The organism is Niabella terrae, assembly GCF_054783135.1.
Genome location: NZ_BAAGRD010000007.1, coordinates 1 through 53,948, shown reverse-complemented (window position 1 = coordinate 53,948; position 53,948 = coordinate 1). Strand labels below are relative to the sequence as shown.

42 protein-coding genes and 1 pseudogene are annotated in these 53,948 nt (G+C 47.9%); 22 read left to right on the top strand and 21 right to left on the bottom strand.

The window, feature by feature from the left end:
• Positions 1–273: 273 nt before the first annotated feature.
• Positions 274–1,956 carry a helix-hairpin-helix domain-containing protein gene (locus ACYVI9_RS08155; protein ID WP_460763147.1) on the top strand — a complete coding sequence of 561 codons (1,683 nt, stop codon included), beginning with the start codon at positions 274–276 and terminating at the stop codon, positions 1,954–1,956.
• 29 nt (positions 1,957–1,985) lie between these two features.
• Here ACYVI9_RS08155 and ACYVI9_RS08150 read toward each other — a convergent pair whose 3' ends face one another.
• Positions 1,986–2,462 (bottom strand): DUF3276 family protein, encoded by a 477-nt coding sequence (locus tag ACYVI9_RS08150; protein ID WP_460763144.1) that lies wholly within the window; start codon positions 2,460–2,462, stop codon positions 1,986–1,988.
• A gap of 199 nt (positions 2,463–2,661) precedes the next feature.
• A complete protein-coding gene (locus tag ACYVI9_RS08145) occupies positions 2,662–4,500 on the bottom strand; it encodes an ABC transporter ATP-binding protein (RefSeq protein ID WP_460763142.1) in 1,839 nt (612 codons plus the stop codon).
• Positions 4,501–4,635: 135 nt separating this feature from the next.
• On the opposite strand from ACYVI9_RS08145, the gene ACYVI9_RS08140 reads away from it, so the two are divergent.
• Together ACYVI9_RS08140 and ACYVI9_RS08135 are read left to right on the top strand one after the other, a co-directional pair.
• Entirely contained in the window at positions 4,636–5,829 is a 1,194-nt protein-coding gene (locus ACYVI9_RS08140) for a hypothetical protein (protein ID WP_460763139.1), read from the top strand.
• Positions 5,830–5,857: 28 nt separating this feature from the next.
• Positions 5,858–6,547 (top strand): ROK family protein, encoded by a 690-nt coding sequence (locus ACYVI9_RS08135; RefSeq protein ID WP_460763136.1) that lies wholly within the window; start codon positions 5,858–5,860, stop codon positions 6,545–6,547.
• Positions 6,548–6,595: 48 nt separating this feature from the next.
• Here ACYVI9_RS08135 and pepT read toward each other — a convergent pair whose 3' ends face one another.
• Both pepT and ACYVI9_RS08125 read right to left on the bottom strand, forming a co-directional pair.
• Positions 6,596–7,849: a peptidase T gene (gene pepT / locus ACYVI9_RS08130; protein ID WP_460763134.1), complete on the bottom strand. Its 1,254-nt coding sequence runs from the start codon at positions 7,847–7,849 to the stop codon at positions 6,596–6,598.
• Positions 7,850–7,985: 136 nt separating this feature from the next.
• Entirely contained in the window at positions 7,986–8,441 is a 456-nt protein-coding gene (locus tag ACYVI9_RS08125; RefSeq protein WP_460763131.1) for an FKBP-type peptidyl-prolyl cis-trans isomerase, read from the bottom strand.
• A 203-nt stretch (positions 8,442–8,644) separates the two neighbouring features.
• Between ACYVI9_RS08125 and fmt the strand changes: the two genes are divergently transcribed.
• The gene (gene fmt / locus ACYVI9_RS08120) at positions 8,645–9,601 is read left to right on the top strand and encodes a methionyl-tRNA formyltransferase (protein WP_460763129.1); all 957 of its coding nucleotides are present in this window, start codon (positions 8,645–8,647) and stop codon (positions 9,599–9,601) included.
• A gap of 95 nt (positions 9,602–9,696) precedes the next feature.
• Here fmt and ACYVI9_RS08115 read toward each other — a convergent pair whose 3' ends face one another.
• Positions 9,697–11,508 carry an SH3 domain-containing protein gene (locus tag ACYVI9_RS08115; protein WP_460763126.1) on the bottom strand — a complete coding sequence of 604 codons (1,812 nt, stop codon included), beginning with the start codon at positions 11,506–11,508 and terminating at the stop codon, positions 9,697–9,699.
• A gap of 964 nt (positions 11,509–12,472) precedes the next feature.
• Between ACYVI9_RS08115 and ACYVI9_RS08110 the strand changes: the two genes are divergently transcribed.
• Entirely contained in the window at positions 12,473–13,537 is a 1,065-nt protein-coding gene (locus tag ACYVI9_RS08110; protein WP_460763124.1) for a type IV toxin-antitoxin system AbiEi family antitoxin, read from the top strand.
• Here the strand turns inward: ACYVI9_RS08110 and ACYVI9_RS08105 are convergent.
• Positions 13,530–13,955: pseudogene (locus ACYVI9_RS08105) on the bottom strand (RNA-guided endonuclease TnpB family protein); the annotation flags it as partial. The gene ACYVI9_RS08110 and the pseudogene ACYVI9_RS08105 sit on opposite strands and share 8 nt — an antisense overlap.
• A 1-nt stretch (position 13,956) precedes the next feature.
• Positions 13,957–14,142, bottom strand: coding sequence for a transposase (locus tag ACYVI9_RS08100; protein WP_460763121.1), 186 nt, complete (start codon positions 14,140–14,142; stop codon positions 13,957–13,959).
• Between the two features lie 161 nt (positions 14,143–14,303).
• On the opposite strand from ACYVI9_RS08100, the gene ACYVI9_RS08095 reads away from it, so the two are divergent.
• The 3 genes from ACYVI9_RS08095 to ACYVI9_RS08085 all read left to right on the top strand — a co-directional run bounded on the left by ACYVI9_RS08095 (position 14,304) and on the right by ACYVI9_RS08085 (position 17,001).
• A complete protein-coding gene (locus ACYVI9_RS08095) occupies positions 14,304–15,194 on the top strand; it encodes an inositol oxygenase family protein (protein ID WP_460763118.1) in 891 nt (296 codons plus the stop codon).
• Positions 15,195–15,554: 360 nt separating this feature from the next.
• Positions 15,555–15,899 (top strand): aspartate 1-decarboxylase, encoded by a 345-nt coding sequence (gene panD, locus ACYVI9_RS08090; RefSeq protein WP_460763115.1) that lies wholly within the window; start codon positions 15,555–15,557, stop codon positions 15,897–15,899.
• Positions 15,900–15,960: 61 nt separating this feature from the next.
• Complete coding sequence (locus ACYVI9_RS08085) at positions 15,961–17,001, top strand: lysylphosphatidylglycerol synthase transmembrane domain-containing protein (protein ID WP_460763112.1); 1,041 nt, start codon at positions 15,961–15,963, stop codon at positions 16,999–17,001.
• Here the strand turns inward: ACYVI9_RS08085 and ACYVI9_RS08080 are convergent.
• The 6 genes from ACYVI9_RS08080 to ACYVI9_RS08055 form a co-directional block, all read right to left on the bottom strand.
• Positions 16,985–18,349 carry a protein kinase domain-containing protein gene (locus ACYVI9_RS08080; RefSeq protein ID WP_460763110.1) on the bottom strand — a complete coding sequence of 455 codons (1,365 nt, stop codon included), beginning with the start codon at positions 18,347–18,349 and terminating at the stop codon, positions 16,985–16,987. The genes ACYVI9_RS08085 and ACYVI9_RS08080 overlap by 17 nt on opposite strands.
• A 28-nt stretch (positions 18,350–18,377) precedes the next feature.
• Positions 18,378–19,280 (bottom strand): hypothetical protein, encoded by a 903-nt coding sequence (locus ACYVI9_RS08075; RefSeq protein WP_460763107.1) that lies wholly within the window; start codon positions 19,278–19,280, stop codon positions 18,378–18,380.
• 28 nt (positions 19,281–19,308) lie between these two features.
• A complete protein-coding gene (locus ACYVI9_RS08070) occupies positions 19,309–23,367 on the bottom strand; it encodes an FtsW/RodA/SpoVE family cell cycle protein (protein ID WP_460763104.1) in 4,059 nt (1,352 codons plus the stop codon).
• Positions 23,368–23,371: 4 nt separating this feature from the next.
• Positions 23,372–24,484 (bottom strand): PP2C family protein-serine/threonine phosphatase, encoded by a 1,113-nt coding sequence (locus tag ACYVI9_RS08065; protein ID WP_460763102.1) that lies wholly within the window; start codon positions 24,482–24,484, stop codon positions 23,372–23,374.
• 111 nt (positions 24,485–24,595) lie between these two features.
• Positions 24,596–25,534: a hypothetical protein gene (locus tag ACYVI9_RS08060; RefSeq protein WP_460763099.1), complete on the bottom strand. Its 939-nt coding sequence runs from the start codon at positions 25,532–25,534 to the stop codon at positions 24,596–24,598.
• 29 nt (positions 25,535–25,563) lie between these two features.
• Entirely contained in the window at positions 25,564–27,135 is a 1,572-nt protein-coding gene (locus ACYVI9_RS08055) for a serine/threonine protein kinase (RefSeq protein WP_460763097.1), read from the bottom strand.
• Between the two features lie 260 nt (positions 27,136–27,395).
• Here ACYVI9_RS08055 and ACYVI9_RS08050 point away from each other — a divergent pair, with 260 nt between their 5' ends.
• Both ACYVI9_RS08050 and ACYVI9_RS08045 read left to right on the top strand, forming a co-directional pair.
• Positions 27,396–28,265, top strand: a complete 870-nt coding sequence (locus ACYVI9_RS08050) for a fructosamine kinase family protein (RefSeq protein ID WP_460763094.1) — start codon at positions 27,396–27,398, stop codon at positions 28,263–28,265.
• A 14-nt stretch (positions 28,266–28,279) separates the two neighbouring features.
• Positions 28,280–28,708 (top strand): PH domain-containing protein, encoded by a 429-nt coding sequence (locus ACYVI9_RS08045; protein ID WP_460763092.1) that lies wholly within the window; start codon positions 28,280–28,282, stop codon positions 28,706–28,708.
• A 9-nt stretch (positions 28,709–28,717) separates the two neighbouring features.
• Here ACYVI9_RS08045 and ACYVI9_RS08040 read toward each other — a convergent pair whose 3' ends face one another.
• On the bottom strand, positions 28,718–30,610 hold the full coding sequence (locus tag ACYVI9_RS08040) for a tetratricopeptide repeat-containing sensor histidine kinase (RefSeq protein ID WP_460763089.1): 1,893 nt from the start codon (positions 30,608–30,610) through the stop codon (positions 28,718–28,720).
• Positions 30,611–30,979: 369 nt separating this feature from the next.
• Positions 30,980–32,170, bottom strand: coding sequence for a pyridoxal phosphate-dependent aminotransferase (locus ACYVI9_RS08035; protein WP_460763086.1), 1,191 nt, complete (start codon positions 32,168–32,170; stop codon positions 30,980–30,982).
• A 283-nt stretch (positions 32,171–32,453) separates the two neighbouring features.
• On the opposite strand from ACYVI9_RS08035, the gene secDF reads away from it, so the two are divergent.
• Positions 32,454–35,594, top strand: coding sequence for a protein translocase subunit SecDF (gene secDF, locus ACYVI9_RS08030; RefSeq protein WP_460763083.1), 3,141 nt, complete (start codon positions 32,454–32,456; stop codon positions 35,592–35,594).
• Between the two features lie 128 nt (positions 35,595–35,722).
• Positions 35,723–36,754: a DUF6807 domain-containing protein gene (locus ACYVI9_RS08025; protein ID WP_460763081.1), complete on the top strand. Its 1,032-nt coding sequence runs from the start codon at positions 35,723–35,725 to the stop codon at positions 36,752–36,754.
• A 1-nt stretch (position 36,755) separates the two neighbouring features.
• Here ACYVI9_RS08025 and ACYVI9_RS08020 read toward each other — a convergent pair whose 3' ends face one another.
• Positions 36,756–37,622 (bottom strand): hypothetical protein, encoded by an 867-nt coding sequence (locus ACYVI9_RS08020; protein ID WP_460763078.1) that lies wholly within the window; start codon positions 37,620–37,622, stop codon positions 36,756–36,758.
• Between the two features lie 338 nt (positions 37,623–37,960).
• On the opposite strand from ACYVI9_RS08020, the gene ACYVI9_RS08015 reads away from it, so the two are divergent.
• Both ACYVI9_RS08015 and ACYVI9_RS08010 read left to right on the top strand, forming a co-directional pair.
• On the top strand, positions 37,961–38,623 hold the full coding sequence (locus tag ACYVI9_RS08015) for a metal-dependent transcriptional regulator (RefSeq protein WP_460763075.1): 663 nt from the start codon (positions 37,961–37,963) through the stop codon (positions 38,621–38,623).
• Positions 38,620–40,500 carry an Nramp family divalent metal transporter gene (locus ACYVI9_RS08010; protein ID WP_460763073.1) on the top strand — a complete coding sequence of 627 codons (1,881 nt, stop codon included), beginning with the start codon at positions 38,620–38,622 and terminating at the stop codon, positions 40,498–40,500. The genes ACYVI9_RS08015 and ACYVI9_RS08010 overlap by 4 nt, the downstream gene beginning before the upstream one ends.
• On the opposite strand, the gene ACYVI9_RS08005 is transcribed toward ACYVI9_RS08010, so the two are convergent.
• Entirely contained in the window at positions 40,497–41,120 is a 624-nt protein-coding gene (locus ACYVI9_RS08005) for a Crp/Fnr family transcriptional regulator (protein WP_460763070.1), read from the bottom strand. The two genes, ACYVI9_RS08010 and ACYVI9_RS08005, sit on opposite strands and share 4 nt — an antisense overlap.
• A 253-nt stretch (positions 41,121–41,373) precedes the next feature.
• Between ACYVI9_RS08005 and ACYVI9_RS08000 the strand changes: the two genes are divergently transcribed.
• The 8 genes from ACYVI9_RS08000 to ACYVI9_RS07965 all read left to right on the top strand — a co-directional run bounded on the left by ACYVI9_RS08000 (position 41,374) and on the right by ACYVI9_RS07965 (position 50,194).
• Positions 41,374–42,615 (top strand): isocitrate dehydrogenase (NADP(+)), encoded by a 1,242-nt coding sequence (locus ACYVI9_RS08000; RefSeq protein ID WP_460763067.1) that lies wholly within the window; start codon positions 41,374–41,376, stop codon positions 42,613–42,615.
• Positions 42,616–42,752: 137 nt separating this feature from the next.
• On the top strand, positions 42,753–43,256 hold the full coding sequence (locus ACYVI9_RS07995; RefSeq protein ID WP_460763064.1) for a GNAT family N-acetyltransferase: 504 nt from the start codon (positions 42,753–42,755) through the stop codon (positions 43,254–43,256).
• A 356-nt stretch (positions 43,257–43,612) separates the two neighbouring features.
• The gene (gene leuC / locus ACYVI9_RS07990) at positions 43,613–45,037 is read left to right on the top strand and encodes a 3-isopropylmalate dehydratase large subunit (RefSeq protein WP_460763061.1); all 1,425 of its coding nucleotides are present in this window, start codon (positions 43,613–43,615) and stop codon (positions 45,035–45,037) included.
• Positions 45,038–45,084: 47 nt separating this feature from the next.
• The gene (leuD, locus tag ACYVI9_RS07985; RefSeq protein ID WP_460763058.1) at positions 45,085–45,681 is read left to right on the top strand and encodes a 3-isopropylmalate dehydratase small subunit; all 597 of its coding nucleotides are present in this window, start codon (positions 45,085–45,087) and stop codon (positions 45,679–45,681) included.
• 51 nt (positions 45,682–45,732) lie between these two features.
• The gene (locus tag ACYVI9_RS07980; RefSeq protein WP_460763056.1) at positions 45,733–47,298 is read left to right on the top strand and encodes an alpha-isopropylmalate synthase regulatory domain-containing protein; all 1,566 of its coding nucleotides are present in this window, start codon (positions 45,733–45,735) and stop codon (positions 47,296–47,298) included.
• Positions 47,299–47,410: 112 nt separating this feature from the next.
• Positions 47,411–48,058 (top strand): hypothetical protein, encoded by a 648-nt coding sequence (locus ACYVI9_RS07975; protein ID WP_460763053.1) that lies wholly within the window; start codon positions 47,411–47,413, stop codon positions 48,056–48,058.
• A gap of 177 nt (positions 48,059–48,235) precedes the next feature.
• The gene (gene leuB / locus ACYVI9_RS07970; RefSeq protein WP_460763050.1) at positions 48,236–49,306 is read left to right on the top strand and encodes a 3-isopropylmalate dehydrogenase; all 1,071 of its coding nucleotides are present in this window, start codon (positions 48,236–48,238) and stop codon (positions 49,304–49,306) included.
• A gap of 219 nt (positions 49,307–49,525) precedes the next feature.
• Positions 49,526–50,194, top strand: coding sequence for a hypothetical protein (locus ACYVI9_RS07965; protein ID WP_460763048.1), 669 nt, complete (start codon positions 49,526–49,528; stop codon positions 50,192–50,194).
• Between the two features lie 49 nt (positions 50,195–50,243).
• Here the strand turns inward: ACYVI9_RS07965 and ACYVI9_RS07960 are convergent, their stop codons facing one another.
• The 4 genes from ACYVI9_RS07960 to ACYVI9_RS07945 all read right to left on the bottom strand — a co-directional run.
• A complete protein-coding gene (locus ACYVI9_RS07960) occupies positions 50,244–51,917 on the bottom strand; it encodes a metallopeptidase TldD-related protein (RefSeq protein WP_460763045.1) in 1,674 nt (557 codons plus the stop codon).
• A gap of 33 nt (positions 51,918–51,950) precedes the next feature.
• Positions 51,951–53,114 (bottom strand): metallopeptidase TldD-related protein, encoded by a 1,164-nt coding sequence (locus tag ACYVI9_RS07955; protein ID WP_460763042.1) that lies wholly within the window; start codon positions 53,112–53,114, stop codon positions 51,951–51,953.
• On the bottom strand, positions 53,111–53,500 hold the full coding sequence (locus tag ACYVI9_RS07950) for a hypothetical protein (RefSeq protein WP_460763040.1): 390 nt from the start codon (positions 53,498–53,500) through the stop codon (positions 53,111–53,113). Before ACYVI9_RS07950 ends, ACYVI9_RS07955 begins: the two co-directional genes overlap by 4 nt.
• On the bottom strand, positions 53,479–53,948 hold a 470-nt coding region (locus ACYVI9_RS07945), incomplete at its 5' end, for an RNA-guided endonuclease TnpB family protein (protein ID WP_460763037.1). The genes ACYVI9_RS07950 and ACYVI9_RS07945, both read right to left, overlap by 22 nt.

Below are 53,948 nucleotides of genomic sequence, written 5' to 3'. Positions count from 1 at the left end.
GGCAGCAGCTAAGAAAAAATAAGTATAAGCATTGCTTTATAACTTTTACAAAACCTCCGGTAACGGGGGTTTTTTTATGGGTCTGAAAATCTGTAATTTCCAGAGGACGCCATCCATTTTTTTTTAATATTTTGCAGTTGCCGCATCGCAATAGGAACGCCGAAGCGCCACCTGCTGCACCTGCGAGGGAATTTAAACAATTGATCTTTTATTTCGGATTAGATTAAGCGCCGGTACCGACCCTGCTGCCGCCATCCGATAAACATTCATAAAATGGAAAATGCTGCGATAGCCGAACAGTTCTCACTTCTATCTAAATTACTGGACATTCATGGAGAAGACCCCAATAAAGCCCGATCTTATTCGATTGCCGCCTTTCAGATCGACAGACTGGAACAACAGCTTTCAGCAGATGACCTCAGTCCTTTAAACGGGATCCGGGGTATCGGTAGTTCGATCCGGGCGAAAGTCAGTGAATGGCTGGAGACCGGCCGGATACAGGAGCTGGAGGATTTGTTGAAAACGACACCGGTATCCATTATTGAAATGCTCCAGATAAAAGGATTGGGGCCGAAGAAAATCCACACCGTCTGGAAGGAAATGGGGATCAGTTCCATCGGAGAACTTGAATACGCCTGTAACGAAAACAGGTTAGAGCGTTATAAAGGTTTTGGTCCCAAAACACAAACCAATGTGCTGGAAGCCATTCGATTTTACAACCAGAACCTGGGACATTTCCTATATGCCCAGATTGAAGCCATATATCCACAGATTCTGGCTTACCTGCAGCAACTTTTCGGCACGGATCAGGTATTGGGTACGGGTGACTTTCGCCGGCAATTACTGACCATAAAAGAGTTGGAATTTATAGTCCAGGCAGATGCGGCACTGATCCAAAAAAAGTTTCAGTCGCAGTACCCACCTGAGCTGGTCGAAGAAAATTCCGATTCCCTGCTGTACAAGCTTAACAACGGCCTGAAGCTTCGGCTTTATATCACCACAGGAAACAAATGGGCCGCCCAGTTCTTAAAAACCGCCAGCATGGATTTTATAGATGCATTTATGGGGGATAATGACCGGGCCGGTTTTGATATCCGGAACTTCGAGTCTGAGGAAGCGATATTCCGGGAGGCCGAACTGCCCTATATCCCTCCTTTCCTGAGGGAAAACCGGGAAATCATTACCAGGGCAAGGGCCGGGGAGCTTCCCCAGGTGATACAGTTGACCGATATCAGGGGAATGATTCATAACCACAGTAACTGGAGCGATGGCCAGCATACGATTGAACAGCTTTCCCAGGACCTGATGAAAAAAGGTTTTGAATACCTGGTCATCAGTGACCACTCCAGATCTGCGGCCTACGCCAATGGACTGACCGAAGAACGGGTCCTGGCACAGCAGGCTTTTATCGATCAATACAATCTTGAGATCGCCCCATTTAAAATTTTCAAAAGTATTGAAAGCGATATATTGAATGACGGCCGGCTGGATTATAGCGATGAAATCCTGAAGACTTTCGATTTGGTCATTGCCTCGGTGCACAGCAACCTGGCAATGAATGAAACCAAAGCCATGCAGCGGTTGATTACAGCTATTGAAAATCCCTATACGACGATTCTGGGTCATCCTACCGGCCGGTTATTGCTCAGCAGGAATGGCTATCCGCTGGATCATGAAAAAATAATAGATGCCTGTGCGGCCAATCGTGTTGTGATTGAAATCAATGCCAACCCGCACCGTCTGGACCTGGACTGGAAATGGATCGACTACGCCCTGAACAAAGGCGTGCTGCTTTCCATAAATCCGGATGCACATAGTATCGAAGGACTGTATGATGTCAAATATGGTATATGGGCAGCGCAGAAAGGTGGACTGATCGCACCTTCTAACCTGAGCAGTTTTTCACTAAAAGAACTGGAGACCTATCTCCTAAATACAAAAGCCGCTAAACAATAGCGGCTTTATCTTTTGCAATTTATTTTTTTTTACCATTTGTCCACTTCCTCGTGATTCGGTGTTGTGGTATCTTCACCTGAAGTTTTCGGTTCCAGATTTTCTACCAGCTTTTCATCATTATCTGCTTCTTCCAGTGGTGCCGGATTTTCTTCCACGATGGTAGGTTCAGGAGCCACATATCCGCCGGTCGGTGGGATGGACGCATGTTCATCATCAAATTCATGGTTGAAAGCATCAAAATCAAAATCAGGCATCAAATCGGTTTTCACAAAATCAACCGCATCGTTTAATGCTTTGATGAATTTGTTGAAATCTTCCTTGTACAAAAAGACTTTATGACGATCATAACCGTTGTCATCAAATCGCTTGCGACTTTCCGTAATGGTCAGGTAATAATCGTTTCCTTTGGTGGACCTTACATCAAAAAAATAGGTTCTTCGTTTACCGGCCCGCAACCTTTTACTATAGATAGCATCCATTTTTTTTTCGTTGTTTCCGTTCTCCACTTTTTGTTATTTTGATTTAAGATGATTAAACAAATATATGTATGTTTTTCAAAAAACCATAAAATCCCCAAAAATACTTCAGAATTAGGAAATCACGCCCAAAACCTTGCCGAAAGGCCTGGTTACGGTAAAAATCCCTGTTAATTTTTCAATGTCATTCACCGCATCAAAGCCCTGAAACGCTTTACTGCATTGGATTTCAGAGGTCTGTTGAACTACCTTTCTGCTGCTGTCGGTACAAGCGGGCGTACATGCCCTGTGGTCGTTGCATGAGCTGCTCATGTGTACCACTTTCGGCAATGCGCCCCTCATCCATCACAATTATCTGATCATAGCTCAGCAGTGAAAATACCCGATGGGTGATGATCAATGCGGTTTTACCGGTCAGATAGGCATCCAGCCGGCTCATGATTTCTTTCTCAGTCTTGGCATCAACGGCACTCAGACTATCATCAAAAACGATCAGTTCTGGCTCTTTAATCACTGCACGCGCAATCGAGACCCTTTGCTTCTGCCCCCCGCTTAAAGTAACACCACGCTCCCCTACCAGCGTGTCATAGCCCTGGGCAAATCCTTCAATTTCCTGATCAACATCCGCAATCTTGGCGGCCTGTTGCACCAATGGACGATCGGCTGCGGGCATGCCAAACCGGATATTGTTTTCGACGGTATCGCTGAATAAAAAAACATCCTGAGGCACATAACCAATTTGCCGGCGAAGCGCAGACAGTTGGATGGTACGAATATCGATTCCATCCAGCTGTATCTTACCGGCGTCCGCATCATACATCCGCAATAATAACTGGGCCAGGGTGGTCTTGCCGCTACCCGTGCGACCCGTGATGGCGATCCGCTGACCTTTTTTGATTTCCAGTGTAAAATTATCCAGGGCTTTTATGCCGGTATCAGGATAGGTAAAACTCACCTGTTGAAAAGAAATCTGACCCTGGAGTTCAGGATTAACCGCCCTGGCATCGTCCGTAATTTCCGGTTGCATGTCCAGAAACTCATTGAGTCTTTTCTGAGAAGCAGACGCTCTTTGAATCATACTGGCTGTCAGGCCAATGGCGCTTACAGGAAAGGTCAGCATATTGACGTATACGATGAATTCAACAATGGTACCCAGCGTAACATCATGTTGATGATTGATATAATAGAGCCCCCCGACCATGATGGTCAACAGGGTGCTGACGCCGATCAACAGATTGATGGCGGGAAAATATATGGCTTCTGTCCTGGCCAGACTGACAGCATTCTTTCGGTAATGCTCTGTATTAACCCTGAAAAAACGCAGCATCGACTGCTCCTGTACAAAAGATTTGATCACCCGGATCCCTGAATAAGATTCCTGGGCATTGGTGGTCAGATCGCTTAGTGCTTCCTGAATCCGTTCACTTTTCCGATGTATGGTACTGTTCACCCAATATATGATAAAGGCCAGTATGGGCAATGGCACCAGAACATAAAGCGTAAGTTGCACACTGCTCTGCAGCATAAAGAAAACACAAAACGCGATAACCGAAACCAGATTGACAATATACATAATGGCGGGACCCGTAAATATCCGCACGCGGCTCACGTCTTCGGCGATCCGGTTCATCAGATCACCTACATTATGCCGCTTGAAAAAAAGGCTGTCCATTCGCTGATAATGCTGATAGACTTCGTTTTTCTGATCATACTCGATATGGCGGCTCATGACAATAATGGTCTGCCGCATCAGAAACATAAAAAAGCTACGCAACAGCGCCAGCAGCAGAATGATGATGCTGGCGATGATCACCATACGGCTGATACTGCCATTGTCTGCATCTATATACGAAATAATTTTCCGCACCAGAAAATCATAGCCTTTCCGGCTTTCTTCCGGTGGTACAGCAGACAGGGCCAACGACCGATCCACATCATTGATGATAAAACGCATCAGCTGGGGGGACAAAACATTAAAGTAGTTGGATAGGATTACAAATAAAACGCCCGCGCTCAACCGCCACCGGTATTTTACAAAATACTTGCTTAATGCCCGCAAATGCTTCATTGTTGCAAGGTAGGGTTTCTGGGCCGAAAAAACGATTCAGCCCGACGGGTGAAACTACTGCAGGTCCGGAAATTATCCTTGCGCTCAGGCCTTTTCAATTCCCCTGAATTTCCTATCTTGTAGTAAAGAAAATTTATGATCCCGGCATTACGACAGGCCTACAACGACCGTTTTACACAGGAAAAATATCAGGCATTCCTGCGGGACCTCAATCAGGCACATCAACCCCTGCAATTCCGGATGTCGGAAACTCCCGTATTTGTTCCCCGGGATTTCCGCGACCAGATGTTCAGCGCCTGCGAAGCCTTCGTGGACCTGATAAAGCGCCCGGATTTTAAGCATCAAACACAGGGTGCGATCCCGCAACGACTCCACGTGCCGGATGAAGACGGCTATCCGCAATGTCTGGTTTTCGACTTTGGCGTTTGTCGAAATGCGTCTGGTGGGCTGGAACCCCAATTGATCGAAATGCAGGGCTTTCCTTCGCTGTTCGCTTATCAGGTGCTGGTAGATGATGTTTTCTCGCGGCATTTCGTGACACCGCCGGGTTTCAGCAGTTACCTCAGCGGCCTGGATCGCCACAGTTACCTGACGATGTTTCGGAACCTGTTGCTGGGTGGACAGGATCCCGAAAATGTTATCCTCCTGGAGATCTTTCCACATCAACAGAAAACCAATGTCGATTTTTATTGTACACAGAATTTTACAGGTGTACAACCCGTCTGTATTACCGAGCTGATCAGAAAGGGCAAGCAGTTGTTCTATACAAAGAACGGCCGGACAATCCCGGTCAAACGGATTTACAACCGGGTCATCTTCGATGAACTCTTGCAACAGTCTACTGAAGTACAGCAACAGGCTTCCCTGTTATTTGAACCACTGGATCTGGAATGGGTGCCCCATCCCAACTGGTTCTATCGGCTGAGTAAATATACACTGCCGTTGATCAGCCACCCGTTTGTTCCGCAAACATGGTATCTGGATCAATTGGAATCATTACCGGCAGACCTGGAAAATTACGTGCTGAAGCCTTTATTTTCATTTGCAGGACAGGGCGTCGTTATTGACCTGACGGCCGAAGACATTGTAGCAGTGAAAGATCCACAGAACTGGATCTTACAAAAGAAAGTTGAATATGCGCCCGTGATTGCTACTCCGGATGGGACAGCCAAAGCCGAAATCCGGATTTTCTATTTCTGGGAAACCGGCGCAGACAGGCCGGTTCCTGTCAACAGTCTGGCCCGGCTGAGCAAAGGAAAAATGATCGGCGTCCGGTACAATAAGGATAAACCATGGACAGGAGGCAGTTTTTGTTTGTTTGAAAAATAGTATCTTACAATTCTCAAAAAGCGCAGTTATGGCTATAACCCTGGCGATCGATATCGGTGGTTCAAAGATCAAGGCTTGCACCCTGAACAAGAATGGCAGGATCCTTCAGGATTATATCAAAACACCCACGCCAAAGCCTGCCACACCACCACGGGTTATCGAAGTCATTAAACAACTCACCGGCGACTTTAAGTATGACAGAATCTCCACCGGATTTCCCGGATATGTCAGAGACGGTATTGTACACACAGCACCCAACCTGGATTCTGGTTTGTGGAGTGGTATCAATTTTGCCGAAGAACTGATGCTGGCGCTGGGTAAACCTGCCCGCGTCATAAATGATGCCGATCTGCTGGGTTTGGGCTGTGTGAGTGGTAAGGGTTTTGAAATGATGGTCACATTGGGAACGGGGTTCGGTACAGCGACCTATCTTGATGGGATCGTCTTACCACACCTGGAGATTGCGCATTTCCCTATCCATAAAGGAAAAGACTATGATCATTATATCGGGGAAGCCGCCTTTAAAAAAATTGGCAGGAAGTCCTGGAACAAAAGAATGATATACGTGTTCGAAATTCTGAAGACCGTCTTTAACTATGACCGGCTCTATATCGGCGGGGGGCTGGCCAAAAAACTGGATTTTCAACCTGATGAGAATATGATCATGGTTACCAATATCGAAGGTATTGACGGTGGCGTTAAACTCTGGGAACAGTAATGTAGGGGTTTTTCCAGCAGGCCGACCCCGCCGAACGACCCTTCCGCACTACCCGGCCTCACCTTCCGCCCAGGCCTGTACCAGTTGTATCAGTACATCGACGGAACGTTGCATATCCTGCAAACTGACATATTCCTGTTTGCCATGGAAGGCCATTTCTCCGGTAAATATATCGGGACAGGGAAGCCCCATAAAAGACAACCGGGAGCCATCGGTTCCCCCACGGGCACTGGATTTTTTAAACAGCACCCCGCTACGCTCCATTGCCGTTCTCACATGGGTTTCGATTTGTGGAAACCGGCTGACCACTTCCTTCATATTCCGGTATTGTTCGCTGACCGCAAATTCATACCTGGCACCCGGATAATCGGCAATAGCCTGTTGGGCGAGCGCTTCCAGCTGTTGTGCATACAAGGCGAGTTTCGGCGTATCGAAGTCCCGGACGATAAACCGGACAGTCGCTTTCTCCGCCCCTCCGTCCATACTAACGGGATGCACAAATCCTTCCCTGTCACTGGTAGTTTCCGGACTTAAACGGTCCCCTGGCAGCAGCTCCATAAAATGCGACGCTACTTTGAGGGCATTGACCAGTTGTCCTTTCGCATAGCCCGGATGTATACTTACACCATGAAAGTCCACCTGAACGCCATCCGCACTGAAAGTTTCATCCGTATAGCTGCCCAGTGGTCCGCCATCCAGGGTATAAGCAAAGTCGGCCCCCAGTTTTTTCAGATCTACATGATCAACACCTCTGCCGACTTCTTCGTCCGGCGTAAACAGGATTCGAATGGTTCCGTGTTTGACCTCGTGATGGGTCTGCAGATAATGGGCCAGATCCATAATGATAGCGACACCGGCTTTATCGTCCGCACCAAGTAAAGTCTTTCCCGAAGCAGTAATAATATCATCGCCTGTTTTCTCCTTTAAATAGGGATGCTGCTGCGGTGAAATCACTTGTGCAGGATCATCCGGCAGTTGAATATCTCCTCTATCATAATTAGCATGAACAATGGGTTTTACCCCTGCGCCGGAACAATCCGGAGATGTATCGACATGACTGCAAAAACAGATCACCGGCACATTTTGATCAGTATTGGATGGAAGCGTAGCATAGACATATCCATAGTCATCCAGATGGGCATCATTGAGGCCCAAATCCTGTAACTCCTTCACCAGGATGCGACTGAGGTCTTTTTGTTTTTCGGTAGAAGGGAAACTGACAGAAAAAGGATCGCTTTGGGTATCGATGGTAACATATTTTAAAAACCGCTCGCCGACGGTATAATGGTAATCCTGGCTCATTGTTGAAAAGTTTCAATTGGATAATGCATCTTACGGGGCCAAAACTACAAGAAAAAAGGCTGAAAGTCCATCGTCAGAGACGAAGTTCTTTCAACCTTAAGGTATCTGGCAGTTCCGGGACACCGGAACCAGATAATTACGGCGTAATAATCAATGGGCTGCCACCCTCAATCGCAACCAGTTCCAAATCAAATACCAGGTCTTTGCCCGCCAGTGAATGATTGGCATCCAGTGTAATGCTGTCATCATTGATTTTAATAACCACTACCGGAAACTGCTGACCGTTCTGATCACTCATCGCCAGCTGCATCCCTTCCTGCACTTCCATATCCTCTGGGAAGCGGTCTTTAGGCATATCAATCACCATGTCTTCCCGGCGCTCGCCATAGGCTTCGCCTGCAGGAATTGTGACGGTTTTCTTTTCCCCTACACTCATTCCGGTTACGCCGTCATCAAATCCTTTGATCACCATGCCACTGCCGACTTCAAACTCCAGCGGATCTCTTCCTTCCGAGCTGTCAAATGTTTCACCCGTGGTGAGTTTTCCGTGGTAATGAACTTTCACCTTATCACCTTTTTTAACCTGTTGCATTGAATTCGTTTTATAAATTTTAATGTAAGACAGCCCTGATTTGCCGTCTGTTAAACTTCCAGGGAATAGGCCCTAAAGGCCGAAGGTAGCCCTTTTCAACAGCGCATAAAAGTTTTTGGAGCTTTTTTATGATTTTCAAAACTGTCACCCTGAAGATTTTACCGCTTCGCTAATTTATTAAAAAAAGCCGCGATATTCGCGGTATGACAACAGAGGATTACAGAGATTTGCGCATTGTTTTTATGGGAACCCCGGAATTTGCAGTCGCCAGTCTAAGCGCATTATTGGATGCGGGCTGTCGCGTCGTAGCAGTGATTACTGCCCCGGATAAACCTGCCGGCCGGGGCATGAAACTCAGTCAGAGTGCGGTGAAACAATTTGCCCTGGAACAACAGTTTCCTGTCCTTCAGCCCATAAAATTAAAGGATCCTGAATTCCTGGAAGCCTTACAGGCATTTCAGGCAGATTTGCAAATCTGTGTGGCTTTCAGGATGCTGCCGGAAACCGTCTGGAACATGCCCCGATTGGGTACGATTAACCTGCATGGCTCCCTCCTGCCCCAGTACCGGGGCGCTGCACCGATCAATTGGGCGATTATAAACGGTGAACAACAAACCGGTGTCACTACTTTCAAATTAAAACATGAAATAGATACAGGCGACCTGCTGCTTCAGCAAACCATTCCCATTGCGGAGAATGATACTGCAGGAACTTTGCATGACACCATGAAAGATATTGGCGCAACACTGCTGGTTGAAACGGTACAGGGCCTGGCAAAAGGGACCATACAGGAAAAAGCACAAATCCTGCCCGAAGCTGTCCCCGTGAAAACGGCTCCCAAAATATTTACCGAGACCTGTCAGATCGATTTTAACCAATCACTGGAGAAAGTGTACAACCTGATTCGGGGTTTGAGCCCCTATCCTGCCGCATTCACTTTTCTGGATGGCAGGAAACTTAAAATTTTTATAGCGGAAAAACATAACGGGCATCCCGCGATCGCCGCTGGCGCCTATCAGACTGATGGAAAGACCTTTCTGCGTTTTGCCTGCAATGATGGCTGGCTGGACCTGAAGGAACTTCAGCTTGAAGGGAAAAAAAGAATGCCGGTTACTGAATTTCTAAAAGGCTATCGTTTTAATCAAGACAGAAAGGTCTAAGCCTCCTGATCCGCTGACCTATAGCCTGGCCGGCACTAGTCTGGTTGGCGGCAGCTGAAAGCATCATTTTTACAGGTCAGGATCCATTAACCTGATCAATAGGTTACATCCACCTGAAAGCGCGCCGACTTTCCCAATCCCAGTTTATTGGCTGCTGCCTCGCTGATCCTCAGATCGAAATTATCACTGTATTTGACGCCCTGCATTTTGCCGAGCACTTTGGCATAAACGATTTTCTGATTGGCTGGATTGGTGAGTTTCACGATGGTACCGGTAGCCACATTGTCCATTAAAAGGTAGTACTGACCATCTGACCAACCGCGATCGGTCTTGAATATTCCGGAATTTACAGTTTTCTTTTCGGTCAGGTTGGGATTGGTACCTGCTGCATAAGCTGCAGCAAAATAACCCTGTTCTGCAGTTGCAGCGGGTGCAGGGGCTGGCTGATCCGCCGTAATTTTCTCCTTCACCACCGCGGTCGCCTGCTTGTTTTCTTCCTGCCGGCGCTGACTTTCAGTGGACCCGCCTTCGCCAGCGGTCATGAATCTGGAGGCGATATAACCGCGGGTACCATCAGCGCCGACGATTTCACTCCATTCCTGGTTCACCTGCTGCAAGACGATAACCTGATCATTCAGCTGGGCCACACCTACAACGGTTTCCTCGGTAGATGGCCCTTTGCGTATATTGATATTTGTTCCAGAAATCACTGCCTGGGATGTATGCGAACTGGGCGCTACCTGCACCGGCCGGGTCACGGTTTGTTCCTTGGGTTCAGGTTGGCTGGGTTTCGAACCCGGTGCCGCAAGAAAACGGGAGACCATATAACCTTCCGTACCATCAGCAGTCCGGATCTGACTCCATTCGCTGTCTACTTCCCTGAGAACGGTAACCTTATCATCGGGCTGGCCGACGCCTACCACCGCATCGTCCGTGGAAGGCCCTTTACGTATATTGATATTTGTTCCCGAAATCACCGCCGGCTTTCCCTGAACTGCCGCCGGACGTTTTTTTTCTGTACTGCCGGATTCGCCCAGAAACCTGGAAGCAATATAGCCTTCATTTCCATCGGATAAACGGATCTGACTCCAGGCTTCGTCCACTTTTCTGAGCACTTCTACTTTATCATCGGTCTGTACCGTACCAACGATCGCATCATCGGTGGATGGTCCCTTGCGGACATTGATATCCGAGCCGGTAACGATTGCCGTTATGGTTTTTGCAGCGGCTTTAGTTGCTTTCCCTGTGGATCCTGATTTACCCAGGAACTGCGCCGCAATATAGCCTTCGGTGCCATCGGCCAGACGTATCTGCGTCCATTCGCTGTTAACCTTCCGGATTATTTCCACTTTGTCCTCCGCCTGGCCAGTTCCCACGACGGCATCATCCGTTGAAGGTCCTTTCCGGATATTGATATTTGAACCGGTAATAACCGCTGTCGCCACCGCTTTCTTATCCGCTCCCGAAGGACCGGAGCTTTTTAAATATCCGATCAGCAATTCCTCCCCTTTGTTGACATTGCTACCGCTGATCTTATTCAGGGATTTCAGTTCCTTAACGGTAAGCCCCTCAAATAAATTGCTGATGCTTCCCAGGCTCTCTCCACCCGAAACGGTGTAATATACCGGAGAACTGGTCTTTTTTGCAGAAAGGTTGGCTGCATTGAGCGGGACCTTTACCTCTTGGCCAAGTAGTAGTCCCTTGTCACTGGCAAATCCATTGGCTGCCGCGATCTCACTGACTTTTACATCATAATATTTACTCAGGCTGTACAACCCCTCTCCGGACTGGACCTTATGGATGATCACACCATTCTTCCCCGATTTCTCGGCCATCAGTTTTCCGGCCTGGGCATTACCTAAAAAAGCTAAACAAACAAATCCTGCCAATAAAATTGTATACTTCATATCAAATCCGGTTATAAGTCCTGCGAATTTACAATATTTTCCGGTCCAGATTTCAACTCTGGTGTTATTAACCCTTATTTCGCAGGTTAAAAACTAAAAGAGCCCCCGATATCCACAGGGTGTGGATTAGAAGCTCTTTGTAGTTTCACCAAAACGAGTGAACTTGAATGTATTTCAGGTGTAGTCTGACTGCTAAAAACAGTTATGAGGATTTTTCAACACCTCATGCTTCCGCAAGTCATGCTGCAGGTCATAATCCGAATGGACCATTTATGTACCCGAGCTCCTTTAGGTTGTACAGTTCTGCATTGATTAACGGCCTTGTTGCGTCTCGCCGTTGCTCCAGGGATAGAAATTCGTTCATTCTGCGGATCCTTCTCTGGACTGGAATCATACGTCCATTCTGCTCGGTCCGCTCCGGATAGTAGAATCGGTAAGAAATGGCCCAGGGTCCCGTTTAGCAATGACTTACCACAGGTCTTCCAGTTTTTTAAGAAACCGACAGGGGACTGAACCAACAACCGTTGGACAAATCAATTTAATTTTAGCACTTAATTTGTGACTGACTTTTGTGACAGTTTACAAACAATAGGGGCAATTGGAAGTATTTTACAAAAATGGATACCGTTATTATGCCATAGTTACCTCAGATAAACAAAGCAGCCCGCTTCGCTGCATTGAAACATACAACCAAAGAGGTTGTGATGGGGCGCACCATTTTAAAGAACCAGACCATGATTTTAACTTTTCCAAAATGGCCTTCGATAACATGGAGATCAATACCATTTATCTGTATGCGATGTTAGTCTGTGATTCTTTATTCCAGAAAGTAAAAAATGCGTACGCTGAACAACTGTCTTTTGTAAAGCCGGAAATGCGCCTCAGTAAAATCCAAAATATTTAGCGAAATTTGTTCACTAATTACAGCTGTTCACGTTTCAGTGAACGTGACAATTAAATGAACATGAACGAGCAGGAAATCATATACTTGGCTTTGGAAAACCTCCAGAAAAATGTCCAAATTCAGGGCAAGTGGGAAGCATTTGATCACGGGGAACCGGATGGACAGATTATTCTAGATATTGCCGATCAACCCGTTAGGTTTTACGTCGAAATAAAAAAAGAATTGCGGAATCATGATTTACAGCAGATGACTGCATTTAACCAGCAATACAAACCATTCATGGTGGTGGCTACCCGTCTGTTCCCTAAAATTAAGGAAGAACTCAGGCTTAATAATATCGCCTACCTCGAAGCAAATGGTAACCTCTTTCTTAAAAACAAAGATACTACTCTATGGATCGATACCAACAAGCCGTTAAAAACATATGAAAAAACTGGCAACAGAGCATTTACAAAGACAGGTTTAAAAGTAATGTTCCTCTTCCTACTAGACGAAACATGGATCAACAGACCCTACCGTCAGATTGCAGGACACACAGGTACGGGTATTGGCAACATCACCAATATTATTAAAGGCTTAAAGCAGGAAGGTTTCTTACTACCCCTGGCTAAGAATGAATACAAACTGAACAACAAAAGAGAATTGTTGAACAAATGGGTAACCGCGTATGATTTGAAGTTAAAGCCGACCATTAAAATGGGCACATTCCGGTTTTTAAAAGAAGAAGATTTCACTAACTGGAAAAATCTACCTATACGAAATGGCAAAACATGGTGGGGAGGCGAACCTGCCGGTGATCTACTTACTTTTTATCTGCGTCCGGCTGAACTGACTTTATACACCACAGAAACAAGGAACGACTTGATAAAAAACTATAGGCTCATTCCGGATGATACAGGCAACGTGCAGATTTATCAAAAGTTCTGGCAGTATGATAATGGGAATGATAATGTAGTTCCGCCATTACTGGTTTATACAGATTTGATGAACAAAGGAGACAGAAGATGTACTGAAACAGCACAAAAGATTTACGATGAGTTCCTACAAAGTGAACTACCCATTGGCTTAAGACCAATGGGCTTCGGACTTCAACGCCTTGCGCTTCTTTTCAGAAGTCTTATTTAAGGCTCCGCCCGTGTAATCGGAGAGTTCCGCCCATGATTCTTATTCCTTCTTCAAGGATATTTTTACTTGCATTGTAGTCCCTGTCCAAAATATGTCCATTTGGACAAGTCCACTGTCTTTCCGAAAGATGTAGGTTCTGATGGATATAGCCACATTCGTTACAGGTTTTTGAAGATGGATAGAAGCGGTTGATTTTAATTATTCGCTTATCGTTCCAACTTGCTTTATATTCAAGTAACTTGACGAAAGACCCCCAGCTTGCATCTGCAATATGCTTTGCAAGTTTATGATTTGCCATCATTCCTTTCACGTTCAAATCTTCCAGACATATGATATCGTACGCATTGATTATCTGTGTAGATACCTTATGTAACAGGTCAAGCCTGGTATTGGCAACTTTTTCGTGTATTGCCGCAACTTTAAGCCTTTTGCCTGTTTCGGCTACTTGAGCCCTTTACCTTTCTTGAAAGGTGTTTTTGTGCTTTTGCTAACTGATTTTCATATCTTCTTAAATGATAGTTGTTTGTAAACCTTATGCCATCGGAAGTAACCGCAAGATCTTTAATTCCTAAGTCAATGCCCACCTGTTTTTTTGTTGGCTTCAAAAGTAGTTCCCTGAGATAGGTTGTCCTTATCTATTCTCATAATAGGGACATTCGGCAATGGAGGCTCTGATTCTATTTTTTGCATTAAACTACCCCATTTTTTCGAAAATTACCGTAAGTTTGAAATAGCCATTTGATTCATCATCCTTAAACCCTGAAATATGCCGGCCAATTCAAAAAATTTTTCAGTAGAAGAACGCCGTCCGCTGACCAGTCTCGACGAATGGGAGGACGCAGTTTTAGAACGCTATCCTGACCCGGATACCATCGCTACGTCAAAATCCAAAGAAGCCTATAGGAATTACGAGGAACCCACCAGAGACACTGTCCAGGAATTCTATCGCTTGAATCATACCTATCAGACTTTTGATTTTGTTCAGGCCAAACGGGCAGATTACCTGCGTTTTAATAAGAAAGAAATGCCGGTCTGGGATGCATTTGATTTTTTAAATCAGCTGGTAGATGATTCCGACCCGGATACGGACCTCGACCAGTTTCAACACCTCCTGCAGACGGCTGAAGCCATCCGCAGCGACGGCCATCCGGACTGGATGGTACTGACCGGCCTGATGCATGATATGGGCAAGGTACTCTGTCTGTTTGACGAACCGCAATGGGCTGTAGTAGGCGATACATTCCCGGTGGGATGTCCCTATTCTGATAAAGTGGTATATCCCGGATATTTTAAAAACAATCCTGATTACAGCGATCAACGGTATCAGACCGGCACCGGTATCTACGAACAGGGCTGCGGCCTGAGAAATGTCTTTATGTCCTGGGGCCATGATGAATATGTCTACCAGATGTTGAAAGATTATTTACCGGAATCCGGTCTTTATATGTTGCGTTATCATTCCTTTTATGCCTGGCACCGGGAAGGCGCCTATGCGTATCTGCTCGATGATCATGACCGGGAGATGTTGCAATGGGTCAAATTATTCAATCCTTATGACCTCTATTCCAAGAATCCGGAACCGCCGGATTGGAAAAAATTACAACCTTATTATGAAGCCCTGGTAAAAAAATACCTGCCGGCCACATTGAAATTTTAAAGCAGGCATCCAAAGCCAGGCAGTGCATGCGTCCAAGGTCTTGCCCGGTCCTGGAAACGCCTTCGGATACCCTCCTGTTTTAGGACCGGCCTTCCTGCTATGGCCGCAATGCAGTACAGCATACATTTAATTTAATTTAAATAAAAGTCCATTACCCTCATGTCTTTCAATAATTTATACAAAACTATTGAAGCCCTGAAAACATATTTGGCCGGAGCCGGTCCGATCTAAAATTCGCCCTGGAGTAAGGGATGGCGGCCATGCTGCCAGACATTGTCTGCATTAATTGCCACTGAACATTTGAAGCATCGATATGTTATAACGAACTGAAGTTGGACCAAATGTTTAACTTTGTACGCTATGCAGATAGAAATAATGAAGTCCAAAATTCATCGGGTAACGCTCACCGAAGCCAATCTGGATTATATGGGAAGCGTCACCATCGACGAAGACCTGATGGATGCAGCCGGCATTATAGAAAATGAGAAAGTGCAGATTGTCAATGTGAACAACGGCGAAAGACTGGAAACCTATGTTATCAGAGGCAAGCGGGGCAGCGGCACCATCTGCCTGAATGGCCCTGCTGCAAGAAAAGGCATGACCGGCGATATCATTGTAATTATTGCCTATGCACTGATGGATTTCGAAGCGGCCAAAACTTTTCAACCTCAGGTCATTTTTCCGAAAGCAGGTAATAAACTATAGAAAACGACCTGGAAATTACCCCCTGTACTTCCTCGGCAGTTTTTGAGTATATTCGATGACTATGTCCGGATCACCGTCACAGACTGCCCGGTTTACGAAACCAATTCAGTTCCTGTTTTTTCTGGCACTGGTCATTTTATTTATTTACTGGTCAGTCAAGGACCTTAGTCCGGTGGACCGGCAACAGATCCACACCGCTCTGTTGCAGGCGGATTACCGAATGTTACTGCTCGGTTCTATCAGCCTCTTACTGGGTCATATACTGCGGGCGCTCCGTTGGGGATTGTTGATTGAAACCCTCGGCTACCGGCCTTCGAAGGTCAATATCTTCTTTGCTGTGATGGTGGGTTATTTTGCCAACCAGGCCATGCCCCGTATTGGCGAAATTCTCAAATGCTCCACGCTGACAAGGTATGAGCGTATACCCTTCGACAAATTGCTGGGGACCGTTATATTGGAGCGAATGATCGATGGCGCTGTCCTGCTGCTTCTTCTGGCTACGACGCTCGGCATGCAGCCCGGCCTCCGCCACCAGATCAGCGCACTGATGCATTTAAATCCGGCGAATTATCCGGAGACAGCCAGGGGCTATCTGATGGCGGGTCTTTTGCTACTGGGCGCTTTGATTATCGGGTTGGTATGGTTGTTTAGCAGAAAGCCGGAGCGCCGCTGGTTCCTACGGCTCCGGCAAATCAGCCGGAGCATCTGGATGGGGTTCAGTACAATCCGCCATCTCAGAAAACAGGGAAGATTCCTGCTTTATACCCTGCTGATCTGGCTGATGTATGGTTGCTGTGTTTATTCAGGCTTCCGGATGTTTTCCGAAACGGCCGGTTTCCATATCATAGAGGTGATGACCATCCTTTGTGCGGGCAGCATCGGTATGATTCTGACACCTGGCGGCATTGGTGCTTACGCTTTTCTGGTACAGAAAACGGTTATGCTGTATCAGGTCAGTGCTGCCTGGGGACTGGTTTTAGGCTGGCTGCTCTGGCTGTTGCAAACCGCACTGATCATCCTGATGGGCAGCATCAGTCTGATCAGTCTGCCATTCTATAACCGCCGAAAATCATCGGGCTCCCGTCCTATTCATGAAAAATGATCTGGGTATTACCGATCCAGAAAAAATCACCCTCCTTTAACAGCACTTTCAGGTGGGGTTCCAGTCGATGGGTATGGGCAGCGGTATTATAATAAGTCCCGTTTTTACTGGGCTCGGAGTCACTGAGCTGGTAGCTGATCCCTCCTTCGGGCTTTTGCTTTTTGTGAATCTGACAATGCAGCCGGGAAATAAATTTATCGGCGGTCCGGATCGCAAAATCCGAAAGGCCGGTTGCCGCAGTCTCATTCCAGCGTCCGACCGTTGTCCGGTCCTTGACCAGAAAATGATGTTGCGCCGGCGTAAGAAAATTCGGTACAACTTCCAGATAAGCGCCTCCTGATATTTTGACTCCTGACTGGGGGTCAATATCGATAACCTGCGCTTCGGTTGGTTGCTCCGGTACCTGGATTTTACCCTCCAGACCCTCATAGTAGAACCGGGCGAGCTCCCTGCCTGTTTTGAACCGGCCGGCCGGTTCTTTCTCCAGACAACGGTTGATCAGCATTTCCAGCCAACCGGGTATATCACAGTCGGAAGTTTCCGCACCTGTAGCAGCTTTAACAGCTGCCAGGCGCCGGACACAGATATCCGGGATCCGGGCGTGCTTATGTTTCTCCTCCAGCTCGATCATATCCCGGGCCATTTTATAGTCCTTGACAGGAAACGGTACCGAGCCGGTAAGCAGTTCGTACAGCACAATCCCAAAACTGTAGATATCGGATGGGGTTTCTACCAGGGTGCCGGACCATTTTTCCGGCGGCTTGTACTCGGCCATCCCCTCTTCTTTTTTACTGTGGCGGACGGCATCAGGATCGGTAAAGGATAATCCGAAATCGATCAGCACATAGCGGTAGCTGCCGTCTGCCTTCCGGCTGCGAATAATGTTTTTGGGATTGATATCGTTGTGGATTACCGCATGCCGCCGCAGGATCGCAGCATCTCCCGGATCGCCATCGGTTGCCCCTACATAATAATGATGACAGTAACTTAAGGCAGCAGCGATCTGGTCGATGATATCCAACACAGCATCCACCGAAAGATACCGCTCTCTTTTCAAAATGGTTTCCAGGGTATCGCCATCGATAAATTCCATTTCCAGGGCCGGCTTCCCATCAAGAATATGCTCATTATATACCTTAACGATATGGGGGTGGTCCAGTTTTTTGAGAATAGCCACTTCTTCCTGAAAATCCCGGTAGGTTTTTTCCTGTTCATTTTCAATGGCCAGGTCCAGTTGTTTTAAGGCCACGACGCTGCCGTCAGCCTTACGACGTGCCTTGAAGACCGCTGAAAATCCACCATGTCCTATTACTTTGAGTATATCATATAATCCTGCAAGTTCTTTCATAGCAATATCCTGGTTCCTTTAATATGGATCAATCAATCAGATAAAATTCCAGTACAATCTTGTCGTTGAAACAAATCGAATCACCATTCTTTAATACATGCGCTACCTGGGCATTATTCAGACTGACACCCGCAAAATCCTGTTGGCCGGTATTATAGATTTTAATCTTGTTGGCGGGGTTATTCAAAAACCGGGAACGATAAATCTTAAACGCACCCAACTCCTTGTCAAAAACAATCTGCGCATTGGAACGGCTGATATAGTTATTGACTTCATACCGGGGTTCATTTTTTTCCTCGATTCCGACAAAGGCGATATCGTTATGAATTTTGGGACCATTTTCAATTTTCGGGTCCCTGCATCGACCGACAAAATAACTGCGACCGTCCACCGGCTCCAAGAGGTACTCGGGCTCCCAGGTCAGACCTTCGGTAGCCACCAGGCGGGCTTTCTTCCAGTTATTGGCATCCCCCTGGACCCGCACTTCGATGGCCAGACCATCGGTAATCCGCGTCAGCGTTTCCAGCCGTCCGGATTCGTGTACGATATCCAGCAGCAGCCCCGGCTGATACCGAATACCCTTGGCTTTAAAATCCCGCTGAATACTTTTGATAAACCCCTGATCCCGGAGTAGTGCCAGCATACCGGTATTCTCAACCGCCTGCGGTGCATACCTGCTGTGAAATATCAACCCGGAAACAACGGTATTACTGTATCCCAGCAGCCGAACGCTTTGGGTAATAGCTCCGATCGTCAGCTCTTTCAGGGTCTCAATATTTTCCAGCCGATCCGGCTGCCCGCCCGAAACAGGCGTCGGTGCGGCTGCCTGCTGTACCTGACCGGTGCTGTTGGGCGCTTCAGAGATTGCCGGCTCACTATCCCCGTTCAGCCTGGCAGACAATTGATCAAATTTCTTTTTTATCCAGTTCATAATATTTTTTTAGCAACCAGCCATGCATTTAAAAATAGCCGGTCGATTTGAGTTGTCCTAATAGATCCACTGCCAGTTTTTTTGCAGCATCTGAATTCCCGATTTCTTCAATCCGTATGGTAAATGCCAGTGGCGCCTTGTATCTGGGAGAATATACAAAAAACGTATACCAGGCATCGGTTACCCGCTTCAGACTGGTCCGCCTGCCTTTATGGACCAGTTTATCCCTTTCCGGGCTTCCGGTCTTTCCGTATACCTCCAATCCCGTCAGGGTCGAAACACCTGCTGACTGTTCTTTCATAAACGACTTCATGAGTGCTGCCGAACCCGGATGCTGTGCGATGACCTGTGCAGGTTCAAGAAATTCGGGCTGATTCCAGGATTTCAGCAGAAACCGGGAACTTCTTAAAGAGTCTCCGGCCGCGATGGCTGCCGACATTTTTGCCAGATGCAAAGGCGTCGCCATCAGTTCGCCCTGCCCCCAGGCGAGATCAGAATAATGTGACTGAAAACGCCGGCGTGTGTTGATCAGCTTTTTATTCCTGGTTTGATAAATAGATTTTCCGCGCGCCGTAAATTCCTGCCATTCGCGGATATACCGCTGACTGTCATAATCTTCAGGGCGACTGAAATTAAAGCCGCCCCGGTTGGCTATATTCATTCCCAGCAGGTCGTACATATGGAAAAGCGAGGATTCCAGTTTCTTTTCATTGATCAGCTTTATAAAATACACATTGCTGGAACGCACAATAGCGGTTCGCATATTCACGTCCTGACCAGAAGGCTCACCAGGCCGGATAACTTCAGCAGGGTACACATAAAACCTGAAATCCGCCGCGCTAAGACCATATTGATTGAAAGCCGCATAACTGTCTACGATTTTGATTACTGAACCCGGACGGGAAGCAAAAGTGATGCCCAGGTCCTGCGGCAGAACCATCTGGTCACCAAATAACTGCAGATAGATACTGCGGTAATCTACGGGATCAATATCGCTGATGAGTTTCATGTCCCGGTAAGAAGCTGCCGGATTGGACGCTGATGCCAGCACATCGCCTGTCCGGGAATTAACCGCAATTACCGAAGTCCTGTAATCCTTGTAGGGTGCCCGGCTCTGGACCAGTGCATTGATCTGCTCATTGAGCGCCAGATCCAGTGTAAGCCAGACGTCTTTCTTCTTATTATTCTGTTGTTCGATACCTTCTGTACGTTTCCCTGCTTTAAGAAATGGCGCCAGATCTGCGTAGTCATAACGCATCAATTCGGTTTCCTTTGTCTGCTCCGGCAAAAAGCGGTGCTCCCGGTACCGGTCGGTGGTTCGAATGGTTGTTGTGTAATGCACATCAAATCCGCGCAAACTGGTATAATGGCGGTACTCAGCAGCATAACCGGAAGCAGGTTCTTTGGCGATCTCCTTGTTGTAATCACCCAGCCAGAACAACATATCGGCGCCAAAGGGATAATATCTTTTCTGATCACGGCTGAGCTGTTCCTTATACAAAACAGGATTAGCACCCAATGCCAGCAGTCGCTGACGGGAACTGTCAAAACGCAATTTATCTGAAGTGGCGAGCAGGACGCCATTCCGGTCATAAATATCACCGGCATCAATGTCTTTCAGCAGCATGCTGATACGCGGATTATAGGTATACTGCCAGTCGCCCATTCGATTCAGTACCAGGGCCGGTTTCACGATGTATTGATTGGATTTAACCTGATAATAGATCAGACTGCCTGTGATCAGCAGCACGGCTGCAAAAAAGCTGAGTATGGCATAGGCATTGACATTGTCGAAATTTTCTTTCATATACTCCATTTCCAATGCGTCACCTTTCTCATGAGACATGACCAAGACGAGTAACAAAGCGATCAGGGTGATGATCACACCGGCATTCCCCTTACTGAGTAAGGGTACGGAAATCCCGGTAAGGGGTACCAGACCCAGTGTACCGGCGGCGATCAGTAATAACTGTAGCATGGTGGCAATAGCCACCCCGGCCATAAAATAAAACATAAAAGTCTTGGCAGTCCGCCGGGCTGCAAGCAAACAGCGGTAAATGAGCAGTCCGAAAGCCGTGAATATACAGATCAGGGTCAAAATACCCAATTCCTCACCAATGCTCTGCAGGATCATATCCGTATGATGCGCCGGCATCAGATTTGAAAAGCCCTGGCCCAGTCCCTGACCCGTGAAGCCGCCGGCGTTTAGTGACCATACGCCCTGGGCGATCTGATCCCCACCGGTCAACCGGTTTTCCCAGATATTACCAAACATGCTGTTGCGGTCTGCCAGCCGCTGGGTAAACTCGAAGGGAAGGGCTGCCAGCAGAATAAAAGCGGACATAATCAGCAATATAAAAAAAACGGATTCCAGTTTTTTTGCCCACCAGGCATAGGCGAGACTGCCGACACAGGCGATTAAGGCCAACCAGGGCAGATAATCCTGTTCCGGCGTATTCAGGAACCGGTAAACAATAAAAATCAATAGGCCGTATCCGATCGCTGCCAGGATCATCTGACCAAATTCCTTCTTGGCAAAAGCATAAAAGAACAGGAAGGTCAGACAGAGTACAATCGCCGGTCCGAGATCACCAAGCACCGCATAGATCAACAGCAGAAATACAAAGAACCCGAACATCAGCAGGTTATTCCGGGTCAGCCAGCGGTTGTCGGTAATGTTCTTAAAATAGCCAGCATTGGCGGTAAAATAGGCCGCAAAGAATACCACCATTAAAAACTTAGAGAGCTCACTTACCTGAAATCCGAAGAGGTTGACTTTTACACCGCTTCCCTGTGGGCCGGTGCCCAGGACGGCTAACAGAAGCATGAGCAGAATGGAAGCCAGCAGCCAGCTATAGCCGCGGGGCGCCTTTAAGCGCCGCTGCGCATGCCCGGCGGACAGTAACCGGTGCAGGGGATCAAAATAATGGCCCTGGTAAAACCGGTTGACCGGATTGTTTTTTAGCAGAAAAATCAGTAAGGCAAAGACCAGCATCACGGCGCCACCGCAAAGGGCCATACCACTGCCATAAACCTCATCCCGCAAGGGATCCTGCGTACTGAAAAGTACCATGACACCGATGCCGAGAATAAACAGGATCAATGGCAACAGGAACTCATCGCTTCGGTAATTCTTCAGGTAAAGGGCCAGGTGCAGGATCCAGGCAGCCAATACCAGCAGTATCAGTGCCGTAAAAAACAATTTGCGGAACTCGTCGGGTGTTCTCACGGTAAAGAGCTGGTCTTCCTTGATTTGTTTGTAAGCGGTCCGGTCCAGGAGTCGGATTTTATGAATCTGGCCTGTAAAATTAAAATCACGGTCGCTGCCGATCCGCGCTTTGCCTTTGGCTGTCCCAAAAGAATAACCCGGTTTCAAAGCCAGGACGCTGTAATTGCCCTGCGGATCCAGACCCGCGAACCGGTAATGCCCTTTGTCATCTGTCCGGGTTTCAAACTCGGTTTGGATGTCCCTGCCGCGGTCAGACAGGCTGTCCCAGAATGCATCCGGATACAGGCGGGTCAGCCGAACCAGAATCCCCGCACCTGCCTGCTCCGCTCCCGATTCGTCCGCCAACCGGACCCGGCCGGTAATAACCGTTCCTGTTGCTTCCGTTCCGGAAGCAGTATGCACCGGAGGCTGTTTCGATCCGGTTTCCTGATGCCAGGTTGCGGAATCCATGCCCAGCCGGGCCAGGGCGTTAAAAAAGCGCAGTTTGCCCTGCTGGGTGCCGGAAGCCTGAAATATTTTCGCATCGACTAATAAGGGGGCTTTGTTCAGCGCACCCAGATTCGGCAGCACCGTTTGCCCGTCAACAATGGTTTTCAGTTGATCGGTAACGAAACCGATATAGGCGTCTTCGGCAAAATAGCCGCCCTTCTTCAGCGCGTTCCTGACTGCCGTTGCGGGCAGCGGTGCCCGCAAATTAATGACGGTATGATCCCGGTAACCTCCTGTTGCCAGTGCCAGTTCCGAACGAATATGACGCAGATAACTGAAGCACATGGCTGCCAGGATCAGGGTAACCAGCACCAACAGCAGGCGTTCCGCCTTCCTTGAATACAGGACGATATGTTGTTTTTTCTGCATAATATTAAAAGCCGGTGGCGTCGTATTGCCGGGTACTGTCACTGAATATGGTATCGGTCGCCTGAATCAGGGTATCATCATTCAAAGCCACGGTATCTCCTGCCGGAATAGAATCCCTGAGATAGATCGTATCAATCCGGACGTCTTCGCTTTCGGGGTGCAGGATTTTTTTTGTTCCTACCCAGTTGGCCAGGAAGCCCACCAGGAACAGTACCGGGAACAACCAGAACCACCCTTTTTTTTTAGGGGGTTTGGATGAAGGCGGTGTTGCAGGTGGAGCGGTTTCAACCGGTTGTTCCTGAATAGGGATCTCGATTGTTTTTTTTGTGGCTTTTCTGCCGCGAGAAGTTTTGGCAGTAAAGCTGGCCAGGGCAACCGTAATATTATCCTTACCCCCCAGCTCGTTGGCCTGGTCAACCAAAGCCTGTCCCTTCTGTTCCAGCAATCCCGGTCCCTCCAGTATCGCTGCCATCTGGGAACGGTTCACCAGATCCGTGAGTCCGTCACTGCAAAACAGCACAATATCACCCGGCAGGAAACTATGTTCGGTAACATCCAGGTACTGGCCGCTGTCATCAGCGTCCAGACGCTGCTCGCCCAGCATCTTACTGATCTCATTGCGCTGGGGATGGCTCATGGCTTCGGCTTCGGTCAGAAAGCCGTTATCTTCCTTATAGCCGACAAGGGAATGGTCTTTGGTAATTTTGAGCAGGTTGCCATCCCGAAAGATATAACCACGGCTATCGCCGACATGGCCAATATACATGAGTTCTTTATCAGCATCCAGCAGGGCCACCGACAAGACACAGCTCATACGGTTGAATTCCGGTACCTCATAACGTTTTTCAAAAATGACATTATTGGCATTGATCAGTGCTTCTTTCAACAAAGCCAATGGCGCTCCAAATCGGAAATTCTGCAGATAACCTTCAATTGTTCTACGGGCAATGGCGGAAGCTTCAGCACCTCCGGCATACCCGCCCACCCCATCGATCGCCCCCAGCAGGGTCAGTGAGGCCTGTCCCCAAAGACCTTCGACCCAGATAAAATTATCCTCATTGGTCTGACGCTTACGGCCTATATCGGTTTGTACATGCGATTTGATTACCCTGCTCATTTCTTGTTTTTAGTTTGCAGATAGAAGAGAACTATCAGAAATAATATCATTAATATCTGGATCATTATCTATGGCTTGTTCATTTATCTTCCAGCCGGCGGTTGCCACCTGCTACTTCTCGGCTTTAAAATCCAACTGAAATACCCCGCAGACGATTGTAGATTCGCTTTTCAAAGGATGCCATACGGGCTGCTGGCCGGTACGGCTCAGTTCCAACCGCTGTTCATTGACAAATGCATCGCCGAAAAGTGCGATATAAAACATACGGGCGGCTTCTTCATACTTGATCATCACATGTTCTTTCTGAAGGCTGCCACTGGGCTCATTAATGCAGAGCAATGTGGCGGTACTTGTCAGTCCTTCTATTGCTTTGGTGATCTTGAGCTGTTTTTCCCGCATGGGGAAACTATAACGTTGTTTATTGAGCACAAATTGAATGGTGGCCAGTTTGTCGGCTGCATTACGGGAACCGCTGATTGTCGTACCGGCTTCACTGCCCTCTCCGAACAGCCCTTTATTAAATTTTACCCGGAAATGCCCCTTTGACAGAATATCAATATTGGCAAAAGTGTTGGGATTTAAATCATATTTGGAATATTTGGAATGTTTGCTGCTCACCGATACTTTGATCTGTTCGGAAGAAAGTTCGGTCCAGGATTTTTCCGACGTCGGGGCGCTGACAACCTGAACCGAGCCTGGTTCAATTTCGGAATTATCAATTCCTTTTTCAGCAGGACAATATTGAAAGTCCCAGAAACTGCCAATGGGCTCATAGCGCGGATACTGTGATTTCATCTGATTGATATGATCGTAGAACTCGTCCAGTATGCCTTCTGTAATGCCCGCCAGCCGGAGCTCGGCGTGGCGGTAATCTTCAGGACGCATCAGGATCAGGTAACTGCAGTCGTACATCATGCGCTTATTAAAAGATTCCCTTTCAATGGTCTCCCTGAATGACGCCACTACCTGATTGACCAAATGCTGATTGGTGAGCCTTTTCGTCTCATCTGCTTCGTCAGGCAACAACCATCTTTTAATTTTTTCCAACATAATCGGCGTTTTAAATTCTGTATTTGAAATTAAAGTTTTTCTATACGGCGTTCCACGATCCGTTCAATTTTATTACTGGTATCGATAACCATTGCCACATCAATATTGTAAGCGATCCACGCATCCGCTGCCTGCTGCCTGATTTTATACAGCATACTGAAATCCACATAGACTTTGCCATTCTGGTTATGGGTAAATACCCAGGAATCCGGATGAATACTGGCATCGGTATATTTCCATTTCCCATGATAATTGCGGCATTCGTTCTTAATGGCCGCTATCGATTCATTGGATTTATTGTAATACTGTTTTACGGTATCATTGAAAAAACGGGAAAGGGCGTTACAATCCCCGCGGCTCTGATAATAATCGTAGATAAAATTGCGTATTTCATTTTCCCGGGTTCCCAGATCCACGCTGACGACCACCTGGTCAATATTTCCGTCATTCCCTTCAGTGGTTATCGTATCAGGTGGTGGGTCGGCTTTTTTCACAGCTTTTTTTTCAATGACCGTTTTCTTCTTCGGTGTGCTCCTGGGCTTTTCGGTAACTTTCTCCGGCGCTGACTGGAAAAAATCAGCCACTTTTTCCCGGTTTAACGCAAATGCGATCAGTCCCAGGATAACCAGAATTGAAAGTAACAGATAGGGACGCGTATTGCTCCTGTGTACCGGTGCGGGAGGCCGTACCGAACGGCCCGGAGCCTTAGCCGATGGCGGCACTGACAGGGCAGGTTCCATTTCCAGAGGGGCTGCGGTCAAAGGCTGCGCCTGACTGGCATCAATTTTTACAAGTTCTTTGCGGTCCTGCGCGTTTTTGAAAAAATAACCCGGTAAGAGGTCCCGCCATGGGAAAGGCAATACACTGGTATCGATATTCTTCCTGACGATACTTTCCTGGATCTCAAAATCCGAGATCCGCGTACCGTCATAAGGTGGATGCCCGGTAATCAAATGATAGAAACTCACCGCCAGCGAATAAACATCGGTTTTATAAGTCAGATTCCTGACATCGTATACCTGTTCGGGGCTCATGTACATGAGTGTTCCCATCCGGCTGCCCGTCTGCGTCAGCGTAATATTGTCCTTTATTTTTGCAATCCCGAAATCGAGCATTTTAATGACTCCCTGTTCAGTCACAAACAGGTTGGAAGGTTTGATATCCCGGTGGATGATATGTTTGCCATGGGTATAGTTCAGGGCGTCTACCAAATCATTCCACCAGCCTGTCAACTGCGCAGCAGGGAATAGCGCACCGGACTGTAATCGGGCGGCCAGGTCATTGCCATTCAGGTATTCCATGACCATGCAGGGGCGGCCGTCGATTTGCCCGAAATCATACACGTTCCGGATATGCGGATGATTGAGTTGCACCATCAGCCGGGCTTCATTTTCAAACCGGGCGATCATTTCGGGCTCATCACTGAACCGCCGAAGCATGACTTTTACCGCTGCCGGCTTGCCGAGATAATTTTCGGCATACCATACTTCAGCCATCCCGCCATCGCCCAGTTTGTACTTTAAAACATATCCGTTAATCGACTGTTGCTCCATGCCTTCCATCTTAAGTCCGGTGGACAAGCGGTCGCCCCATGCCGGCATCAGCGCTGTCCTGATTTGAATGTCAATTTAACACCTTTTTCACTACCATTGCCTCCAATTAATACACAGGATGTTAATTAGTGACCCGCAAATTTACCCACCTCCCCCCTTCTTATTGTTTAAAGAAATTAAAAAAACGGTAAATGCCCTTTTGTAACCGGTTAACGGGAAGCCTGCGCCGGTACAAGGGAGCCGGGGCTTTCGCATAGGGATGCAGGCAGGCTCCGGGCCCGCTTTAAAAACCGCTAATTTTGTGATCTATGCCGGCGAAATTCAAGGAACTACAACAGATCCTGGAGGACCTGCACCTGGAAACCGCTACGGTAACGCCTGTCTCCGGCGGTGACAGTAATGCTGCCTATCGTATCCAGCGGGGAGAACAGCGCTTTTTTTTAAAGACCCAGGGTGCCGCAGCCTGTCCGGGGCTTTTTGAACAGGAAGCCGCCGGCCTGGAGCTGCTGCGCCGGAACAGCGAACACTATCTGCCCGCCGTCATCGGACAGGGATTAAGGGCCGGGCGGCAGTACCTGTTGCTGGAATGGCTGGAAGCGGCCGGTTCCACTGCAGCAACACAAGAAAATTTTGGACGCCGACTGGCCAGGCAGCACCGGCACAGCCAGCCCTATTTCGGCCTGTCCGTAGATAACTATATTGGTCCTTTACATCAGTCCAACCAACCGGTAGCTGACTGGCCGGGTTTTTATGCCCACCGACGGATTCTGCCACTGGTGAGACAGCTGGCAGATACCGGCGTTCTGGACAGAAAGGATATCCGGGCCGCCAACGGATTTTCTGACCGGATCCGGGAATTCTTTCCCGAGGAGCCTTCCTGCCTGCTGCACGGAGATCTCTGGAGCGGCAACTACATGACTTTGGAAAATGGTACTGTGGCCTTTTTCGATCCGGCAGTATATTACGGTCATCGTGAGATGGATATCGGCATGAGTTTGCTTTTTGGAGGTTTTTCAGCAGCCTTTTACGAAGGATATCGGGAGCAATGGCCCCTGGAACCGGGCTGGCAGCAGCGGGTCGCTTACAGCCAGCTCTATCCCCTGCTGGTACACGCCCTGTTATTCGGTGGCAGCTATGTCCAACGCGTAAAGCTGCTGCTGCAGCCTTTTTTCGCTTAATTTTGTTATCAGCTATGATAACTACCGTATATAAGACGCATTCCAGCCTGTTGTTGAAGCTCCTGTTTGCCCTGGTCATGGCATTATTGTTTTTTTTCTCCATCTCTGAAAAAAGCTGGGCCCTGCTGGCGGTAAGCATTCTGGTAACTGCCATTGTCGTGTACATATTCCGAAATACTTATTACAGCATTTCGCGGCACCGGCTTACCATAAGAAGCGGATTTCTTTTCAATGAAACGATTGATATACTGAATATCCGAAAAGTCAGGGAAGTTCACCAGCATGTATTCACCGGGCCGGGATTTTCAATGCGCCGGCTGGTCATTTATTATAATAGCCGGGATATTGTGGTGATTTCTCCCGACCAGCGTCAATTATTTATCGAGCATCTGAAACGCATCAATCCGGACATTCTGATTGAAACTAAAAACCAGCAACGATGATGTCTGTGTTCAGGTTGAAGCGGGACTACTGAACTCTTTGACCGGCACACACAGGTGGATTTTGCATCCCTGACCAGGGGCAGCGTCAAAACGAATCTGCGCATTGATCTGTGCCGCCCGGGATTTCAGGTTTTTAATGCCGTTCCGGTTGGTCATCATCTCGGGATCAAAGCCTTTACCATTATCCTCCACATAAAAATCTATCTGGTAATCCTTGCACTTTGCAATGATGGACGCCTGGGTACAGTCCGAATACTTGACCAGATTATTGACCGACTCCTTGATGATCAGGAAAATATTTCTTCGGGTTTCCATGGGCAACGGCACTTCTGAAACGGCCTCAGGAAAATCAATCGTGAAATCAATATTCTTGGATTCAAACAGCGGGATGGCAAATTCACTGATATGCACCCCTAAATCACTGAATTTATCGTTACTGGGTTTCACCAGCCAGATAATATCGTCGAGTGCTTCCAGCGTATCCTTCGCATTGGCTTCAATTTTAGTAAGCAATTCCTGTTTGTCCGGACCTTCCTTGCGCAGCAGCTCACTGAAAATATGGATACTGCTCAGCGAGGACCCCATATCATCATGCAGATCCGAAGCGATCTGTGAACGTATTTCCAGTTCCCGTTGCAGGGCATTATTCCGGGCAACCAGCTTGTTCCGCAAATAGAACAAGACCCCACTGATAAGCAGCAGGAAGAACAGGATAACGCCGCCTATCATTATGATCCGGTCATTTTTCTGATTGGTTTCCAGCAGGTCGATCTTATTCTGGTGATACTGAAATTCCTTGTCACGAACAGAACGGATATTTCTGAGGTTGACGCTGTCCGAAAGTTTTTTAAAAGATACACTGTAAGCATAAGCCCGCTCCCAATCCTGCTTTTGCTGAGCGATTTTCATCAATCCCTCGTATGCATTACGGGTTTCAGCCACAGAACCGATTCTGCTGGCAATGCTTAGACTGGTGTCAAATTTCCCCTTGGCCATTTCATTCTGGCCCATGAGCAGGTAGGCATTTCCAATACTGTTATAACCATTGGCAATGAATATCTGATCCCCCAGTTTGAAATTAATATCCAGGGCTTTGCGGAACAGGTCCAGGGCCTCATGTGGCCTTCCTTCCTTGGTCAGGATATTTCCCAGGCTGATATAACAGATGGCGATGCCTTTGTCATCCTTTCGTTTGACATTGTAATCCAGTGCCGTCTGATAATATAATTTTGCGGAATCAATACTGCCCAGCCTTTCATAACATTCACCGATATTCTGCAGGTTAATGGCAATGCCGCGCTTATTTCCGGCTTTAATGGCAATGGGAATACATTCCAGAAAATAATTAATGGCAGCAAAATAATTCTCCAGCGCCAGGTGAATATTCCCGATGCCGTTCAGTGCGATCGTTACACTGTAATTGTCTCCCGTACTTTCTGCCAGCTTGCGGGCTTCATAAAGATGATCCAGTGCATTGTTATAATCGTCTTTTCTTCGGTAGGATACGCCCAGATTGTTATAGGCAATGATCTGCTGTCTGACATTATGGAGTTTCTTGGCCAGATTTAGGGCGGTATCATGGTAATGGATCGAAGCGTCATAAAAAGAAAGATCCCTTTTAAATACGCCGTAAGAATTATAATAGGCAGGTTCTGCCTGTTTATAATGCAGTTTATTGATGAGTGCAAAAGCTGTCTGATAAAGCAGTTCCACCGAACTGTCTTTACGGTTGGCTTCCGCCACATTGATCAGGGAGTCCACTTTTTCCCGGCTGTCGGCCATCAGCAGGACGGGATATTTTTCTGAGAGCTGCCCTACCGCTTTTGCTGAAAAGCAGCACAGTATCATCGCCAGGATGCAAAAGCGAAGGTTTACTTTTTCCTTTCCGGTGCAGGGGCTCATTATTTAGTTTACGTTTAATTTCTCAGTACAGGCAACCCTACATGTCAGCTACAATCAATCTTTACAAATCTAAGTATTGTTTGCTTATATTCAACATATTATTAAAATTAATTATTAATAGGCGCCTCCGAATCCCCGGACTTTAGGTTGGCCCTGCAAGCGCTTGCTGCACCATCCGGGCGCAGTAAATCCTGAAACTGTCCGTCAGTATATTCTTTCACAAGGCTAAATTTTTCTTGTGCCTTACATCCCAAAAGCTAAAGACTTTTGGGTTTTGCGGCACGTTTTATAATAAAACACTTGTCCCAGGACAAAATACAAAAGGGCTGTCCTGAGACAACCCTTTTCTGAGATCCGTGAATATTTTAATTAACTGAGTTGGGCCAGTGCTGCCTTAATTCTTTCCCAGCCTTTTTCAATATTGGGCAGGCTGTTGGCAAATGAAAACCGCACACAATCCGGTTCTCCGAAAGCGGCACCCATCACAGAAGATACATGGGCCGTATTCAACAGGTACATACTCAGGTCCGCGGAATCCTTGATAACCGTATCACCATTTGATTTGCCGAAATAAGAACTCATATCCGGGAATATATAAAATGCCCCATCGGGTTCACTGCATTTGATACCCGGAATATCTGCTACCAGTTCCAATACCCTTTTTTTACGGCGGGTAAATTCTTCTGCCATGGCCAGGGTGGGTCCCAGATCCGAACTGAGCGCTGCTACCCCCGCCTTCTGCGCGATGGAACAGGTACCACTGGTCATCTGACCCTGTAGTTTTTCCATGGCTTTGGCGACGGGCGCCGTGGAGGCAGTATAACCGATCCGCCAGCCGGTCATGGCAAAGCCCTTACTCAACCCGTTGACGATTACGACCCGGTCCTTGATATCGGCGAACTGGGCAATACTCTGATGCGCACCAACATAGTTGATATACTCATAAATTTCATCCGAAATAATCGTGATATCGGGGTACTTACGGAATACCGCCACCAGTTCTTCCAGTTCCTGCAGGCTGTATACCGCGCCGGAAGGATTACAGGGTGAAGAAAATAAAAAGACCCGGGTCCGGGGTGTGATGGCCGCCTCAACCTCCGCTGCTGACGGTTTAAATCCGCTTTCCACACTGGTGCGGATTTCCACGACCTTACCACGGGCGATCTTCACCAGTTCAGAATAGGTCACCCAGTAGGGTGTGGGGATGATAACTTCATCATCTTCATCCACCAGGGCCAGAATGGCATTGGCCAGACTCTGTTTGGCGCCGGTTGATACGACGATATGCTCAGGACTATAGTCCAGCTGGTTGTCTCTTTTTAACTTGGCGCAAACCGCCTGCCGCAGGTCCAGAAAACCCGGTACGGGTGTATAATGACTCCAGTTATCATTAATTGCCTGAATACCAGCCTGCTTTATATGCTCGGGTGTATCAAAGTCAGGCTCGCCCAGACTCAGGTCGATGACATCGATACCCTGGGCCCTTAATTCACGGCCCAATTTGGCCATTTTAAGCGTTTCCGGTTCAGCAAATCGGTCTAAAATTGATGATAACTGCATTTCTACTAACTATTTAAGCGGTTTTGAATTAAAAAATCACACAAAAGTAACGCTTGACCGGATTAAAAGACCAAAACTTAAAGAGGTTTTTTTAAGCGCTCCGCCTTCCCATGCCCCGCCGGGCAACAAATCAGGGGGTAACAAAACTTTACCGAACCTGCCGACTTATGACTCTATCAGCTTATCTTTGCAGCCTTTAAAAAAAGCCTGGTCAGTTTTTTTGATGCCATATTGTGTCAAAACCTGTTACCTAACTCAGTGAATTTATAAATTTATAACTCGTATGCAACTCAAAGGTCTGGTTCGTTTTTTTACGATTTTGCTTATCATTTATTCGGTATACCAGCTATCATTCACCTGGTTTGTTCGCAACCACGAAAAGAAATTAGAAACGAAAGCCCAAAGCTATGTAGCTGCCAATTTTCCTACAGCTGCCGCCCAGTATCCCAACAACAAGGATTCTCAGGCCATTTATCAGGAGACCCTGGACAACGTTTATGAAGAGCGTCTTGCGCGGCTGAAGGACAGTACCAAGGATGAAACAATTTCTTATGGTATTACCGGTCCGATCAGCTACCAGAAAGCGAAAAATGAAGAGCTCAACCTGGGATTGGATCTTCAGGGTGGAATGAACGTCACCATGGAGGTGGAAATGAGCGGGGTTATTTCCACGCTGGCCAATAACAGCAAGGACCCTAATTTTTTAAAAGCACTCAATAATGCGAACCTGAGAAAGGGCAACAGCGATGCCAATTTCGTAACCCTGTTCGTAGAAGAATACAAAAAACTGGTACCAAACGGCAAACTCGCGACCTTATTTGCCAACGCCAATAATACCGATATCAAAGTAACAGACAATGACAGCAAGGTCATCAGTTTTCTGAATGCCCAGGCAAAAGCCGCCTTTGAGAACACGGCACGTCTGATCACTACCCGTATCGATAAATTCGGGGTCGCCCAGCCCAATATCAACCCCGATCCGGATAAACAGATTATCTCCGTAGAGTTACCGGGTGTACAGGATAAGGACCGGGTAAGAAAAAATTTACAGGCCAGTGCGAACCTGCAGTTCTGGGAAGTTTACAATATCAGTGAACTCTGGCCCAATATACAGCAGGCAGACAACCTGTTCAATAAACAACGCGGTGGAGACAATACCGCTGATACGGCGAAAGCCGCTGATTCTACAGCAACGGCGGGTACGGCAGCTTCTGTCGGTGACAGCCTGGCTACTGCTACTGCTAAAGCGGATACCTCCAGTCTGGAACAACAGCTGAAGCAACTGGCGACCAACGAAAAGCCGGCTGCGCAGGCCCAGGATGCCAATGCCCAGGAAGCCGAAGCTAAAAAACATCTGGGTGGCTGGATCGGATTTACCGCAGATCCCCAAACCGGCAGACTGGTAGACAACGGCATGATTGGTCATGTCATGTTGAAAGATACTGCCGAAGTCAGAGCGATCCTGGAAACCCCGGCTATTAAAAGCCAGTTTCCGGCCGATGTGGTCTGGATGTTTGGTATACCCGAGAAAAAATCCCCGATTGTTGCCCTCCACGCCATTAAAACTTATGGCCGGGAAGCCGCCAAACTGGGCGGTGAAATGGTGACCAATGCCGGTTATGATTTTGATCAGACAGGTAAAACTAATGTCACCCTGGAAATGAACAATGCGGGTGCTAAAATCTGGGCGGATCTGACCCGGGCCAATGTAGGTCGTTCCATTGCCATTGTAGTCGACGGAAATGTATATTCTGCGCCCAATGTTAATGAAGCCATTGAAGGCGGCCGTTCCAGCATCTCGGGCAATTTCACCCAGGAAGAAGCCAGTGATCTTTCTAATATCCTGAAAATTGGTAAACTGCCCGCACCTGCAAAAATTGTGAGTGACCAGACCGTAGGACCGACCCTGGGTGCTCAGGCAGTAAAAGGCGGGTTGATGTCATTTACCATCTCCTTTATTGTGATCTTCCTGCTGATGCTGATTTACTATAATACCGCAGGCTGGATCGCTAATATCGCCCTGATCCTGAACCTCCTGTTTACGGTAGGGGTACTGGCCGGTCTGGGTGCCACACTGACGGCGCCTGGTATTGCGGGTCTGGTACTGACGATTGGTATGGCCGTGGATACAAACGTAATTATTTATGAAAGGGTGAAGGAGGAACTTCGAAAAGGCAAGGGCTACCTGCCGGCCATCAATGACGGTTACAACCGCTCCCTGGCGCCTGTACTGGATGGTCACGTTACCACCCTGCTGACTGCCTTTATCCTCTACTATTTTGGTTTGGGTCCGGTGAAAGGTTTTGCCACTACCCAGATCCTGGGTCTGTTCCTGTCGTTGTTCTGTGGTATCCTGGTGAGCCGCTGGGTGACTGACTGGTTTACTGACAAGAAACACCACCTGAACTATTTCTCCAAAGTCAGCAATGCCATTGAGAAGAAATCCAAGTTTAAATTCATTGAGTTCCGTAAGAAAGCCTATGTCATTTCAGTTATCATTATCCTGCTGGGTATCGGAACCATATTCAACGGTTTCGATTACGGTGTGGAATTTGACGGAGGCCGCAGCTACACGATTAATTTCGCTAAGAACGTGGATGTAGAACAGGTCAGAAATGATCTACAGGAGACTTTTGAAGGTGAAAACCCCATCATCAAAACAGTCGGAGATGCTTCTACCCTGGATATTACCACCTCCTACGAAATCACGAATCCGAACACCATGCTGGCGGATTCACTGGTGATTCACAAACTGTATGGTGGATTAAAGAATTTCCTGCCAGCGAATACCAGCTTCCAGCAATTTGACAATGTTTACAAAACGGGATCGAAAAAAGTACTGCCGACCATTTCTGATGACCTGAAGAAAGGGGCCTTGAAAGCGACCATCTTTGCCATGATCGTGATCTTCCTGTACATTTTCCTGCGGTTCCGGAACTGGAGGTTCTCCCTGGGTACCATTTTCGCACTGATCCATGATACCCTTGTCATGTTAATCATCTTCTCTTTTGCCCGGAAATTTGTACCATTCCCGCTGGAAATCGACCAGCATTTTATTGCGGCGATTCTTACGGTGATCGGGTTCTCGATGAACGATACCGTCGTTATCTTTGACCGGATACGGGAAGATATGGGTCTGCATCCGCATATGGACCAGAAGACCCTGGTCAACAAAGCCATCAACGAGACACTGAGTCGCACGATCATGACCACATTGACCGTATTTTTAACCGTATTAATTCTGTTTATCTTTGGTGGTGAAGTAACCAGAGGGTTTGCCTTTGCCATGCTTATCGGGGTTATTACCGGTATTTATTCCACCGTCTGTGTGGCAGCGCCGGTCCTGGTTGACCTGAAAGGCGGCATCAGAAAAGATAAGAAAAGCAGTGCGGGATCCAAGACGGAAACAGCTGCTTCCTCTTAACGATCCGCTGCAAAATGCATATCGAAAACCGGTTCTTCCCAGAACCGGTTTTTTTTGGCAGAAAAACGCGCGGATTCTGTATCTTGAGCCGGATGAATGCTTACATTTTTGAAAATCTGAGAAAGTCTATGCAACAGAAAATCGCGCTGACCCTGCTGCTCCTATCGGCAGGCATGCTCCTGAACGCACAAACCGGTTTTACCGTCCTCGAAAAACCGGAACAAAAACAGGTCGACGTCCTGTATAACGGAAAATTACTTACCGCCTATTGCTATTACGATTCCATTTTCAAGCCCGTGTTGTTTCCTGTCAATACCCCCCAGGGGGTCACGGTCACCCGGGGCTACCCGGTTGCGCCCCGTCCGGGAGAACGCACGGACCACCCCCACCATATCGGTATCTGGATGAATTATGAATCGGTGAACGGCCTGGATTTCTGGAACAATTCCACGGCCATTCCGCAAGAGAAAAAGCCGCATTACGGCAGCATCCGGCAGGACGGGATCACCCGGGCGGAGGGAAACGCTGAGCAGGCCCGGATCTCGGCGACAGCCAGCTGGCTGCGGCCCGATGGGAAGGCCCTGTTACAGGAAAATTCGGATTATCATTTCAGCGTCCGTGACGGCCTGCTGTATATCGACCGGACTACAAAACTAACCGCCCTGAAAGACACGGTAGACTTTAAAGATGTGAAGGATGGTTTTTTTGCCATACGGGTCGCCCGGGAGCTGGAAATGCCTTCTACCGAGCCCGGCATTTTTCTGGATGCGCATGGCAATGCTACCAAAGTCGCACCTTCTGGTAAGAATGTGTCCGGCATGTACTACAATGCCGAGGGGCTGAAAGGTGATGATGTCTGGAGCAGTCAGTCCACCTGGGCCATGCTCAAGGGTAAAAAAGACGGCCAGGCGGTTACGATTGCGATATTTGATCACCCCTCCAATCCGGGCTTTCCGGCCTACTGGCATGCAAGGGGATATGGTCTTTTCGCAGTCAATCCGCTGGGTCGTTCGGTCTTCAGCAAGGGTAAGGACAGCCTGAATTACCGGTTACTGCCGGGGGCTTCCGTACAATTCCGCTATTTGCTGGTCACCGGTTCCAGGGACCTGGATGCCGCAACGGTAAATAGCATTGCGACCCGGTTTCAGCAGGACAAATAATTTAATCCAGGTCAGCTTTCTTTTTGGGATAGCGACCGTTAAATGTACAATCCAGGGCACCCATACGGGAGCCACAGCCTTCTATTTCGGTCAGTTGCACCCTGTTGTCGGAGAAAGTAAACCGCAGCATACAGGGATCTCCCGCACTGCGGTATTCAGCGGTATTGTCACCTGTAATGATGGCGTTGCCTTTGAGCTCGCCCTGACAGGGAGATCCCGCCTCTTCCAGATGGATATAAAACCGGATGCGCCCGGGACGGTTGTCATCCCTTATTGATATCAGATTGCGGGCACCTTTCCCGTAGTCGCCGGCATAGGACCATTCTGTGCCCAGTGTATCAATCGGGTTGATCAGCTCGTCGTCATTGCCGAGCGCATCTGTCATCACCAGCATGAACTTGCGGGCCGCACTATTTAGTACATATACATCTTCGCCACTGATTTCAATTTCATTGGGCAGGGTCTTGACCGTCCTGCGGGTAATATTAAACATTGTATTGATATGCAGGCTTACATGGCTGCCCTTTTTAGGACTGGTCATCGCAGCCAGATCCGTCAGAAACTGATGATCCTTATCGTAGGCGGTAAGCAGCAGTATCCGTTTGGCTTTTGTGACACCTTTTGACAGCAGGTAGATGGCGCCTGATTTGTCCGTGAATTTTCCAACTGCATAAAGGCTGGCTGTCTGTTCTCCAAAATGGTGCTTCAAAACGCTGTCAGGCGCAAATCCGTTGAAGATCTCAGGGCTGATTTTCAAACTATCCGCACTCCGGGCGGCCAGCGAGCTGTCTGCATAAGAAAATGGCAGTTGAATATCCGGAAAAAAGTCAATAAACTCCTGCAGGTTGACATCATCTGCGCCGGACATGGTTTTGCTTTTATTTTTACAGGCCGACATAAACAGCATCAGTAAGCAGAGTAAGCAAAGCTGGTATCGCATATAGAATAGATTAATATTAAGCACAAATAAACAATAGTTCGCTTACAATCCAATAGAATTTCCTGTAAAACAGGCCAGCTGATACCAGATTATCACCAATCTCCTCAGCAAAACATCCCCAAACATCCGCAGTAAATGCAGGCACCGGCCCTATGCGGAAACAAAGCTTTACCAGCGGGTCTATGAAAAAAGGCGCTGAATACCGACCCCTTCGAATTCTATTTGTAAAATATTTTATTTAGATTTGCCTAAATATTTAATTAGGTATGTCGCAATATACCGAAGCCGAAGAGAACTATATCAAACATATTTATCACCTGAGCAGCGATAGCGGCAGGGTCAGTACCAATGATCTGGCAGCCTCGCTGTCAATGGCACCGGCCTCCGTCACCGATATGCTAAAAAAACTGAAACGTAAAAAGCTGGTCAGTTATGAAGCTTATTATGGATGTGGGCTCTCTCCTGCCGGTCTCAGGGTCGCAATGGGCATTATTCGGAAACACCGGCTCTGGGAGTATTTTCTTTCCCAGATACTGGGTTTTGCCTGGAATGAAGTGCATGAAGTAGCCGAACAACTCGAGCATGTGAGCAGTCAGAAACTCATCGATAAACTGGATGAATTTCTGGGATTTCCACGTACCGACCCCCACGGTGACCCCATCCCCGACGCCAACGGAAAACTGTCCCAGCAGCAACTGATACCGCTCAGCGAGCTAAAAGAAAATCAAAAGGCTACGGTGATCCAGATCCGGAATCAGTCAGCGGAGCTGCTGCGTTTGCTTTCAGATAAAAAAATAGGAATCGGCACCCGGCTGGAACTGATTAAAAAATCATCTTTTGACGGCTCGCTGGAAATACGAACCGATAACCGGCACCGGCAGCATTTTTCCCGTGAACTGGCCGCCACCATATTATTAGCATCATCATGAATCGACATCATTCAGAAATTTCCTTAAGTGAAGTCCATCAAAGTGTAGACACCACCCGACCCGGCCGGTCCCGTATACGCCGGGTACTGGCTTTTTTTGGTCCTGCTTATCTGGTCAGCGTGGGTTATATGGATCCCGGGAACTGGGCTACGGATCTGGCCGGAGGCAGTCAGTTTGGGTACTCCCTGCTTTGGGTACTGTTGATGAGTAATATCATGGCGCTGTTGCTGCAAAGTTTATCGGCCAGGCTGGGAATTGTACGAAACCGTGATCTGGCACAGGCCAACCGGGAAACCTACCCCCGGAAAATAAACTTCATCCTTTATATTCTGGCAGAAGTGGCCATTGCCGCCACGGATCTGGCAGAGATCCTGGGGATGGCCATCGGGCTGCAGTTGCTGACCGGCATGCCACTGATCTGGGGCGTATTGATTACTTCCCTGGACACTTTCCTGCTCATGTTGCTGCAAAAACTGGGCATGCGTAAACTGGAAGCTTTTATTATCGGCCTTATTTTTATTATCGGCATGTCCTTTCTGGTCCAGATTATTGTTGCCCGACCCGATCCTGCCGAAGTCGTGACAGGGTTGGTGCCCCATCTTCAGAATGATACCGCGCTGTATATCGCCATCGGTATCATCGGCGCTACCGTAATGCCCCATAACCTCTACCTGCATTCGGCCCTGGTACAAACCCGCAAATTCAAAACGGATCCGGCAGGTATCAAAAAGGCACTGAAATTTAATTTTATTGACAGTGCGATTGCACTCAATATGGCATTTCTGGTTAACGCAGCGATCCTGATACTGGCAGCCACGGTTTTTTTCAAAACGGGTCGCTCAGATGTCGGTGAAATCAGACAGGCTTATGAATTATTGCCCCAGCATCTGGGTAGTGATATCGCCGCCAAGCTGTTTGCCGTTGCCCTGATCGCGGCGGGTCAAAGCAGCACGGTTACCGGTACCCTGGCGGGTCAGATCGTTATGGAAGGCTATCTGCGGCTGCGCATTAATCCGCTGGTCAGAAGAATGATTACCAGACTGATCGCCATCATACCTGCCGCATTGGTCATTCTGATCAATGGAGAAAACGATGTCGACAGTCTGCTGATCTTCAGCCAGGTGGTACTAAGCATGCAACTCGGATTTGCAGTCATCCCCCTGATTCATTTTGTCAGCGATAAGAAGACGATGGGTCAGTTCGCCATCAAGCCACTTACCAAAATCGCTGCCTGGGTAATTACGGTGGTTTTGGTCTATCTGAATGTACGGCTGATTTTCGAAGAAATTTCTGACTTTTTCAGCAGCCCGGATCATCTTTTCTGGAAAGTGGTTATTATAGTGGGAGCGGTAGGTTTTGTACTACTTTTCGGATATACAACCTGCTATCCCTTTTTCAAGAAGGAAGCCGGAAGTGCCGCCAATATCCACAATGAACCCCAGCCCCTCGAGATCGCTCCGCCCGGGCAGTTCCATAGAATCAGTATGGCGCTGGACTTCGGACCGCTGGATGCTAAAATCATCAATTTTGCCCTCGCTCAGGGAGCGCCGGGATGTGAATACCTACTGATCCATATTACGGAAAGTGTCGCGGCCAGTGCACTTATCAGCGAAAGCAGCGATAAAGAAACCCATACGGATGCGGCATTTTTGCACCGTTATGTGCAGGAGCTCCGGGCAGCGGGCTATAATGCAACCGCCAAGTTGGGATTTGGAAAACCTGCAGAAGGAATCGCCGCTATTATAAAGGAGGCAGAAATAGAACTGCTGGTCATCGGCGCCCATGGTCACCGGGGATTAAAGGACCTGCTCTACGGAACAACCATCAATGCGGTCCGGCACCAGATAAAAATCCCATTGCTGGTGGTGCAGGCTTAATCGGTAGCTGCTCCGGCATGACGGCCCCGGTCCCTGATCAGGTGTTTGAACCGGCTGAAGGTTTCGGGTTTGATATTCAGATAGGATGCAAGGTATTTTTGTTGCACCCTTTGGATGATTTCAGGGTAATTCTCTACAAAATTTACGAATCGCTCGCGGGGAGACTGCATGATCAGACTGATCTGCCACTTGTCTTTGAGTACCATAGTATGCATCGTAATCAACCGGCCCATCCGCTCAAAATTATGACTGGCCGTAAACAGGTTTTCCAGATCATCATGGGCAATAGAAAGAATGGTGCTGGGCTCAATCGTTTCCACGTAATACTCAGATGGTGTACGGGTGTAAAATGAGGCTTCGCTGGTGATCAGATGCCCTTCTCTCGCCAACTGGACGATATGCTCTTCACTGTCCTGTTTATAATACTTTCGGATCAGTCCGCTTTCGATAAAATTCATATACTGCTCGACCTCTCCTGCCTGGGTAATCAATTGCTTTTTGGCGAAGTTTCTTTCCTTCACCACAGGCAATAACAGCTTTTTTACTTCGAGGTCGGTAATGGGAACAAAATTTCGCAAAAACTGAACGAAATTGGTGATGTTATTTTCAGTTACAACCATAACCAAAGTTAACGGAAACAGTTGATTCAAATCAAATATTCGGGTCGATGATCTCAAAACTGTTGTTAAAACAATCTGGACGGAAAACTGCGCGAGGATGGATTTTTACGGAAGTCCTGTTTAGAAAATCGCGCTGCGAAGCCTGCCCTAATCCCCTACGTGGCAGTTCCCGGGCCATCCGCCCCGCCGGATTCGGAAAAATACTGCTAAATATGTAGATTTGCGCCAATCCTAAATTTTTAAATAGTAATATATGGCTGAAAAAATCAAAGTAGCTAATCCTGTAGTGGAGCTGGATGGTGATGAAATGACCCGCATTATCTGGAAATTTATCAAGGACAAATTAATTCTGCCCTACGTTGATGTGGATATTAAATATTTCGATCTGGGTATTGAGCACCGGGATGCTACTGATGATCAGGTGACCGTTGATGCCGCCAAAGCCATAAAAGAGCATGGTGTGGGAATAAAATGTGCCACCATCACCCCGGATGAAGCCCGGGTAACAGAATTCAACCTGAAGCAAATGTGGAAAAGCCCCAATGGCACGATTCGTAATATTCTGGATGGCACTGTTTTCCGGGAACCGATCGTTTGTAAAAATATACCCCGTTTGGTGCCCAACTGGACAGCGCCCATCTGTATCGGCCGCCACGCTTTCGGTGACCAGTACCGTGCCACAGACACGGTTATCAAGGGAAAGGGCACACTGACCATGACCTTCACACCTGACGCTGAGAGCGGCGGGGAGCCCCAGACTTTCGAGGTATATCGTTTCAATGGTGCGGGCGGTGTTGCCCTGAGCATGTACAATACCGACGAAAGCATCATCGGATTTGCCCGCAGCTGCTTTAATATGGCCCTGAGCAAAAAATGGCCTTTATACCTTTCTACCAAGAATACCATCCTGAAAAAATACGATGGCCGCTTCAAGGATCTTTTTCAGGAAATATATGAGCAGGAATTCAAGGCCCAATTCGAAGCCGCCGGAATCAGTTATGAACACCGCCTGATTGATGACATGGTCGCCAGTGCCCTGAAATGGAATGGTAATTTTGTCTGGGCCTGTAAAAACTACGATGGAGATGTGCAAAGTGATACGGTTGCCCAGGGCTTTGGTTCACTGGGTCTGATGACTTCTGTGCTGGTCACACCCGACGGGAAGACCATGGAAGCGGAGGCTGCTCACGGGACGGTAACACGTCACTACCGGGAACACCAGAAAGGCAATCCTACCAGTACCAATCCCATAGCGAGCATTTTTGCCTGGACCCGGGGACTGGCATTTCGCGGGAAGCTGGATGACAACCAGGCGCTGATCAATTTTGCCGATGCACTGGAAACCGTTTGTATTGAAACCGTAGAAGCCGGCCACATGACCAAGGACCTGGCTGTTTGTATCCATGGTAATAAGGTTGCCCATGGCAAGGACTATCTGAATACTGAGGAATTCCTGGAAATTCTCGACAAGAACCTGCAGGCGAAACTGGGTTAAACCCGTCGTCTGTACCAATCATAAAAGCATGCTGCATCAGATCAGCATGCTTTTTTTATTCGATTGAGGCGGCATTGGCCAGGGCTTCCGGCACTGCTGCTGGTCCGGATTTGCATTCCTGTTGTACATTCGCGTCCATGAAACCACAGCCCGAAACAATTATCAGAAAAATCACTGCTGCAGAAGTTCCGTTGATCCACGAACTGGCACTCAGGATCTGGCCTGATACCTATGCCAGCATCCTGTCACCGGAGCAGCTCGAATATATGCTGCAAATGATGTATGCCACGCCAGTGCTGGAACGGGAATACAGGCAGGGGGTAGAATTTTATATCTTATCCGTCGAAGGCCGCGATCAGGGTTATACCGCCATTGAAGATCAGAAAGACGGATCCTACAAACTGCATAAGATTTATCTCAGCCAGGAACTGCGGGGTCAGGGGCTGGGCAAATTACAACTCCGGACCATGGAAGATATTGTCCGAAAACGCGGCGCAAAATTCATGCTTTTGAATGTCAATCGTTTCAATACGGCCTTTGGCTTTTACCAGCGCCAGGGTTACGGGATTCTCCGTTCCGAAGATGTGGATATCGGTCAGGGTTACTTTATGAATGATTACCTGATGCAGAAATTCCTGTAAAAAGCGGACGCCCGGCTTACATTTTCGGTCCGACATTACGACGCCCAAAATCCGGCTCCAGCTACAAGCAGGTAGTTTTTTATATAAACCAACACTAAATATAAACAATATATTTTACTGATATTCAATGCATTATTATATTGATTGTATATCGGTTATTTCGCTACATATTCGTTTTTTTGTTGATCCTACATTTATTTTTTACAGCTTTCAACTTTCGGCGGCGCCGCCACAAAACCAACCCGCTTGCTTCGGCCGATCCTTAATTCTCAGTAACTTTACAGCGCTCGTTCGCCGATGCTGGCGGTGCGATTATTTTGATTCTTAAGGAACATTAAATATTAGAGATTATTATTATGAGCAAGGCTACTACCCTTTTTGACAAAGTCTGGGATGCCCATGTGGTGCGGCATATTTCTGATGGCCCGGACGTATTATTTATCGACCGGCACTTTATTCACGAAGTTACCAGTCCCGTCGCCTTCCTGGGATTGGAAAACAGAAATATTGGCGTGCTGTATCCACAACGCACTTTTGCCACGGCCGATCATAATACCCCGACCATTCACCAGGATCAGCCCGTGAAAGACCCACTTTCTGCCAAACAGCTGGCAGCGCTGTCCAGCAATGCGGAAAAATACGGCATCTCGATCTGGGCATTGGGCAGTCCCAAGAACGGTATTGTACATGTGGTAGGTCCCGAAAACGGCATTACCCAACCGGGTATGACCATTGTATGCGGCGATTCTCATACTTCGACCCATGGCGCTTTCGGCTGTATCGCCTTTGGGATTGGAACTTCCGAAGTGGAAATGGTACTTTCCTCTCAATGCATCATGCAACCCCAGCCCAAAAAGATGCGCATTACCATCAATGGCCGGCTGGGTAAAGGTGTTTTGCCCAAAGATGTAGCCCTGTATATTATTTCGCAGATCACTGCCAGCGGTGCTACCGGTTATTTCGTGGAATATGCCGGTGAGGTTTTTGAGAACATGAGTATGGAAGGCCGGATGACGGTTTGTAATATGAGCATTGAAATGGGTGCCCGCGGCGGTATGATTGCACCGGATGAAACTACTTTCGAATACGTAAAAGGCAGGGAAAAAGCACCCAAGGGAGCCGACTGGGATCAGGCACTCGCCTACTGGAAGACCCTGAAAACTGACGCCGGCGCCAGCTTCGACAGAGAACTGGTTTTTGAGGCCGCCGATATTGAACCCCAAATTACGTACGGTACCAATCCCGGACTGGGCACCGGTATCACCAACAGCATACCCCTGGCGACGGAAGTAAAAGACGGCGAAGCCTCTTACCGGAAATCACTGGCCTATATGGATTTTCAGGAAGGACAGCCCCTGTTGGGTAAAAAAATAGACTATGTATTCCTCGGCAGTTGTACCAATGGAAGGATCGAAGATTTCCGCGCTTTCGCCCAGGTGGTAAAAGGCCGTAAAAAAGCCGACAATATCACCGCCTGGCTGGTACCCGGTTCCCATATTGTAGAATCACAGATCCGGGAAGAAGGCATTCTGGACATTCTGAATGAAGCCGGCTTTGAATTGCGGCAGCCGGGCTGTTCAGCCTGTCTGGCGATGAACGACGATAAAATCCCGGCAGGTAAATATGCCGTGAGTACCAGCAACCGGAACTTCGAAGGCCGTCAGGGTCCCGGAGCCAGAACCCTGCTGGCCAGCCCCTATGTCGCAGCCGCTGTGGCGGTAACCGGTGTAGTGACTGATCCTCGGCAGCTGATGGAAACAACGGTTGCTGTAGAAGCTTGATTCCGAATCTGAAAAAAATTGCACTGAACGCTCAAAATATTAAATAGATGGCTTACGATAAATTTACTGTATTAACTTCCACGGCAGTTCCCCTGCCCATCGAAAATGTCGATACTGACCAGATCATCCCTGCCCGCTTCCTGAAAGCTACGGAACGCAAGGGTTTTGGCGATAACCTGTTTCGGGACTGGCGCTTTAACGCCGACAACAGCCCTAAGCAGGATTTTGTACTGAACAATCCCGTTTATTCCGGACAAATCCTGGTAGGCGGTAAAAACTTCGGCAGTGGCAGCAGCCGGGAACACGCCGCCTGGGCCATTTATGACTATGGATTCCGCTGTGTCATTTCCAGCTTTTTCGCTGATATCTTCAAAGGAAATTCACTGAACATTGGTATCCTGCCGGTAACGGTGTCGGAAGCTTTTCTGGATAAAATCTTCCGGGCAATCGAAGCCGATCCAAAGACCCAGATCGAAGTCAACCTCCCGGAACAAAAAGTGACCATTCTGGCTACCGGCGAATCGGAAAGCTTTGACATCAACAGTTACAAAAAACATAATATGATGAATGGATTTGACGATATCGATTATCTGCAATCCATGAAAGCCGAGATTGAACTACACGCGGAAAAAAGCCCTTATTAGCAGCTGTGCCCATCCGGCTTCCGGATCCATTTAAAAATCACTACTTCAACAATGACTGTAAAAAATAAGCGTGGCGCCCAGCCGCTGCCAACGGGTGAAAAGGCCGCGGGCTATATCGAGATCATGGATACCACGCTGCGCGATGGAGAACAAACCAGTGGCGTTTCTTTTTCCTCTTCGGAAAAGCTGACACTGGCGCAGTTACTTTTAACAGAAGTCAGGGTGGACCGGATAGAAATAGCTTCAGCCAGGGTTTCAGCCGGGGAATTTCAGGCGGTCAAAAGAATTACCGACTGGGCAATTCAGCAGAACCTGATCGACCGGATTGAAGTTCTTTGTTTCGTCGATGGTGATATTTCCATTAAGTGGATGCAACAGGCGGGTGCGCGGGTAATGAACCTGCTCACCAAAGGATCCCTGAACCATTTACAACATCAGTTGCGCAAGACACCGGAACAGCATTTTAAGGAAATCGCTGCCGTTGTCAAACAGGCGGGGAAAAAAGGTATCGCCTGTAATGTATACCTGGAGGACTGGAGCAATGGCATGCGACACTCCCGTGATTATGTTTACCAGTACCTGGATTTTATAAGTGGGCAACCTGTCAAAAGAGTGATGCTGCCGGATACCCTGGGGGTGCTCCTGCCAGACGAAGCCCGGTCCTATTTATCGGAAATTGTGGAACGTTATCCGGATCTGCATTTTGACTTTCATGGTCACAATGATTATGACCTAAGTGTGGCCAATGCCCTGGAAGCAGTGAGGGCGGGTGTACAGGGCCTGCATCTGACCATTAACGGGATGGGGGAAAGAGCGGGCAATACACCCCTGGAAAGCACGATTGCTGTGTTGAATGATTTTCAAAAGCAGGTGAAAACTTCCGTAAATGAAAAAGCCCTTTACAAGGTCAGCAAGCTGGTTGAATCTTTTTCGGGATTCCGGGTATCTGCCAATAAGCCCATCGTGGGCGAGAATGTTTTTACCCAGACCGCAGGTATTCATGCCGATGGTGACAAGAAGAAAAACCTGTATTACAATGACCTGATGCCGGAAAGGTTTGGTCGCCGGCGCAAATATGCACTGGGGAAGACTTCCGGTAAAGCCAATATTGAGAACAACCTGCAGCAGCTCGGCATACAGCTCAGCGACGAAGATCTTAAAAAAGTAACCCAGCGTATCATAGAACTGGGTGACCGTAAGGAAACCGTTACCCAGGATGACCTCCCCTATATTATTTCAGATATTCTCGACAGCGATGCGATCAGTGATAAAGTATTAGTGGAAAACTATGTCCTGACACATTCCAAGGACATGCGCCCCTCGGCGACTATTCGCATCAAATTTGAAGACGGAAGTTTTGAAGCCAACGCCCTGGGCGATGGTCAATATGACGCTTTCATGAATGCCCTCAAAAAGATTTATACCCAGAAAAAACTGGCCCTGCCCAAACTGACTGATTATATCGTGCGCATCCCGCCCGGGGGCAAGACCGATGCCTTATGCGAAACCATCATCAGCTGGGAGCACAACGGTCGGGAACTGAGAACGACGGGGCTGGACAGTGATCAGACGGTGGCGGCCATTAAAGCCACCCAGAAAATTCTGAACCTGATTTAATGCCCGGATCGCTTATCGGACTTCCCTGCTTAAAATACCGGGAATCCGGCCCTGAATTTGCCCGAAAAATAGGATCATTCCAATATCTTTGCGCCAGTCAAAAAAAACAGGTTTGCAACAATCCCGTAGTATAAAATATTATGTCCCCCTCATACTGCTCCTGATTGTGGACATCGTACTGATCGTGCTGAACGTTATCAATTTTTACCACCCGTTCCCCGATGTTGATTTATACAATATAGAAACCAATGACAGTTATGCAGAGGATTTTCAGAATTTCAAATGGATTCTGATGATTCTTGGCCTGTTAATGATCAGTATTTTTCGGAAGGAAAAGCGCTATCTGGCCTGGGTGCTGGTATTTTTCTTCCTGTTTCTGGAGGATGTTTTCAGAATCCATGGCGGCCTGGGCCATGTGTTTTATGATGTTTTCGGTATGACCAGCGGCCGACGCGGCGGAAAGATCATGGAGCTCTTTGCTGCTGTCTTTCTGGGTTTTCTGGTCCTGGCGCCGGCGGCACAGGCATATAAGACAGGAGATGCGTTGTTCCGAAAGCATTCCAAAGCCATGCTGGTACTCCTGCTTTTGTTTTTATTTTGTGCGATCGTTCTGGATCAGGTCCACCGCCTGGCCGTCGTAAGTTATCACTGGAAGTATAATATTGTACTGGGCATACTGGAAGACGGCGGTGAACTGATTACCGAAAGTCTGCTTACAGGATATCTTTTGTCCATCGCCTTAAAACAAAATGTCAGGTAACTGGAATAATTTTTTACAGGACAACCGGCCCCTGCGGCCTTCAGGTCATGGCAGGCTGGTTGACCGTCACGGGATATAACAATCTGAGATGAACTACGGACGATAAGATACTGCAGCGCAGTCATAATGATCAGAAGCTAGGTCATCTGGCCATTTTTTAAATTTAAAAAAATATAGATGAAAAAAAACATCTTAGTGGTGCCGGGAGATGGTATCGGACAAGAAGTAACTGAAGTAGGTAAAAAAGTGCTCGATAAAATTGCGGAAAAATTTTCCCATGAATTCAGTTATGATGAAGCGCTGATCGGCCACGTGGCGATTGAGGCGACCGGCGATCCGCTACCGGAAGCTACCCTTGAAAAAATGAAAATTGCCGACGCCGTGCTCTTCGGCGCGGTGGGGCATCCCAAATACGACAACGACCCTTCTGCCAAAGTTCGTCCCGAGCAGGGGCTGCTGAAAATGCGCAAAGAATTGGGCTTATATGCCAACCTGCGCCCCATCAAGCTTTTCGATGAACTTCTGGAAGCCTCCAGTATTAAACCTGAAATACTCAAAGGGGCAGATATCCTGTTTTTCCGCGAGTTGACAGGCGATATTTATTTTGGCGAAAAAGGCCGGAAAGAGGATGGCAATTATGCATATGACATCGCCGCCTATTCCCGATTTGAAGTAGAAAGGATTGCCCGGAAGGCTTTTGACGCCGCCCGGACACGCAGTAAAAAGCTTTGCTCGGTAGACAAGGCCAACGTTCTGGAAACAAGCCGTCTCTGGCGGGAAGTCGTACAACAGGTGGCAACCGAATACCCGGATGTGACAGTGGAATACCAGTTTGTAGATGCGCTGGCCATGTTGTTGATCAAAGATCCCAGACGTTTTGATGTGGTGGTTACTGCCAATCTGTTCGGAGATATCCTTACCGATGAAGCGTCGCAAATTGCCGGATCGATGGGTATGCTGGCTTCCGCCTCGATTGGCGACGGCACCGGTGTTTATGAACCGATCCATGGTTCTGCCCATGATATTACCGGTAAAGGCATTGCCAATCCGATGGCTTCGGTATTATCTGCGGCCCTGCTGCTGGATATTTCCTTTGGCCTGAAAGACGAAAGCCAGGCAGTAATTGATGCAGTGGATCAGGTACTGAAAGCCGGTTTCCGTACCGGAGATATTGCAGACAGCCGTACTCCGAAAGAAAAAATACTGGGGACCGAAGCTATTGGCAATGAGATCCTTTCCAGAATCTAACAGGCTATAACAGCACCGTTAAATTACAAAAGCAGGTTCATTTTCAAAGAGGAAGACGAACCTGCTTTTCTATGTTAATTCAAAAAAAACCGGTGATTGTGGGAAAAATGGAGTAAATTTATGGTAGAAAATAACAGTCGTTAGTTTTAGGACTGTTATGAGCGACACTGAGTTTGATAGATATGGAAGTTTATTGTTTCACAATTTAAACTTGTCACTATGAACCAGTTCAAAACCCCATCAACGCCCGATCCCACAAAACCGGGCCTCCCCGTAAAGGCGGAACAAGGATTTAAATTCCTGCCTTTTGGCGAGTGGCTTTACGTTGTATTACTTAGTCTGATACTGGCCTTTGTTGCTTCATGTTCAGCAAAGGGAAAGAACCGCTCCGAAAATGCGATACAGGCGGATAAGGATTCGATTATGTCCACCATCGAAAAAGAAACCCGCAGTTTCTTTGCCAGGGACTACGAGGGCTGGAAATCCACTTATGCGCAGACCGATTACGCCTTTCAGGCCTGGAGCAACCGTGACGGGACTTTTGACGCCAGTGTTGGCTGGAACGGCATTGACAATACCATTGGCAAGTACATTCACGACAATCCTGAACCACAATCCAGCAGCCATCCCATTGTAGAACGTAAGAATATCATGTTCAAGTTCTACGGTGACAATACCTGTTACCTGACCTGGGACCAGTTCAACAGCAACCGGGAGGGCGATAATTTTCTGCATAGCAAAGAAGTCCGGCTGATGGAAAAAATTAATGGAACCTGGAAAATCGTATGTGTTTCTGCTTTCTGGGATTATCTCCATCCGATTGATGCCAACAAGCTGAAAGATATCCAACGCATGGACAAGGAAAGCAGGGGTACGGACAAAATTTAAGGCAACAGCGGTTCAGGAATCTGTACCGGCTATGGCTTCTTGACTGGCGTTATCTGGATTTTTTCTTTTTCCCGGTCCCGGATGAGGACCGCTTCGGCGGGTCCAACAGCGGGTTGGAAACAATGATGGGGCGGGGTTTGGTCGTCTCGTGAAGTTTTTCAATTTCGACTTCGTTGACAATCATTGCCTGTGGGCTGATGACGCTGAAGTCGGGACCGTTGTGGAGTTGCATACTGTCAGCCGCTACCTGAAACCGTCTGAGTCCCCGCAGGGTCATGGGCCCCAGTTTGGCACCTGTAACTCGATATTCCTGACCTGTCAGCAGATCGACATGATATAATTCCGGTGCGCCCATCGGGCTGCCCCTGACGATATAGGCTTCTTTCAGTCCCTCTGCTGTCGCAGCTTTCAGCAACTGTCGTTTCATATCGGCAAGCAGGCTGGTTCTGGTGGCCTTGAGTACCAGTACGCCCGGCTGGGTCCCCTTCCCCATCGAACTTCTGGAAAATCCCAGGGAACGTGGGAATTTCCGGGTCGGCGTACGATCATTCAGCAATCCCTTAAGAATCCCCTGCCGGATCAATTCCAGTGTGTCCGGTGGTTGCACGCCTTCGTTATCAATCTCGAAAGCCCCGGTCGTGCGCCGTCCCTGAAAGGATTTCAGACCGGGGACCGCTAGTAAGTTCAGTTCGGCGGCCACCAGCTTCTGCCCCAGCTTCTCTTCGAAATCCGTACTATTATTTTCATATCCCAGGATATTTTTCCTGCGGGTCGACAAAGTTTCACCGAAAGCCTCATTGATCAGGTTAATCACGGCGCCGGACTCATAGAGTACCGGTCCCATATAGGCGCCCTCAAAACTTCGGTCCGCTGATCGGGATTGTAAATCCTTTATCATTTCCACTACCTGCTTTTTAAGTAGCTCCTGGGTCGGCAGTTCCGCTACAGAACTTGCGTAACAGACATAACTTTTACTGCGTGGACGCGCCTCACCTTCTTCACTGTATGCTGCGAAAATCCGGATTCCTGCATACCCGTCGGGCATCCGGATTCGGGTTCCTTCACTGCTCACCAGGTAATCCTCATACTCGGAAAGGGTCAGGCTGCACCCCGACTGGGTGATTCTCGGGTCCTTGTTAAAAAGAGAAGAAAGTGCACGCAAACGCTGCTCCCATTCACCGATATCCACAGCGATCTGTCTAACGGGGCCATAATCTTTTTGAACGGGCGCTATTTTGGAAAGATCATCGAGGGCCAGTTCTTCCTTATCTACTTCGAGTCTCTTGAGCGCAGCACTGAAGTTGCTGTACAATTGCGCATTATTCTTATAGGCTTTATCGGTCTCCAGCCAGAAAATTCTCCTGTACTCCATGTCATCCGGCTGCTGCGGGAGATTGAACCCGCCATTGCTTCGCAACATATAATCAAAATTGCGGTGGTAGTCTCCTACCAGCAACCGGATCGATCCGGTCTTCCTGTTGGCCGGCGTTCTTTCATAACTGAGCAGTTCGCCGCGTTCCGCACGCAGGTTCAGATAGTACTGGTTTCTCAGTTGATAGGAAATGAAAAAAGGTGCCCCCAGGTCCGGCAAACGCAGGCGTTGCATATTACGTTTCAGTTCCTGATCCATAAGCTGCACATACAGGTTATCTTTCAGAACCTGGGCGCCCAAAGGCCGACCTGTTGTGAACAGCACCGTCAGATATAAGAGAAATTTCTTCATTTTGATGTTTTCTGCAGTTGCATCCGGATCCGTTTATTGTGGCTCCAGATCCGGCCGGGGCAAAACGGGTCGGCGCTCACTGGATTTATTCTTTTTCTGGGTTTCCATTACATCCACAAAAATTGCCGGAGCGGAAGCGGAAACAGGCACCCAACCCGATCCTGATCCACACATACCGTTAAATGTTTCTGTCTGGTTGCTACAGGCCATGATGCGCATAAACATAGACAGTGGTGTTCCAATTAAATCCACTCCCCGCACCAACTGATCCGGACGGCCATCCGCATAGATTTTATAAACTTCGGTAGGAATAACATTAAAGGCATTGGGCGTCGTTCGGCCCACACTGGTAAAGCCGCCCTGAACATCCTGAAACAGATAGCCATAGGCCTTCCGCTGCTTTTTACAGGTTTCCCTTAACAACTGTCTCAGCTCCTCGAAGCTTTTATCCGAATCGCCGGTTACAATCAGATTGCTCTGTCTGCTTTCCGGTACACCTCCGGGTGCCGTACGCGCATGGCCATTAGAACCGCTCACACCATTAATCGGCGTGCGGGTCATCAGAAAGTTTTTTAAAACCCCGTTTTCCACCACATCCACCCGACGGGCACTTACGCCTTCATCGTCAAACTGATAAAATCCGTTCACCGTGGTACCAGCAACTTCCCGAACCGTGGGGTCCATAGAAATACTCAGAAATTCAGGGAGTACTTCCGTACCCAGCCGGGTTTTAAAGGTCTGGCCATCCTGTTCATTTTTCATTCTTTTGCCTTCCAGCCGGTGACCGAAAATCTCATGAAAAAAAAAGCCGGCCGCCCGCCCGGAAAGAATCGCCGGGCCTACAAACGGTTCAGCCAACGGCGCCTTGCGAAGGGCACTGAGTCCTGCACTCATCTCCCGGGCATCTTCGAGCAGACTGTTTGTGGAAGGCAGTCCTGCCGGCAGATAAGCAAAATAGGATCTATACAGGTGTAATTCCATACCGTCATCGGCTTTACTGCTTCCGTAGAGCATCTGCCAGGCACCCGTCCCGTTTTCAATAATTTGTGAGCCTTCTGTGTCCACAAAATATTTACGGGTCACTCGGAACTCAAAATACATGCCCGCATTCAGCAGATCCTGATTTTCCCCAATGCCGCGGTAACTTTTTCTAAACGGGTAGCAATGCCGGCCAGGTCCGGTCTTAGGGCTGATCAATCCACTGGGGGATCAAAATGTAATAGCGGATCCGCTGCGGAAAAATCAGCAGCCTTATCCTCCTCTGCTACCCGGACTTTCTGATTGGTCAAAATCATTTCATAGGTCTGGGCGGCATTTTTATAAGCCATATCGGTCGCCTTCCAGATGTCCAGACGCAGCAGGTCTTCATTGCCAGGAATGCTTAAACTGGTCGGCGGACTGCCAAAAGGTAAATTATGAGTATTGTCCAGCTGGTAGCTGCCGATCCGGATCGTCGGCGTAAAAATCCGGTTGCGGGAGCTGTCGATCTCATAGATGACGCCAAATCCAGCACGTATCCGATAAGTCGTAATATTATCGACCCGATAACTGATATAGTGAACTACCCATTGGCTAAAGACCAATGGGCTTCGGACTTCAACGCCCTGTGCTTCTTTTCAGAAGTCTTATTTAAGGCTCTGCCCGTGTAATCGGAGAGTTCCGCCCCGATGATTCTTATACCTTCTTCAAGGATATTTTTACTTGCATTGAAGTCCCTGTCCAAAATATGCCCATTTGGACAAGTCCACTGTCTTTCCGAAAGATGTAGGGTCTGATGGATATAGCCACATTCGTTACAGGTTTTTGAAGATGGATAGAAGCGGTTGATTTTGATTATTCGCTTATCATTCCAACTTGCTTTATATTCAAGTAACCTGACGAATGTTCCCCAACTTGCATCTGCTATATGCTTTGCAAGTTTATGATTTGCCATCATTCCTTTCACGTTCAAATCTTCCAGACATATGATATCGTACGCATTGATTATCTGTGTAGATACCTTATGTAACAGGTCAAGCCTGGTATTGGCAA

Excerpts from the sequence above, each read along its gene's own strand:
- ACYVI9_RS08070 (WP_460763104.1), bottom strand. The coding sequence starts at position 23,367 with ATGCAGAAAAAACAACATATCGTCCTGTATTCAAGGAAGGCGGAACGC.
- panD (WP_460763115.1), top strand. The coding sequence starts at position 15,555 with ATGCAGATAGAAATAATGAAGTCCAAAATTCATCGGGTAACGCTCACC.
- ACYVI9_RS08080 (WP_460763110.1), bottom strand. The coding sequence starts at position 18,349 with ATGAAAGAACTTGCAGGATTATATGATATACTCAAAGTAATAGGACAT.
- ACYVI9_RS08045 (WP_460763092.1), top strand. The coding sequence starts at position 28,280 with ATGATAACTACCGTATATAAGACGCATTCCAGCCTGTTGTTGAAGCTC.
- pepT (WP_460763134.1), bottom strand. The coding sequence starts at position 7,849 with ATGAGCCAGGATTACCATTATACCGTCGGCGAGCGGTTTTTAAAATAT.
- ACYVI9_RS08055 (WP_460763097.1), bottom strand. The coding sequence starts at position 27,135 with ATGCCGGCATGGGGCGACCGCTTGTCCACCGGACTTAAGATGGAAGGC.
- ACYVI9_RS08005 (WP_460763070.1), bottom strand. The coding sequence starts at position 41,120 with ATGGTTGTAACTGAAAATAACATCACCAATTTCGTTCAGTTTTTGCGA.
- leuD (WP_460763058.1), top strand. The coding sequence starts at position 45,085 with ATGGCTTACGATAAATTTACTGTATTAACTTCCACGGCAGTTCCCCTG.
- ACYVI9_RS08035 (WP_460763086.1), bottom strand. The coding sequence starts at position 32,170 with ATGCAGTTATCATCAATTTTAGACCGATTTGCTGAACCGGAAACGCTT.
- ACYVI9_RS08010 (WP_460763073.1), top strand. The coding sequence starts at position 38,620 with ATGAATCGACATCATTCAGAAATTTCCTTAAGTGAAGTCCATCAAAGT.
- secDF (WP_460763083.1), top strand. The coding sequence starts at position 32,454 with ATGCAACTCAAAGGTCTGGTTCGTTTTTTTACGATTTTGCTTATCATT.
- ACYVI9_RS08015 (WP_460763075.1), top strand. The coding sequence starts at position 37,961 with ATGTCGCAATATACCGAAGCCGAAGAGAACTATATCAAACATATTTAT.
- ACYVI9_RS07960 (WP_460763045.1), bottom strand. The coding sequence starts at position 51,917 with ATGAAGAAATTTCTCTTATATCTGACGGTGCTGTTCACAACAGGTCGG.
- ACYVI9_RS08075 (WP_460763107.1), bottom strand. The coding sequence starts at position 19,280 with ATGAACTGGATAAAAAAGAAATTTGATCAATTGTCTGCCAGGCTGAAC.
- ACYVI9_RS08060 (WP_460763099.1), bottom strand. The coding sequence starts at position 25,534 with ATGTTGGAAAAAATTAAAAGATGGTTGTTGCCTGACGAAGCAGATGAG.
- fmt (WP_460763129.1), top strand. The coding sequence starts at position 8,645 with ATGACAACAGAGGATTACAGAGATTTGCGCATTGTTTTTATGGGAACC.
- ACYVI9_RS08065 (WP_460763102.1), bottom strand. The coding sequence starts at position 24,484 with ATGAGCAGGGTAATCAAATCGCATGTACAAACCGATATAGGCCGTAAG.
- ACYVI9_RS07980 (WP_460763056.1), top strand. The coding sequence starts at position 45,733 with ATGACTGTAAAAAATAAGCGTGGCGCCCAGCCGCTGCCAACGGGTGAA.
- ACYVI9_RS08155 (WP_460763147.1), top strand. The coding sequence starts at position 274 with ATGGAAAATGCTGCGATAGCCGAACAGTTCTCACTTCTATCTAAATTA.
- ACYVI9_RS08000 (WP_460763067.1), top strand. The coding sequence starts at position 41,374 with ATGGCTGAAAAAATCAAAGTAGCTAATCCTGTAGTGGAGCTGGATGGT.
- ACYVI9_RS08085 (WP_460763112.1), top strand. The coding sequence starts at position 15,961 with ATGTCCGGATCACCGTCACAGACTGCCCGGTTTACGAAACCAATTCAG.
- leuC (WP_460763061.1), top strand. The coding sequence starts at position 43,613 with ATGAGCAAGGCTACTACCCTTTTTGACAAAGTCTGGGATGCCCATGTG.
- ACYVI9_RS07995 (WP_460763064.1), top strand. The coding sequence starts at position 42,753 with ATGAAACCACAGCCCGAAACAATTATCAGAAAAATCACTGCTGCAGAA.
- ACYVI9_RS08020 (WP_460763078.1), bottom strand. The coding sequence starts at position 37,622 with ATGTCCGGCGCAGATGATGTCAACCTGCAGGAGTTTATTGACTTTTTT.
- ACYVI9_RS08050 (WP_460763094.1), top strand. The coding sequence starts at position 27,396 with ATGCCGGCGAAATTCAAGGAACTACAACAGATCCTGGAGGACCTGCAC.
- ACYVI9_RS08025 (WP_460763081.1), top strand. The coding sequence starts at position 35,723 with ATGCAACAGAAAATCGCGCTGACCCTGCTGCTCCTATCGGCAGGCATG.
- ACYVI9_RS08125 (WP_460763131.1), bottom strand. The coding sequence starts at position 8,441 with ATGCAACAGGTTAAAAAAGGTGATAAGGTGAAAGTTCATTACCACGGA.
- ACYVI9_RS08145 (WP_460763142.1), bottom strand. The coding sequence starts at position 4,500 with ATGAAGCATTTGCGGGCATTAAGCAAGTATTTTGTAAAATACCGGTGG.
- leuB (WP_460763050.1), top strand. The coding sequence starts at position 48,236 with ATGAAAAAAAACATCTTAGTGGTGCCGGGAGATGGTATCGGACAAGAA.
- ACYVI9_RS08095 (WP_460763118.1), top strand. The coding sequence starts at position 14,304 with ATGCCGGCCAATTCAAAAAATTTTTCAGTAGAAGAACGCCGTCCGCTG.
- ACYVI9_RS08135 (WP_460763136.1), top strand. The coding sequence starts at position 5,858 with ATGGCTATAACCCTGGCGATCGATATCGGTGGTTCAAAGATCAAGGCT.
- ACYVI9_RS08115 (WP_460763126.1), bottom strand. The coding sequence starts at position 11,508 with ATGAAGTATACAATTTTATTGGCAGGATTTGTTTGTTTAGCTTTTTTA.
- ACYVI9_RS07965 (WP_460763048.1), top strand. The coding sequence starts at position 49,526 with ATGAACCAGTTCAAAACCCCATCAACGCCCGATCCCACAAAACCGGGC.
- ACYVI9_RS08040 (WP_460763089.1), bottom strand. The coding sequence starts at position 30,610 with ATGAGCCCCTGCACCGGAAAGGAAAAAGTAAACCTTCGCTTTTGCATC.
- ACYVI9_RS08140 (WP_460763139.1), top strand. The coding sequence starts at position 4,636 with ATGATCCCGGCATTACGACAGGCCTACAACGACCGTTTTACACAGGAA.
- ACYVI9_RS08110 (WP_460763124.1), top strand. The coding sequence starts at position 12,473 with ATGAACGAGCAGGAAATCATATACTTGGCTTTGGAAAACCTCCAGAAA.